Source organism: Pseudomonas sp. S2_E01 (assembly GCF_054668365.1).
In genome coordinates this window covers 3,030,226-3,086,545 of the sequence record NZ_CP162762.1, presented here as the reverse complement: position 1 = coordinate 3,086,545, position 56,320 = coordinate 3,030,226, and the positions used below count along the sequence as shown (strand labels likewise).

The window sequence follows — 56,320 nt, the reverse complement described above, 5'->3', positions numbered from 1 at the left end:
CCACCATTTCCCTGATCGAACAGAATCGCGTCAGCCCCTCGGTCAGTTCCCTGAAAAAACTGCTCGAAGGCATCCCCATGTCCCTGGCGGACTTCTTTACCTTCGACCAGCCCCCGCGCGAGCACCAATACGTGTTTCGTGCCAACGAACAACCGGACCTGGGCCGTCACGGCCTGCGCCTGCTCCTGATCGGCGCCTCCGTCCCCAGCCGCCAGATGCGCCTGCTGCGCGAGCAATACGCCCCGGGCGCCAGCTCTGGCGAAGAGCCCATCGTCCACGCCGAAGGCGAGGAGTGCGGCCTGGTCACGCGCGGAACCGTCGAGCTGACCGTAGACGGCCAGATCAGCGTGCTCAACGCCGGTGACGGCTACTACTTCCCGACCACCTTGCCGCACAAATTCCGCAACATCGGCCAGGACGAGGCGGAAATCATCAGCGCCAACACGCCGGCGAACTTCTGAACTGACGACCCTGGTCCAAGGAAGGGGGCGCTCATGAATGCGCGAACGTTTCGCTACTACCTCTGGGCCTGGCCGGCGGTATTTGTCACGTCGGCTTTTTACAGCGTGATGCTGGTTGGAGGGCTCAAGCTGTTCTTTGGCGTGGATGGCGTGTACCTGAACGTTGCAGGGTTTGGCTCCTACGCGGTCTTTTGTCTGCTGGGCTTGTTTTACTTCGTGCCGAGAATGAAAAAGGATGAGTTTGGCGAGAGCGCTCATGGTCAGTTCACAAGTGTCGCCGCTTCCAGGGTCGCCATTTTCGTGGGGGGCTGGATCGGCACGGTCTTGAGTGCCCCAGTGATTGACCACGTCGGATTGTTAAGCGCGATGCCGAGGTGGTTGGCGTTGAGTATGTTATTCGCTGTGTTTGCCATCGCTGTTGAGATTTTCAGCCACTACCATTGGAAGCCGGGCCAAAGGCGTTGACCGGCCCGAGTGAAGACGTTAACCGCTGATTCCATTTGCTCTGATGCTCCAGGAAAAGCCAGAATCCGCGCCCGGTTTTTAAGGAAAATGGAATTCAACACATGACCGCACCACGCATCCGCGCTCTGGCACTCTGCATTTTTCATCACGACGGCAAGATTCTGGTCAACGAGGCTGTCGATCCCGTCACGCAACGCTCATTCTTCCGGCCCATCGGTGGCGGCATCGAGTTCGGCGAAACCAGCGCCCAGGCCATTGAGCGTGAGGTGCAGGAAGAGCTCGGCTTGGCCATCACCGATATTCGCTTGCTCGGTACGCTGGAAAGCCTGTTCACCTACGCGGGAAAGCCCGGGCACGAAATCGTGCAGGTTTATGATGCGAGGTTTGTGGATGGCAGCGTTTATGAACGGCTGCACCTGGATGGCCAGGAGAGCAATGATGCGCCGTTCGTTGCGAAATGGTTGCCGTTGGAACGGTTTACGGATGAAGCGCCGTTGGTTCCGGAGGGGCTTGGTGCTTTGCTGAAAAAGCTGGCACTGAAGTGATGGGGCTAGCGAAACATAGGTGGTTCATTGAATTTACCGAAACCTAGGCACCCTCATCATCCACATGAACGCCAAAGCGACGTACGGTGATCACCTGACCCACTTTAACCTTTCGACGTGGTTGGGCCTTGGCGACAAAGGTTTTACTGCTGTCACGTGACGCCCATACCAAGTTGCCCGAATCGACACACAAAACTCTCTCGCTCACTTCCAACGCTTGTTCATATGCAGCTTTGGTGGCGACTCTAGCGATATGCGGTATTTGGTGCTCCAGTGCGTCTATTTCCTCTTCAGTAAGGGAATTTGTTTCTTCTGTCATTGGACTATCCAGGTGAGACCGAGTTGGTGATTTTTATCTGATTTACAACTACTCAATCAAAACCCGCGGCTTCGCGGGTTTTGTAATTTTGAAGGCCGGTCACTTACCGTTCGCGCTGGCAAGCCCACGAAGCTCAACCACACGAAACACATCGCTCACGTCCTGAAGCAGAATCCGGGCGATGTTGGCGACGGTGTTGATGTCGTGATCGGCGTAATCGGGGAGGCTGGTACAACCCATCAGTTGCAGGTAGGGGAGGACGGCGTGGAGGCGTTCGCTGATGCAGCAATGGAGTTCGGTAAGTGGGGCGTCTTTGTCGATGACCAGCACTGGGTAGTCAGTAGCGAATTGGGTCATGGGGATGAAGCGGTGTGGGGGGCAATTCATTGTCATGATTCTTCTCTTATTAAAAAGTTACGAAGCCACCTTTCTGCTGCGATTCAGGCGGGTGGCAGCTATGTGTGGGTCGCAGTACCGGATAAGAGAAGAAACCGGCAGACCCGAAGGTCTCCCACACACAGCCGCCATAAAAACTCAACGGCGGCGAAGTTTGCCACAGTTGTTCTCTAGCGGTGCTTTCTCTTATCAGGGCTGCGAGACCCGATCGCTAACTGAATGTTGCGATAGATTGAATATAGGCCTCGATTTACACCGGCCACAACTGCACTGTAGGACGCAAAACCAAAGCTTCACGCTAGGCCGAATGCCACTGTTTACGTGGCTTTGAGTCTATTCCGGGGTTTACAGAGTGAAGTAGGAAATTGGCGGCAGGGAAGGGAGCGAGTTCGCTGTCGAACGGGGGCTAAAGCCCCCGTGACAATGGGTAAATTCCTACATGTTTTGCAGACGTCAGGATCACTGCCGGGTTTGCGGCGAATTCGGGTTGTGTTGGGTGTGTTTGGGCCCGGCCACCAGCCAGGCGAGCAGGCCGAACAGGGGGACGAAGACGATGAAGACGATCCACAACAGTTTGTTGCTGGATTTGCCTTCGGCTTTGCGGACTTTGTTGATGGCCCAGATTTCCGCGATCACCAAAATGGCGGCGAGTACGATCCAGATGGTTTCGATGTGCATGGGTTGCCCTCCTGATGGTCTTTGCTTTAGGTGGGCTGGTGTGGGTGGGGTTCATTAAATTTTTGTGGGTGTGGGTTGGGCCCTGACCGTTGGAGTTTCATCGGCTGTCAGGGCCCTATCGCGAGCAAGCTCGCTCCTACAGGGGGGCGGTGTTGTTTAAAGGGTGGCGAGTTTGCCGGTGTCGAGGCGGCGTTTGTAGGCGCTGTCGCGGTTGGCGAGCCAGTAGTAGAGCGGCGAGGTGATGAGCAGGCCGACCAGCCAGGACAGGTCCGCGCCGTTGATGTGGGCGCTGATCGGGCCGACGTACAGCGGCGTGTTCATGAACGGGATCTGCACCACGATGCCGATGGCGTAGGCCAGCAGGGCTTGGGGGTTGTAGCGCCCGTAAATGCCGCCGTCGACCTTGAAGATCGAGTTGATGTCGTAGTTGCCTTTGTGGATGGCGTAGAAGTCGATCAGGTTGATTGCGGTCCACGGCACCAGCACGACGAGCAACACCAGGACCATGTCCACGAAGTGGCCGATGAAGTTGGCCGAGGCGCCGACGGCGGCGAAACAGCAGGCGGCGAGGATGATGATCGACAGTACCGCGCGGCTTTTGGCGGTGGGGATCCAGCGCCAGGCGAAGGTTTGTATCAAGGTGATCACCGACAGCACGGCGCCGTAGAGGTTGAGGGCGTTGTGGCTGATGACGCTGAGCAAGAACAGCACGAGCATCAGCGGGCCGATGGAACCGGTGGCGAGTTTTACGGCGTCCATGGTGTCCATGCCTTCGGGGGTGGCGAGCACGGCGACCGCGCCGAAGATGAACGACAGGCTGGAGCCGAGCACGGTGCCGAGATAAGTGGTCCAGAACGTCGCGGCGACGGGCACGTTGGCCGGCAGATAGCGCGAGTAGTCGGACACGTACGGCGCGAAGGCGATCTGCCACAGCGCAGCCAGCGAGACGGTGGCAAGCCAGCCGGAGATGTTGAAGCTGCCGCGGGTAAGGAAGTCGGCCGTCTGCACGTGGGTGAAGATGTAGCCGAAGCCGAGCACGATGCCGGCGCCCAGCACCCAGGTGCCGATGCGGTTGAGTACATGGATGAAGCGGTAACCGATGATGCCGATGATCCCGGAACCCAGGGCGCCGATGACAATGCCGACCGGCACGGGCACGCTGTCGACCACCCCGTGCAGGGATTTGCCGGCCAGCACGATGTTGGAGGCGAAGAAGCCGATGTACATGATGCCGGCGATCAACACCACCAGCAGCGCGCCGAGCGAACCGAATTGCGCCCGACTCTGGATCATTTGCGGGATGCCCATCTGCGGGCCCTGTGCCGAGTGCAGCGCCATCAGCACGCCGCCAACCAAATGGCCAACGAGAATGGCGACGATGCCCCATACCAGATTCAGATGGAACATCTGCACGCCGAGGGCGCCGGTGACGATGGGCAGCGGGGCGATGTTGCCGCCGAACCAGAGGGTGAACAAGTCACGGGTCTTGCCGTGGCGATCTTCGGGCGGGACGTAGCCGATGGTGTGTTTTTCGATGAGCGGGGTGGAGGTTGCTGCTTCGGTAACCATGACGAACTCCAAGGCGATTTTGAGTACGTGGACGTACTTCGGTGTGCGCCGCGCGCAGGCGGTGCTTTTCTTGTTGGAGTCGATGATGTGGGGTGGTGGGGCAGAGATAAATTAGTAAGTTTGTGGGTATAAACATTAAAAAATGTGGGTCGGTTGATGACTTCAAAACAGCACAAAACCCCTGTAGGAGCGAGCTTGCTCGCGATGGCGGCGCATCAGTCATAATGATTTCGACTGACACACCCTCATCGCGAGCAAGCTCGCTCCTACAGGGGGTAATGGGTGTTCTGAGATCGGCTATTCGCTAATCCATCGCACCATCCTCAACAGCATTTCATCACACCGTTCAAGCTGCTCGACGCTGACGAACTCATCCGGTTTGTGCCCCTGGTCCATGCTGCCGGGGCCGCAGACGACGGTGGGGATGCCGGCGGCGTCGAACAGGCCGCCTTCGGTGCCGAAGGCTACGGTGCCGAAGTCTTGCGAACCACAGAACGCCGCGATCAGCTCAGCCGCTTCGCTGTGTACGTCGGTGGCCAGTCCCGGGTAGGCCGACAGCTCGCTGAAGCGGATTTCACTCTGTGCGCTCACCGCCCGCATGCGCGGCAGCACCTGTTGTTCGGCGTAGGTTTTGAGCGCCTGCGCCACTTCGTTCGGGTCCTGTGCGGGCAAGGCGCGGACCTCGAAGTCGAAGCGGCAATCGGCGGGGACGATGTTCAGTGCCTTGCCACCGGCAATCACTCCGGTCTGCACCGTGGAGAAGGGCGGGTCGAAGCGTGTGTCGTGCCGTTCCGGCGCCTTGAGACGCTGGCCGATCCGGCCCAGTTCGCCGATCAGCTCGGCGGCGTACTCGATGGCGTTGACTCCCTGCGGCGCATAGGCCGAATGGCAGGCATGCCCGTGGATGTCGCAACGCATCGCCAGTTTGCCCTTGTGCCCCAGCACCGGTTTCAGCTCGGTGGGTTCGCCAATGATGCACAGCAGCGGCTTGACCGGTCGCTGTTGCAGCTCGGCCAGCAACGAACGCACGCCAAGGCAGCCGACTTCTTCATCGTAGGAAAGCGCGATGTGGACCGGCCTGCGCAGCGTGGCGTTCACCAGCGCTGGCACCAGCGCCAGCACGCAGGCGATGTAGCCCTTCATGTCCGCCGTGCCGCGCCCGTAGAGCTTACCGTCGAGCTCGGTCAGCTCGAACGGCGGCACCGTCCAGGGCTGGCCGTCCACCGGCACCACGTCAGTGTGCCCGGACAGTACGATGCCCGGTACGTCCACCGGGCCGATGCTGGCGAACAGGTTGGCCTTGCTGCGTGATTCGTTGTAGATCAGTTCGCAGGTCACGTCGAAACCTGCCAGGTAGTCGCGTACGAACTCGATCAGTTGCAGGTTCGATTCGCGGCTGGTGGTGTCGAACGCCACCAGGGTTTGCAGCAGGTCGCGACTGGCGCTCATCGGTCGTCTCCGGCGACACCGTAGCCGGGGGAGCGATCCGGGGCGAGGGCACGGTCGATGTAGTCCTGCACTTGCGGTCGGTAGGCGTCCCAGAGTTTGCCCAGGACGCCGATCGGGTCTTCATCGGCCCAATCCACGCGCAGGTTGATGATCGGCCAGGTCAGGTCGCCGACCACCACCAGGGCCGCCGAATGCACGGGACCTGCTTCGCCACCGGCGGCGATGGCAGCTTGCATGGCGGCGAGCAAGCGGTCGGCGAGCTGGCCTTCGCCGTGTTCGAAGGCGCTGACCATGGCCTCGACAACCTGTGGATCTGCGAGCATGTTGCCGGCCGCGACGCATTGTTCACCCGACACGGCGTTGTGGTTGCCCAGGGTTTGCGCGCCGCTGAAATGCGCGGTCTGGCCGAGGTGGTCGATGGCGGTGATCTGCCGGTACTGACTGTAGCCGTTGCGCGTGAGTGCGTTGTCCAGCGCCTGGGCGGGGGCCAGGCCTTGCTCCAGCAGGGCAAGCACCTCGGGGCCCAGGGAGGGTAGGGTAATGTTCTGGGTGGACACGGCGCCGACACCTGGCAGCAGCCACGGGCAACGGGCGCCGACGGCGATGCTGGAGGAGCTGATGGCAATGCCGAACTGGCCGGTTTCAGGGCAGCGGGCGGTGATGGAGAAGGTCATGGGTGTGGCTCCTGGGGTTGCCTTGGCATGTGGGGTGACCTGGCTGGCCTCATCGCGAGCAAGCTCGCTCCTACAGGGGATTGGAGGAGCGGGCTTGCTCGCGATGGCCGCAACTCGGTCCTACTCGGGAATCACCGCGATCACATCAATCTCCATCAACCACTGCGGCTGCCCCAGCGCCGACACCACCAACCCCGTGGAGATCGGGAACACGCCTTTGAGCCATTTTCCAACTTCCTGGTACACCGGCTCGCGATAGCGCGGGTCGATCAGGTAGGTGGTGGTCTTGACGATGTGGCTCAGGTCGCTGCCGGCTTCTTCGAGCAGTTGCTTGACGTTGCGCATCGCCTGTTCGGCCTGGGCGCGCGGGTCGCCCAGGCCCACCAGCCGGCCCTCGAAATCGGTACCGACCTGGCCTCGCACGTACACGGTGTTGCCGGCGCGCACCGCCTGGCACAGGTCGTTGTCCAGGCTCTGGTTGGGGTAGGTTTCCTTGGTGTTGAACATGCGAATGCGGGTATGGGTTGGCGTGGCCATTTCAAGCTCCTGGACGATTAAGCGCTGACAGTTTTTTTAGCGGCGAGCGGGGCGACATCCGCCGCACGTTGCGCCGCATCGTGGTAGTCGAGATAAGAGCGCTGGATGGCGATGTGATCAGCCACGTATTTGGCGTCATGCCATACGCCCCAGATGAACGACGAGCCGCGCCGCGACTGCCACGGCAAACCGAGGAAATAAACGCCAGGTTCGGTCGATACGCCACGCTGATGCGCAGGCTTGCCCTTGTCGTCAAAGGCGTTCACGTTCATCCAGCTGTAGTCGGTGGCAAACCCTGTGGCCCAGATGATCGAAGTCACGCCGGCCTTGGCCAGGTCCAGTTGCAGGATTGGCTCGCTGACACAGGCAGGATCAGGGAAGGTGATGCGCGCCTCCGGTTCCGGCGGCAAGTCGAGGCCGTTGCGTTCGATGTAGGCATCGGCGGCATTGAGCAGCGCCAGATAGTTCTCGTCACCCCGGGCCAGGTTCTCGGCCAGGTTCGCCTGGAACGTGGCGACGCCGCCGTCGAAGGACTGGGTCAAACCAACCAGGGTCATGCCGCGATGCGCCAGTTCCCGGAAGTCCACCGTTCGTCCGCCATGGGCACCGCTCACCGCGATGGTGACGTGCTCGCGACCCGGTTTCATCGCCGCCTGGTCCCACTCGCCGAGTACGCCCAGCCACCAGCAGAAATCGCGGTTGCGGTAGGCCCGGGGTGGACGGTCATGGGCGCCCACCGAGAGATAAACCTGCTTGCCGGAGCGCTGCAATTCATCGGCGATCTGCACGCCCGACGAGCCGGCACCGACCACCAGCACCGCGCCGTCAGGCAATTGCCCCGGATTTCGGTAGTCGGCGGAGTGGATTTGCAGGAAGGGCTGATTCTTCGGCGCAATTGGCGGGATGACCGGCCGCTGGAACGGGCCGGTGGCCGCCACCACGCGCAGGGCTTCGATCACGCCTTGCGAAGTTTCGACGGTGAAGCCTGGACGACCGACATTGCGCTCGACCTTCAGCACATCCACGCCGGTACGAATCGGTGCGTTGAATTTTTTCGCGTAGGCTTCGAAGTAGTCGGCGACCTGCTCCTTGGGGACGAACGCATCGGGGCTGAGGTTCGCAAACTCAAGGCCGGGGAAGCGGTCGTGCCAGGCGGGGCCGTTGGCCACCAGCGAATCCCAGCGCCCACTGCGCCAGCGCTCGGCAATACGATTGCGCTCCAGCACCAGGTGCGGCACGCCCAGTTTGCTCAAGTGTTCGCTCATGGCCACGCCAGCTTGACCTGCGCCGACGATCAACGTGTCTGTTGTTATTTTTTCGGTGGTCATCTCTGTACCCTTCAAGTTGGATTGAGGTCGCGAACGGCCTGCCATTTCTTGGGTTCAAGACTAGGGATGACCCCTGTATCGGTAAAATATTATTAAGCTGGCATTTGAGTATAAATAACTGATGCAGAGCGTTTGCGGGCATTGGGCTGTAGACTGCCCGCACCCTTTTCATCCGATACAAGAGAACCGTTCATGGCCAACCAAGACATCGCCTTCACCCCCGATCCTGACGCGGATTCCATCTCCAGCGACGTTGCCGGTTTTGGCGGCATCCTGGTGTCGACGCAGATCCCGACCCGCGCAGACGGCAGCCTGGAGCTGGGCGACATCACCCTGCAGAGCGAATGCACCTTGCAGGCACTGAAAGTGGCGCTGGAGCGCGCCGGCAGTTCCATGGACCGCGTGCTGCACCTGACCATCTACCTCACCGACATGGCCGACCGCGCCGCTTTCAACGAGGTGTACAAACGCTACTTCGCCAAGCCGTGGCCGGTGCGCGCCGCAGTCGGTGTCGCCGCCCTGGCGGTGGACGGCATGCGCGTGGAAGTCACGGCGATGGCCGCCAAGGCCTGAGCCCGACGGCGGCATCCCCGCTCTGTAGGAGCGAGCTTGCTCGCGATGGACGCAAGAACACCGCGGGGTGTCAGATGCCCCGCGTTATCGTTGACGTCCATTGCGACGGTTCGACGCCTCGACGTGCTCGCTCCTACAGGGATCATTTGTTACGCGGTTCAGAGGTGATCCGCATCAATCACTGCCTTGGCAAACGCCTGCGGGTTTTCCTGCGGCAAGTTGTGCCCAATCCCGCCGCTGATCAAACGGAACTCGTACTTGCCGGTAAAGCGCTTGGCATAGTCCTCAGGCTTGGGATGCGGCGCGCCGTTGGCATCGCCTTCCAGGGTAATGGTCGGTACGCCGATGGAGGGGGCGGTAGCCAGTTTCTGCTCCAATGCCTCGTACTGGCTCTCACCCTGCACCAGGCCCAAACGCCAGCGGTAGTTGAACACGGTGATGTCGACGTGATCCGGATTCTCCAGAGCCTTGGCACTGCGATCGAAGGTCGCGTCATCGAACGCCCATTTCGGCGAGGCCAGTTGCCAGATCAGCTTGGCGAAGTCATGGGTGTTTTTCTGGTAGCCGTCACGGCCACGCTCGGTGGCGAAGTAGAACTGGTACCACCATTGCAATTCAGCCTGGGGCGGCAGCGGGTTCTTGCCGGCGGCCTGATTGCCGATCAGGTATCCGCTGACTGACACCAGCGCCTTGACCCGCTCTGGCCACAGGGCCGAGACGATGTCGGCGGTACGCGCGCCCCAGTCGTAGCCACCGAGCACCGCCTGCTTGATCTTCAGCGCGTCCATGAAGTCAATGACGTCGCTGGCCAGCGCGGCCGGTTGGCCATTGCGCAGGGTGTCCTTCGACAGGAACTGCGTATCGCCATAACCGCGGGCATACGGCATCAGCACGCGATACCCCTTGGCGGCGAGGATCGGTGCGACGTCGTCATAGCTGTGAATGTCATACGGCCAGCCGTGCAGCAGGATCACCACCGGACCATTGGCCGGGCCGGTTTCGGCGTAGGCCACGTCCAGCAAACCGGCCTTGACATGCTTGAGCGGGCCGAAAGGCGAGGGCGCGGAATAGCTGACACCCTGGGTCGCCACTGGCTGGGCTGCGGTTTGAGCCTGGACCGCGCCCATCGCACCCAGCAGGGCGACCGCAAGGATCGATGGGCCGACCAGACGGCGGCGGGTTTTACCTGGGTTGTGCATTGCCATCTTCATGTGGATGTCTCCGTTGCGAGCCGTTGGCCAGTGGGTCTGGATGACCCCTTGAAACCTTGGGTTCATTTGATCGCGAAGACGTATCCGGGCTATGTCGAATCGTGCGCCGGGTGCAAACACATGTATCCAGGCAAGCGCCAGATACATTGGGATACAAGCAGACCGGTCGGCGGTCCTTGATGAAAGCGCAGGACTTCTGCCGCAAAAGCCGGATAATGGCGGCCAATTTGTTTTAGCTCGCTATTCTGGTAATCCCCTATGGAAATCAAGGTCAACTTTCTCGACAACCTGCGGCTTGAGGCCAAGTTCGACGACTTTACGGTGATCGCCGACCAACCGATTCGCTACAAGGGCGATGGTTCTGCGCCGGGTCCGTTCGATTACTTCCTGGCCTCGTCGGCGTTGTGCGCGGCTTACTTCGTGAAGTTGTACTGCGAGACCCGCCATATCCCGACCGACAACATTCGCCTGTCGCAGAACAACATTGTCGATCCGGAAAACCGCTACAACCAGATTTTCAAGATCCAGGTCGAACTGCCAGCAGACATCAGCGACAAGGACCGCCAAGGCATCCTGCGCTCCATCGACCGCTGCACGGTGAAGAAAGTCGTCCAGGCCGGCCCCGAATTCGTGATCGAAGAGGTGGAAAACCTCGACGCCGATGCCCAGGCGCTGCTGATGCCAACCTCGACGTCGGGGGAGGGCACCTACATCGCCGGCAAGGACCTGCCGCTGGAGCAGACCATCGCCAACATGTCCGCGATCCTCGCGGGCCTGGGCATGAAGATCGAGATCGCCTCGTGGCGCAACATCGTGCCCAACGTCTGGTCGCTGCACATCCGCGATGCGCAGTCGCCCATGTGCTTCACCAATGGCAAGGGCTCGACCAAGGAAAGCGCACTGGCTTCGGCGCTGGGCGAGTTCATTGAACGCCTGAACTGCAACTTCTTCTACAACGATCAGTTCTGGGGCGAAGAGATCGCCAACGCGCCATTCGTGCATTACCCGGACGAACGCTGGTTCAAACCGGGGCGCAAGGATGAACTGCCGACCGAAATCCTCGACGCCTATTGCCTGAAGATCTACAACCGTGATGGCGAGTTGCGTGGTTCGCATCTGTATGACACCAACTCCGGCAACGAAGAACGCGGCATCGTGTCCTTGCCGTTCGTGCGTCATTCCGATGGCGAGGTGGTGTACTTCCCGTCCAACCTGATCGAAAACCTCTACCTGAGCAACGGCATGAGCGCCGGCAACACCCTGGCCGAAGCCCAGGTGCAGTGCCTGTCGGAAATCTTCGAGCGTGCGGTCAAGCGCGAAATCATCGAAGGCGAATTTGCCTTGCCGGACGTGCCCGCCGAGGTGCTGGCGAAATACCCGAGCATCGTTGCCGGTATCGAGGGCCTGGAGGCCCAGGGTTTCCCGGTGCTGGTCAAGGATGCGTCGCTGGGCGGCGAGTTCCCGGTGATGTGCGTGACCCTGATGAACCCGCGCACCGGTGGCGTGTTCGCCTCGTTCGGCGCCCACCCGAGCATGGAAGTGGCGCTCGAGCGCAGCCTGACCGAGCTGCTGCAGGGCCGCAGCTTCGAAGGCCTCAACGACCTGCCGCAGCCGACCTTCGAAGGCCACGCGGTGACCGAGCCGAACAACTTCGTCGAGCACTTCATCGACTCCAGCGGCGTGGTGTCGTGGCGCTTCTTCAGTGCCAAGGCGGAATACGAATTCGTCGAGTGGGATTTCTCCGGCCACGGCGAAGATTCCAATGCCCAGGAGGCCGCGACCCTGTTCGGCATCCTGCAAAACATGGGCAAGGAATCGTACATGGCGGTGTACGAGCATCTGGGCGCCACCGCCTGCCGCATCCTGGTGCCGGACTACTCGGAGATCTACCCGGTCGACGACCTGATCTGGGACAACACCAACAAGGCGCTGTTCTTCCGCGAAGACATCCTCAACCTGCATCGCCTCGATGAGGCGCAGTTGCAGGACCTGGTCGAGCGCCTGGTGGAAAGCGAGCTGGACGACTACACCGACATCACCACCCTGATCGGCATCGAGTTCGACGACAACACCCCGTGGGGCCAGTTGACCATCCTCGAGCTCAAGGCGCTGATTTACCTGGCCCTGCAGCAGTACGAGGAAGCCAAGGAAGCGGTGGAAACCTTCCTGCAATACAACGACAACACCGTCGAGCGTGGCTTGTTCTATCAAGCGGTGAACGTGGTGCTGGAGATGGAACTGGATGAAGATCTGGAACTGGCCGACTACGAAGCCAACTTCCGCCGCATGTTCGGCGCCGAACGCACCGACGCCGCGATTGGTTCGGTCAACGGCAGCGTGCGCTTCTACGGACTGACACCCACCAGCATGAAACTCGAAGGCCTCGACCGGCACCTGCGCCTGATCGAAAGCTACAAAAAATTGCACGCCGCCCGATCCAACCCACCCCGCTAACCGCACCTTCTGCAGGAGCGGGCTTGCCCGCTCCCACAGAAGATCAAGATCAAAAGCGGGCACGGGCTGCTCACGCCCGCATCGCGCGTTCGTGGGCCTCCTGCAACATGTGCAGCGTCACTTTGCGCACTTCCGCCTTGCTGACTTCAATGTGCGCTTTCAACAACCGGCAGGCCTCGTCGCTGCGATGCGAAAGGATCGCCCGGAGGATCGCGCCGTGCTCTTCATAGGTCAGGGCAATACGCTGCGACTGGGTGAAATCGAGCCGCCGGATGATGCGGATCTTTTCGCTCAGTTGCGCGTGCACCCTGGCCATGGCGGCGTTACCCGCTGCCTCGACCAGTTGGCAGTGAAACCGCTCGTCCAGTCGTGACACCTCGCTGCCGTCCTGCAATCGGTCTTCGGCGGCGACCAGCCAGATGGCGCTGAGCGCTTGCAAGGCGTCCAGTGGATGATTCGCCGAGCGTGCGCAGAGGCGTTTCGCCGCTTCGGTTTCCAGCACGATGCGCAGCTCGTAAAGGTCCTCGAAATGCTCGAAGTCGAACGGCCGTACCTGCCAGCCGCTGCGAAAATGCACGTCCAGATAACCTTCGCGCTCCAGCCGATAGAGTGCCAGGCGTACCGGGGTTCGACTGGCTTCCATGCGTTGGGCGATTTCGCCTTCCGAGAACCGGCTGCCCGGCAATAGCCGGAAGGCGAAGATGTCATCCTTGAGCTGTTGGTAAACCCGTTCAGCCAGGCTGTCCGGGTTCGTCCGGTTTTTTTTCGAGGCACCGACCAATTGCATCAGGCAGCCGCCTCGCTCGGCGTCAGCAGGAGCAGGGCGTCGCCCGGCGTCACAGCCTTGCCCGGTTGGCAACGCACCGACTTGACCACGCCGGACACCGGCGCCGTCACTGACAACTCCATCTTCATCGCCTCGACCACCAGCAGCGGAGTACCCGCCTCGACATGCTGGCCGGGCTCCACCAGCACTTTCCATACGCTGCCGCACATGTCGGCGCTGACCAGATGGCCGTCGAGGTCGCCGTCGTCGTCCTGTGGATGGGGCGACGTCACGTCGACCACTGCTTCGTCATCACGCCACAGCGGCACCTCGGCATCGAAGGCCGCTTTCTGCCGGTCCTGGAACGCGGCGATGTCGGCCTGGTTGTCGACGAGGAAGCGCTGGTATTCGGCAAAGTCGAATTCGCTGTGTTCGATGCGGATCTGTGCGCGGCCTTCGCGGAACGATTCGCGGAACTCGTCCAGCTCGGCCTCGCTGACCGGGTAGAACCGCACCTGATCGAAGAAACGCAGCAGCCACGGCTCGCCATTTTCGAACTGGGCGTTTTTCACGTATTTGTTCCAGATCGGCAAGGTGCGCCCGACCAGTTGGTAGCCGCCGGGCGAATCCATGCCGTAGATGCACATGTACATGCCACCAATGCCCACCGTGCCTTCGGCGGTGTAGGTGCGTGCCGGGTTGTATTTGGAGCTGAGCAGGCGATGGCGCGGGTCCAGCGGTACGGCGCATGGGGCGTCGAGGTAAACGTCGCCGAGGCCGAGGATCAGGTAGCTGGCGTCGAACAGAATGTCCTTCACTTCATTGCGATGGGCCAGGCCATTGATGCGCTGGAGGAAGTCGACGTTGTTCGGCAGCCACGGGGCTTCGGCGCGTACGGTCTCGCGGTAGCGGGTGACCGCGCCCAGGGTGGCGCTGTCCTCGAAGGCCATCGGCAGGTGAACGATGCGGGTCGGTACTTTCAGCTCGGCGACATCCCCGAGGCGCAACTCCAGCCCCAGCAAATGCTCGATCAACGCCTGCTGGTGCAACACGCGGCTGTTGTAGCGCAGTTGCAGCGAGCGCACGCCGGGTGCCAGTTCTTCCAGGCCGCGCAGTGGCTCGGCCTTGAGCATTTCCATCAACAGATGTACGCGCAGGCGCAGGGCCAGGTCGAGTACGTTGTCGCCGTATTCCATGAGGATGTAGGCGTCGCCGGCCTGGCGATAGACCACGCGCGGGCGGCTGCCTTCGGCCGGCAGTTCGGCCAGCACGGTGGCCGATACGGTGTCCTGCGGTTCCAGCGTCGGCGCCGGCAGGGTCACGGCGCTGATGGCGGCCAGCGCTTCGAGGCTGCCCAACTGTGCTTGCTCCAGGCTCTGCGCCTGCTGGAAGCCGATGGGGTGGAAGCGCAGCTTGTCACCGGGTTTGACCTGGCCGACTTTCCACAGCTCGGCCTTGGCGATGGTCACCGGGCAGACGAAGCCGCCGAGGCTCGGGCCGTCCTTGGTGAGGATGACCGGAAAGTCGCCGGTGAAGTTAATGGCACCGATGGCGTATTCACAGTCGTGCACGTTGGACGGGTGCAGGCCGGCTTCGCCGCCATTGGCGCGGGTCCAGCTCGGCTTCGGCCCGGACAGGCGAACGCCCAGGCGGTTGGAGTTGTAGTGCACCTCCCATTCGGCGGCGAAGAATTCCTCGATTGCCTCGGGGGTGAAGAAGTCCGGTGCGCCGTGCGGGCCATAGAGCACGCCGATGTTCCAGGTCGTGCCGTAGCTCGGAATAAGGCTAGGGTGCACCGCTTGTGGCGAGGCCACCGGTGCCGGGGTGGTGCAGGCCGCCAGCTCGGGTTGCGAGATTGCCAGCATGTCGGCCGGGCGCAGGGTACGTCCGGCGTGACCGCCAAACTGGCCCAGGGCGAAGGTCGAGCGGCTGCCCAGGTATTGCGGTACGTCGAAGCCGTTGCGCACGGCCAGATAAGTGCGGCAACCACTTTGCGCTCGGCCGAGTTTGAGCACCTGGCCGGCCTTGACCTGAATCGGCTGCCAGTAGGCGACGGCTTCACCGTCCAGCGTAGCCGGGCAGTCGGCGCCCGTCAGGGCGATCAGGGCGTCGGTGTGGAATCGCAGGGTCGGGCCTTGCAGCGTGAACTCAAGGCCCGCAGCATCGGTGTGGTTACCGACGATGCGATTGGCCAGGCGGAAGGCAAAGTCGTCCATCGGCCCGGACGGCGGCACGCCGATGTCCCAGTAGCCGAGCCGCCCCGGATAGTCCTGGACGCTGGAGTAGGTGCCGGGTTCCAACACTTCGATGACGCTGGCCTTGAAAGTGAAGGTGTCGAGCAGTCGGGTCCACACCTGGCCTTCGGCGAAGCGAGCGTCGGCCACGACCTGGCGCAGGTAATCGAGGTTGCTGGCGATCCCGTGCAGGCGGGTTTCGCCCAGTGCGGTTCGCATCCTGGCGATGGCTTCTTCACGGGTGGCGCCGTGCACGATGAGCTTTGCAATCATCGGGTCGTAGAAGGCCGAGACTTCGCTACCGGTGCTGACCCAGCCATCCACGCGCACGTTTTCGGGGAAATGCACTTCGGTGAGCACGCCGGGGCTGGGCTGGAAGTTCTTCAGCGGATCTTCCGCGTAGATGCGCACTTCGATGGCGGCGCCCTGCGGGGCACGCTCCAGCGCAGGCCAGTCCAGCGCATCACCGGCGGCTACGCGCAGCATGCACTCGATCAGGTCCAGGCCGGTGACCATTTCGGTGACGGGGTGTTCGACCTGGAGGCGGGTGTTCACTTCGAGGAAATAAAAGTCATCACGAGCAGCGTCGTAGATGAATTCCACGGTGCCAGCGCTGCGGTAGCTGACCGACTCGCCCAGTTGCACGGCGGCAGCATGCAAGCGCTCACGGGTGGCCTGAGGCAAGTTCGGCGCCGGGGTTTCCTCGACGACTTTCTGGTTACGCCGTTGCAGCGAGCAATCACGTTCACCGAGGGCAGCGACGCGGCCCTGACCGTCACCAAAAATCTGCACTTCAACGTGGCGCGCCTGGTCGACGAAGCGTTCGAGAAACACCCCGGCGTCACTGAAAAACTGCTCACCCATGCGCTTGACGCTGTCGTAGGCGCTGACCAGTGCGTCGGCATCGGCGCAGCGGGTCAGGCCGATACCACCGCCGCCGGCAGTGGTCTTGAGCATCACCGGGTAACCGATCCCTTCCGCGGCTTCCAGGGCTTGCGCAAGGCTTTGCAGCAGGCCCGTGCCCGGCGCCATCGGCACCTGGGCAACACCTGCCAGCTCACGGGCGCGGTGCTTGAGACCGAACTCGCGGATCTGCTCGCCAGTCGGGCCGACGAAGGCAATGCCAGCCGCCTCGCAGGCATCGGCGAATTCAGCACTTTCGGAGAGGAAGCCATAACCGGGGTAGATCGCCTGGGCACCGGTTTCCATGGCGGCGTCGAGGATCTTGTCGATACGCAGGTAACTGTCGGCCGGCTTGTCGCCACCCAGGGCGATGGCCACGTCGGCGTCGCGTACATGTTGCGCATTGCGGTCGGCATCGGAGTAGACGGCGACACTCTTCACGCCGAGGCGCTTGAGGGTGCGGATGGCGCGGACAGCGATCTCGCCACGGTTGGCGATCAGTACGGTAGTGAACATAGGTGTGCCTCGTCCCTGGCTTCCATGGTCTGGAAGCGAAAATGCTGAGTAGGGCGGCCTGGGCCGCCGACGGATCTCGCGCTTTACGGCTTCGCCAGGCTGGCGATAAACGCGCGCCAGCCACCGAAGCCGGTGATGTCGCGGGCGCCTTCCAGGACGTACGGTTCGCAGATGAAGCCCTTGACCCAGCGACCGTCGGCCAGCTCCAGATTGCCGATGCCCAGCGGTGGCGGAATCTCCGCGACAAATTCACCGAAGCGCGCCTGCGGCACGTCCCACAGCTCGACGATGATTTCGGCGCCATCCGTGGCAACACGGGCCAGTCCAGGTTTTGGTGGCACGGTGCCGGGCAGGGCGTAGAGGCGGTAGTGGGGGGCGCTGGTGGTTTGCTCGACCAGTACAGCGTCGCGGTTCAGCAACTGGAAGTTCAGCGGCATGCCGGTGAGGTGCGCACCGACCACCGCCACCCGCACGCTGCCCGGCGCCTGGGCGCTGGCACGTTGGGCGGGCAGGGCACGTTGGGTTGCGCCCAGCGGCAGGTTCAGGGCCTGCTGCCAGCGCTGGCCGAAAGCGGCGAGGGCATGGTCGTGCCAGGCCGGGGCGATCAGGGTGATGCCAGCCGGTAGACCATCGGCACGCAAACCCGCTGGCAGGGCCAGGGCCGAGAGGTCGGCGAGGTTGGTGAAGTTGGTGTAGGTGCCAAACTGGCTGTTGAACAGCACCGGTTCCACGGCCATTTCCGCCAGGGTGCGAATGGTCGGCGAGGTCGGCACCACCAGCGCGTCGAAACCGGCCAGTGCCTGGTCGATGGTCCTGCTCAGCTCGGCACGAATGTACTCGGCTTTGTAAGCGTCGCAGGCACTGTAGTTCTCGCCAGCGGCGACCACACCGCGCACCACCGGGTTGATGTGGGCGGGATCGACCCCTTCCACCGCCACGGTGCGCTCGGCGACCCAGGGGCCGTAGTAGAGCTGTTCGGCCAGTTCGCGAAACGGCGAGAAGTCGATCTCGACCAGTTCGGCACCCAGCTCGCGCAGTTTGCCCAGCGCCTGCTCGAAGACTGCCTGGTTCTGCTCGTCACCGAAAAACTGCGGCGCGGCGGGTACGGCCAGGCGCGGCTTGTCCGGCATACCGACCTTGGCGCTGTTGGGGTTCTTGCGACTGTAGGCATCGGCGGCGTCGAAGCCACCGGCGATAGTGGCGACGGCCTGGGCGTCGGCCACGGTCAGCGCAAACACCGAAATGCAGTCGAGCGTGCGGCACGCCGGCACGAGCCCGGTGTTGGGCAGCCAGCCCTTGGTCGGCTTAAGTCCGACGATGTTGTTGAAACCGGCCGGCACGCGCCCGGAGCCCGCCGTGTCGGTGCCCAGCGAAAACGCCACCAGCCCGCGCGCCACCGTGCTGGCCGAGCCGGAGCTGGAGCCGCCGCTGACGTAGTCCGGATTGAAACTGTTGGGCACCGCACCGTAGGGTGAGCGGGTGCCGACCAGGCCGGTCGCGAACTGGTCGAGGTTGGTCTTGCCGATCAGGATCGCACCGGCCGCCCGCAGGCGGGTGACGACGGTCGCGTCGGCCTCGGCGACATAGGCGAATTCGGGGCACGCGGCGGTGGTGGTCCAGCCCGCGGCGTTGATGTTGTCCTTGATGGCGAAGGGCACGCCATATAACGGTAATGCGTCGAGATTGCCGTTTGCGTTGTCGACAAGGGTTTGAAGGTGTGCGAGTTGTGCGTCGAGTTGCTCAGGCGTGGCGAGGCTGATCCAGGCCGGATCATCGCTACTCAAACTGTCCAATACCGCGTGCAGCAGCTCCTGCGGTTTTGCGTTGTCGCGATAGGCGTGTTTCCACTCATCCAGGGTGAAGGCCGACGGTGTCTCGAACATGCTGTGCATCCCATCTTGTATCCAAGTTGGGAAGATGGATGGCAAGATGAATGCCAGCTTGTTAAATATCTTTTAAAACAAAAGGTTGCGTTGTTTTTGTCAAGTGCATGCCGGGTTTTTCAATCAGATCCCTGCACTGTTTGCGTTCGCCGTGTCTGGTTGTGGTGCGTGCGCCCAGGCCCATCGAGCCGCCGTCGGTCACCTGTTGCCGTGCTTTTCGCCCCGGGGTCCAAACTTTACCTGCGACTCTACACAGGAGGCGTACGTAATGAGCACGACCTTAATGAGCGCCCTGAGCGCATTGCTGCTGACCGCAGCCTGCCTGACAGCGCTTGCAGACCCACCTAAAAAGCCAAACAGGATCAGCACCGAGGCCGAACCCAGCGTTTTGCAAGTCTCGACAACCCCGGCTCCAGCCACGCCAGCCAGCAGCGCGGCAGACGATGGATTCATCCGGGCGAGCGGTAGAACCAGTTCACATTCGATGCATCCCAACGCGCCTGCGGCAATCGAGCAATTCGCTGACGATGACGTCAACGCGCCACAGCCCGCTGAAAATCAATAGCCGTATGCTTCTCGGCCTATCCGAGACCACCGTATGAGTGCTTGAAGTCCGCAGCCGTCAACGGCCATTGCTGGTTGACCATCACCCAGCATGGCACCCAACCTCCGGCCTTGGCGGGCTTCGATCACTCGCAGTCGAACTTGTTTGAAGTAGACGCACAATCCCAGCGTTGTCGGTGATCAGGCGCACCGCTTGAGAAGCACCTTGATCGGGTTGCGCACCCGGCGTTTGGACACTTCCTTGGCCTTGATCCAGCGACAGGCGTCAATCTCGTTGCAGGGACGAGGTTTGGACGTCGTCGTTGTCGCTTCGAACAGGTAATGAATGACCTTGTCCTCTCGGAACTCGGTGATGTAACGCAGTTCATCGCATGACAGGCCGGTTTCCTCGGCCATTTCCCGGCGAGCCGCCTGCAAGGGTGTCTCGTTGCGCTCTACCGTGCCGCCGGGGAGGTTCCACTTGGCGTTGCGCTTTCGTACGAACAGAACCTCGCCATCCTTACGGTAAATCACCGTGGCGCGTAGTTTGATTCCCTTTCTCTTTGCCGTAGCAGTGTCCATTGCCTTCATGCGCATTCCCGGATCGGTTGGCTGGACGGAGCTTCCCTGTGACGGCTCCTGACTCAAGCGTAGGGATTGAATATGTCGATTGGATGACCGTGTAGCGCCGTTGATCGCTTCATTGCTTGTCAGAAAAATCGTACGTCAGGCCGTTTGCCATGCCTTTGTCATAAACCTTTAACAATTAACGTTCAGAGTGCCGTAGCCCCGTAAAACACATGGAGTTCCTTTGATGAAGAGTTTGTTTAAGTCTGCTGCGCTGGCCGTTACGGTTTCTCTGTGCGCCACCTCGGTGTCTTTCGCTGCGGAAAGCGTACGCCTGACCGGTTCCGGTGCCAGCTTCCCGGCTCCGATCTACCTCACCTGGTTCAAGGACTTCAGCAAGAAAACCGAAGGCGTCACCGTGGACTACCAGTCCAAGGGGAGCGGGGCAGGTGTACAGGACTTCCTGAACAAGACGGTCGATTTCGCCGCCAGTGACTCGGCCATGAAGGACGAAGACATCGCCAAGGTTGCCGAGGGCGCTCAATTGCTGCCAATGACAGCAGGCGAGATCGTGCTGGCGTACAACCTGCCAGGCAGCCCTAAAGGCGTGAAGCTGCCGCGCGAGGTTTACTCAAACATCTTCCTGGGCAAGATCACCAACTGGAACGACAAGCAGATCGCTGCTGCCAACCCGGACCTGAAACTGCCTGACATGCCGATCACCGTTGTCGTGCGCGCAGACTCCAGCGGCACTACTGCTGTGTTCACCAAGCACTTGGCTGCCATCAACCCTACGTTCAACAAGGACCTGGGTGAAGGCAACACCGTCAACTGGCCAGCCAGTGACAAATTCATCAAATCGCCGAAAAACGATGGCGTGACCGCCACCGTACGCCAGACCCCGGGCGCCATCGGCTACATCGAGTACGGCTTTGCCAAACTGGCCAAGGTCGACTTCGCCGTACTGCAGAACAAGGCCGGCCAATACGTCGTGCCAAACGCCGAAAGCGGTGCCGAAGCACTGGCGGCAGTGAAGATGCCGGAATCCCTGGTGGCCTGGTTGCCTGATCCGGATGGCGCCAAGTCCTACCCGATCACTTCCTACACCTGGATGATCTTCCGCAAGAAAAACGAAAGCCCTGAAAAAGCCAAGGCCATGCGTGAGATGGTCGAGTACGGCCTGACCGAAGGTCAGAAAATCGCCGACTCGATGGGCTACATCCCGCTGCCGCCATCGGTTGTCGATCAGGTTCGCAAGGCTTCCGCCAACATCCAGTAACACCTGCGTGGCTTCTTCCGGCGTGGGCTGTCAGCCCCGTCGGAGGAGTTTCCCTCACTGTTCCGGAATCACTCCATGAACAAGCCTTTTGTCGTACCGGTCAATTCGGACTCTGCCTGCAAACCGCCTTCCGCGAAGGATTTTCTGGTTGACCGGACCTTCCGTGCGCTCGCGCGTATCGGCGTGGTGCTGATCCTGGCCGTGGTGTTTGCTCTGGTCTATGAAGTCGGCGTCAAGGCGCTTCCTGGTATGGAAAAGCACGGACTGGATGTCCTGTTCGGCAGTGTCTGGGACGTTAACCAAGGCAAGTACGGCATTCTGCCGGCCATTTGGGGCACGCTCTACAGCGCCCTGATTGCACTGGTCATTGCAGGCTTTTTCGGCGTCAGCATGGCGATTTTCCTGACTCAGGATTTCCTGCCCGCCCAGCTTGCAGCCGTTTTTCGCACCATCGTCGAATTGCTCGCAGCCATCCCCAGCGTCGTCTACGGTCTTTGGGGAATTTACGTGGTCATCCCGGCTATTCGGCCGTTGACGACGTGGTTGCACACTGAGCTTGGCTGGATCCCCTTTTTCGGCACGTCCCTGAGCGGTCCGGGTTTGTTACCCGCCGCCCTGGTACTGGCCATCATGATTCTGCCGACGATCGCGGCGGTATCGCAGGACGCGCTGACGGCCGTCCCGATGAAAACCAAACAGGCCGCCTACGGCATGGGTACGACCCACTGGGAAGCGATTCTCAAGGTAATGGTGCCATCCGCCGCCACCGGCATCTTCGGTTCCCTGGTGCTGGGCCTTGGCCGCGCACTGGGTGAAACCATGGCGCTGGCGATGCTGGTGGGTAACGCCAACAACATTTCCCTGTCGCTGTTCGCCCCGGCCAATACCCTGGCGGCCTTGCTGGCGCTGAACTTCCCGGAAGCGGGGCCGAACGAGATCGAGGTGTTGATGTACGCCGCACTGGTGCTGATGTTCATCACCCTGGTGGTCAACGTCATCGGCTCCATGATCATGATGTACGCCCAGCGGGGTAGTAAATGATGACCAGCCTGACCACTCCTCTTGAAGCGCTGCCCAGCCTGCAACGCAAATTTGAAGGCCGTGCGCTGCGCAGTCTGGTCCTGACGACACTCGTATGGTTTGGCGCGCTGCTGGCCAGCGTGCCACTGCTGTCAGTGCTCTACATGCTGATCACCAAGGGTGGGGCTCGCCTGAGCCTGGAAGTCTTCACCGAACTGCCGCCCACCGGTTTCGAGACCGGTGGTGGTTTCGGTAACGCCATGGCCGGTACCTTCGTCATGGTCGGCATCGCCGCCGCCATCGCGGTGCCGGTTGGCATCATGGCCGCCGTGTTCCTGGCCGAGCTCGGCCCGGAAAGCAAGCTGGCCAACGCCGCGCGTTTCGCCGCCAAGATGCTCACCGGCCTGCCGTCGATCCTGGCGGGTGTGTTCGCCTACGCCATCGTGGTGATGACGACCGGTACCTACTCGGCGCCTGCCGGTGGGATAGCGCTGGCGGTGCTGATGTTGCCCATCGTCGTACTGACCGCTGAAGAGTCGATGAAGATGGTGCCCAAGATCATGAAGGACGCTGCCTACGGCATGGGCTGCACCCGCTCACAAGTGATCTGGAAAATCATCCTTCCGACCGGTATGCCGGCGATCCTTACCGGTGTGATGCTGGCCGTGGCACGTGCCGCTGGCGAGACCGCACCGCTGTTGTTCACCGCGCTGTTCAGCAACTACTGGATCATTCATGACGGCAGCCTGGCGGTGATGAACCCGACCGCATCGCTGGCCGTGCTGATTTACAACTTCTCCGGCATGCCGTTTGACAACCAGCTCGAACTCGCCTGGGCGGCTTCGCTGGTGCTGGTAATGATCGTTCTGGTCGTGAACGTCGTCAGCCGTATCTTCGGCAAGCCAAAGTATTGAGAATCGGAGCAACTGAATTATGACCGTATTATCCGCGCCAAAAGCTGCTCCGTTCGAAACCCAGGCCCCCGTGGTCATGGACTGCAAGCTCGACAAGATTTTCTACGGTAACTTCATGGCCGTGCGCGACAGCCACGTGCCGATCGAAAAAAACAAGATCACCGGTTTCATCGGTCCTTCGGGCTGTGGCAAAAGTACCGTGCTGCGCAGCCTCAACCGCATGAACGACCTGGTGCGAGGCTTCCGTTTCGAAGGCCACGTGCATTTCCTCGGCCAGGACGTCTACGGCAAGGGCGTTGACCCGGTGGTCGTGCGCCGTTACATCGGCATGGTATTCCAACAACCGAACCCGTTCTCGATGAGCATCTTCGACAACGTCGCCTTTGGCCTGCGCCTGAACCGCTACAAGGGCGACATCGGTGACCGCGTCAAGCACGCCCTGCAAGGCGCCGCGTTGTGGGATGAGGTCAAGGACAAGCTCAAGGTCAGCGGCCTGTCGCTGTCCGGCGGTCAGCAGCAACGTCTGTGCATCGCCCGCGCCATCGCCACCGAGCCGGAAGTGCTGTTGCTCGACGAACCCTGCTCGGCACTCGACCCGATCGCTACCCGTCGCGTCGAAGAGCTGATGGTGGAGCTGAAGAAGGATTACACCATCGCCCTGGTGACCCACAACATGCAGCAGGCCATCCGTGTCGCCGACACCACGGCCTTCTTCTCGGTGGACATTTCCCAGGGCACGCGTACCGGTTATCTGGTGGAAATGGGCCCGACCACACAGATCTTCGACAACCCGCGCGAGCAAATGACCAGCGACTACATCAGCGGTAAATTCAGCTGATGTTTGCCAAACGTCGTCTTGATTTGCCCGCGATCGAGGCGGCCCTGCGTGAAGTGCAGGGCCGTTTTTCCGAGCTCAGCATGCAGTTTACCGAGCCGCGTGACCCGTTCACCGACGAAGTGCTGAACAACGTGCTGGCGGGTTATGCGTTGATCGACGACTACGTTGCCAATGATGTCGACCTGTTCCACCTGCAAAACCTGAACCTGATGCTGGAAATCAACGCGACCGTGCTGTGCGGCAAAGACCCGGATCGCAGGATCGAGTTTGCGCAGCACCTGGCGGCGACCGAGGCGCACTTCTTCAATAACGTCGAAGGCGGCATCAAGGACCTCTTCAACTGGTACTGCGCGTACCGCAGCGAATCGGTGTGGAAGCGAGCGGCCGGGTTGTACGTGCGGGTCCTGAGCAAGCCGCAACTGTTCATCGAAGGCAATCACCGCAGCGGCTCGCTGATCGTCAGTTACCTGTTGATGCGGGCGGGCCAGCCGCCGTTCGTGCTCACGCTGGACAACGCCAAGGGTTATTTCAACCCGTCATCCGTCATCCGCAACTCAGCCAAACATGGCGTGAAATCCCTGTATGAGTTGCCCAAGATCAAGAAAAAATATGCCGCTTTCCTGGAAGATCAATCACCGGATCCACAGAAATTTTTCGTGTACGAGCGAAAACTGCCTGCCTACCAGGGGGGCGCGTGATGAATAGCGTTTCGACGTTCGAGAAATGCCGGTTTGCCGTGAATCAGGCGTGGCAGATCACCCGCAGTTACGTGCCGATGGTCGAGTGCCGTCGTGTGCGCATTTCCTTCGATATCGACGACACCCTGGCGTGCCTGCCGCACCACAGCGAGGCGGAGCCGAACCTGTTGCCCCAATCCATTCACCGCTGGCTGGGCGAACCGTTGCGCCAGGGCACCCGCGAACTGATCCGTGAACTGCGTCGCCAGGATTGCAGTGTCTGGGTGTACACCTCGTCCGGGCGCACGCCGAGCTACATCCGCCGTTGGCTGATGCTCTACGGTATTCATGTCGACGGCGTGGTCAACAGCGTTCGCCACGACGAGGCGCTCAAATCCCACGGGCTTTCGATCACTCCATCGAAACTGCCGCGACTGTTCGATATCGATTTACACGTCGATGATTCCGAAGGCGTGAAGGTCGAAGGCCAGGACCACGGCTTCCGCGTGGTCGTGGTGCAACCCGATGACCCCCGTTGGGCGCAGCGCGTGCTGGACGCCGTTGCGGATGTGCAGGCGCAATTGGCCTGGCAGCAGCCGCATCGATTCAAGGCGCCGGTTGGGCAGGGCGCAGGCGTTTACTCCTCCTGACTTGTGGGCGCGAGCCTGCTCGCAATGCTGTCCCGGCCACTGCGGGGCATCAGATCTCCCCCGTCATCGTTGACCTCCATCGCGAATGAATTCGCTCCTACAGGGACGGCGCTGCCTCTGTAGGAGCGAGCTTGCTCGAGATGGTCTCCCAAGCCCCACGGGCATCAGGCCGCCCGCGTCATCGTTAACGCCCATCGCAAATGAATTCGCTCCTACAGGTTGGGTGTAACGCTGTGGGAGCGGGCTTGCCTTCGATGGTCTCCCGAACACCGCGTGACATCAGGCCTTACACATTCCTAATGATTCCCGTCTTCAATTTGATTGACATGAATCAATATCCGTTCGAGTATATCAATTAAGTGATATGCATAAATCGCACAGCGATACGGAGTGTAAATTGTACGATCCTCTTGTCAGTGCTACCCCAGGCGTCGGAATGCCGCATTCACCCTCTTATTGGGTTGATACAGCGGGTGCCGCTCCGGACGACGATGGCCCGCTTTCGGTGGCCGTCGATGTCGAGGTGGCCATCATCGGAGCTGGCTACACCGGCCTCAGTTGCGCGCTGCATCTGGCTCGGGAGCATGGGATCAGCGCGTTGGTGCTGGAGGCGAATCAGGTGGCCTGGGGTTGCAGCGGTCGCAACGGCAGCTTCGCGCGTATTTCCGGTGGGCGTGTGCCGCTGTCGCAACTGATCAAGCGCTACGGCGCGACCACGGCCAAGGCCTATTTCGATGAAATGTCCGCCGGGCTCAACACTGTTCGGGGGTTGATCCGCGATGGGGAGATCGACTGCGATCCGCAACCGGATGGCGTTTACAAGGTGGCAAGTAACGCGGCACACGTCGATGCTCTCAGGCACGAGGTCGGCCTGTACAACGACGTGCTGAACTACCGGGCCAAGTTCGTCAGCGACAGCCAGGTGCAGGCCGTGCACAGCGGGGCCGAATCATTCGGCGCGTTGTACATGCCAGATGGCTTTTCCATGCATCCGCTCAAGCTGGCGTGGGGTCTGCACCGCATGGCCCGCAAAGCGGGGGCAAGGGTTCACACGTCTTCTCCAGTGGTGGAGTGGCACAGCGAGAGCGGCGTTCATCGCCTCGTGACCCCCAATGGCGTAGTCACCGCTCGCAAGGTCGTGGTGGCCACCAATGGCTACACCTCGCCAGCGTTGAACAAGGCCACCGCCGGGCGCGTGTTGCCGGTGCATTCGCAGATCATCGTGACCCGGCCCCTGACTCTGGAAGAGAAACGGAGCAGCCTGCCGGGCAGCGAATGTATGTTCGATACCCGCAACCTGCTCTCGTATTACCGTCGCTTGCCGGATGATCGCATTCTGTTTGGCGGTCGCAGCGCCATCACCGGGCGTGAGGCCGAAAATCCACGTCACCGACAAAATCTGCATGACGCCCTGTGCCGCAAGTTCCCGGTGCTGGAAGGCATTCAAGTTGATTACAACTGGGGTGGCTGGGTCGCGGTCAGCGAGAACTCGCTGCCCTTCATTTGCAGGGTGCCGGGGCTGGATAACGTGTATGCCGGTGGCGGTTACGCCGGCAGCGGCGTGTCGTTTTCGGTGCAGGCCGGCAAACGTCTGGCGCAAATGCTGACAGGTGCCAGGCAGCCCACCGAGATTGACTTCCTGCACCAGGTTCCCAAGCGTTTTCCGTTCCAGCCGTTTCTGCGGGTGGGGCAGCGTATGACCTACGCATGGTATCGCTTCAAGGATTCCAAATAAGTCATTGGCATCGAGTTGCAAAGCAGTGTTGCGGTAGAGGCTGGAACAAGAGGGGCAGCGTGGTGCCTCCGTGATTATAAGAAGAGTGGTTCGGGCGAAGTCGCCCCGCGTTCGATTCAACTGTCTAATTAAAATAAACTCAGGAGTTGAAAATGCATTCAATCAAAAAGCGCACGGCCGGCGTCGCGCTGGCTCTCTCTCTGTGCACTGTGACCCATGTGCAAGCCGCAGGTACCGTTACGTTCGCCGGCTGGGGAGGGGCGCTACAAGACGCCGAACGCAAGGCCTACCTCAAGCCCGCTGAAGCAGCCCTGGGTATCAAGATCCAGGAAGACAACATGGACGGCCTGGCAGCAGTGCGTGCCCAGGTGATGTCGGGTAAGCCGAAGTGGGATGTGGTCGAACTGGCTTCCAATGACTGCGTACTTGCCCAGGAGCAGGGCCTGACCGAGCCCCTTGATTATTCGGTGATCAGCACCGAGGGAGTGGCCGCAAATTTCTATGGCAAGAACTGGATCGCCAGCAATGCCTACTCCACCGTGCTGGCCTGGGCCAATGACGCCGGCAACAATACGCCGAAGACCTGGAAAGCATTTTTCGACCCCGAGGTAAAAGCGTCCCGCGCCATGTACCGCCAGCCTTACACAACGCTGGAACTGGCGCTTATCGCCGACGGCGTGTCGCCCAAAGCCCTTTACCCACTGGATATCGACCGCGCTTTCAAAGTGCTGGAGCGCATCAAACCACAGGTGGTCAATTGGTGGCGCAGCGGCACGGATTCCGCGCAATTGTTGCGTAGTCGAGAGGTGGACGCCCTGGCCATCTGGGCTTCGCGTGTTGATGAACTGAAAAAATCCGGTGAAGCCGTCGACTACACCTACGACCATGCACTGCTCGACTATGACTGCGTGGTTGTGCCCAAGGGCGCGCCCAACAAGGAACTGGCGATGAAGCTGGTGGCGCACATCATGAAACCGGAAAGCCAAGCGACCCTGGTGACCCTGATTCCAAACCCGCCGATTAACGTCAAGGCTTACGACACCAACATCATTCCGGCCGCTATGGCCGCCACCTTGCCCACCGCACCGGCCAACATCGACAAAGTGGTGTTCTTTGATCCTGTCTGGTGGCTGGCACACCAGGCCGAAGTTCAACGTCGCTTTGACTTGTTCATCCAGAATTGACGGAGGCAATGGGTATGTTCGGTTTCAACAAGAAATTGCTCAACACGGCGGTCGTTGCATCACTGGCTATGGTGGGAAGCTGTGCGGCGCTGGCCGATAGCCTGACATTTTCGGGCTGGGGTGGGGCATTGCAGGACGCAGAGCGCAAGGCTTACCTTGAACCCGCCGCCAAGGCACTGGGCGTGACGATCAAGGAAGACAACATGGATGGCCTGGCGGCGGTGCGTGCCCAGGTCATGTCGGGCCGGCCGAAGTGGGATGTGGTGGAATTGGGCAGCACCGAGTGCGCCCAGGCCCAGCAGGAAGGCCTGGTGGAACCGCTGGATTACTCCGTCATCGATGCAACGCATGTCGACAAGAGTGTGGTCAGCAGTCACTGGATCGCCAGTCACGCCTACGCCACCGTCGTGGCGTGGGCCGATGACACGGGTGCACCGGTGGCGAAGAACTGGCAGCAGTTTTTCGATCCTCAGGTGAAGGGTGCCCGAGCGTTGTACCGTCAGCCCTGGCTGACCATGGAAGCGGCGTTGCTCGGGGACGGCGTTGCACCGAAAGACCTGTATCCATTGGATGTGGAACGTGCGATCAAGGTGCTTGATCGCATCAAGCCTCAAGTGGTCAATTGGTGGGGGGCAGGGGCGGATTCGGCGCAGTTGTTGCGAAGCCGTGAGGTCGATTTTCTGGCGATCTGGAATGGCCGGGTCAACGATGTAAAAAACAGTGGCGAAAAAGTCGATTACAGTTTTGATGGTGCGTTGTTGAGCCACGACTGCCTGATCGTTCCCAAGGGCGCCGCGAACAAGGATCTGGCAATGAAGCTGATAGCCCAGATCATGAAGCCCGAGAGCCAAGCGATGCTGGCGACGTTGATTCCTTATTCTCCGGTCAATGCCAAGGCGTACGAACAGGCCGCGATCACTGCGGAACTGGCGGCGCGTTTGCCCACCTCACCGCAGAACATCAACAAGGTGGTGTCGGTGTCACCCGAGTGGTGGGTGAAGAACCAGGAAGCGGTACGTCAGCGGTTCGCGCTGTTTCTGGCCCACTGACCGTTGCTGCCAACCGAACAGTGAGGAGGGGCGCCCCGGGCGCTTCTCCCTCTATAAAAAGGGCTCGAGTCGCCCGTTTGTGCCGAGTGTGAGTATGTCCGAAGACCTTAAACTTTCGATGTCCATCGACATCGAGAACCTGACCAAGACCTACGACAGTTTTGCTGCGTTGGATGATGTATCGCTCTCGATCAAGAGTGGCGAGTTCCTGTCTCTGCTCGGCTCCTCGGGTTCGGGCAAGACCACGCTGTTGATGGCGCTCGCCGGTTTCGTTCGTCCTGATGCCGGCAGCATCCGCTTTGGTGGTCGGGAAATGATCTTCGAGCCGCCGCACAAGCGCGATGTCGGCATGATGTTCCAGAGTTACGCGCTGTTTCCCCATATGAACGTCTTTCAGAACGTCGCATACCCGTTGAAGCTGCGGGGTTACGGGCGGGCTGAAATCCGCCAGCGAGTGGAACAGGCGCTGGCCACGGTGGAACTCGATCACCTGATTGAGCGCAATATCAACGAAATGTCGGGCGGTCAGCGCCAGCGTATTGCCCTGGCCCGGGCCATTGTGTTCGAGCCAAAGATTCTGTTGATGGACGAGCCCCTCTCGGCCCTCGACAAACGTCTGCGCGAAACCATGCAACTGGAATTGCGCCGTCTGCATGAGCGCCTGGGTATGACAGTGGTCTACGTGACACACGACCAGCGCGAAGCCTTGACCATGTCCGACCGCATCGCGGTGATGAGTAAGGGCAAGATTCGTCAGATCGATACGCCGGTGAACCTTTATGAGCGTCCTGCCAACCGGTTCATCGCCGAGTTCGTCGGTGAGTCGTCCTGCCTGCCGGTGACACAGCACGCGGGGCTGCTCCAGTTCCAGGGGCGCACACTCAAAACCGGCAGCGCGGTGGAGGGGCTGAAAAATCCGAGCCTGGTGGTCCGTCCGGAAAAACTGCAATTCGTCGCGGCCGAGGCTGGTGAGTACAATCACTTGCACGGCCACGTCACCGATGTGATTTTCCAGGGCGAAAGCCAGTTGGTGCAGATTGACCTGGGCGAAGGCATGGCCGTTGCCATTCGCCGCCCGACCCGCAGCTCCGAAAGCAATCGCCTGCCAGCTCGTGGCGAGGCCGTGGTGCTTGGCCTGCACCCGCACGACACCCTGGTGGTGGGGAACGAGCCATGAGTGTCGTCGAACTGCACGCATTGAATGCCCGTGAGCTGCAACGCGCAGAGCGGCGTCATCGCTGGTATCTGTTCGGCTCAGGGTTGCCTGCGTTGTTACTGGTGCTGCTGACGTTTGTGTTGCCGATCGGCTGGTTGTTCTGGTTGTCGTTGTTCGACGCCAACGGTCAGTTGACGATCGAGAACTACACGCGCCTGCTCGAGCCGATCTACGTGCTGACGTTCGTGCAGACCTTCAAGATCAGCATCATCGTCACCATCGCCTGTGTGCTGATCGGTTACCCCTATGCCTATTTCATGATCAAGGGCGCGCGCTGGCTCGCCAACCTGGCCATGGGGCTGCTTTTGGTGTCGCTGTGGACATCACTGCTGGTGCGTACCTACGCGTGGCTGATCATCCTGCAGCGTCGCGGTATCGCCAACGACTTGCTGATGAGCCTGGGCCTGACCGACGCGCCGCTGGCCCTGGTGCATAACCTGACCGGCACGGTGATCGGCATGGTGCACATCATGTTGCCGTTCATGATCCTGCCGTTGTACGCCGCGATGAAAAGCATCAATCCGATCTACAACCAGGCGGCTGCCGCCTTCGGTGCGTCGCCGTCCCGAGCCTTTCGCGACGTGTTCCTGCCGTTGTCGCTGCCGGGGCTGGCGGCCGGCGCCACGCTGGTGTTCGTGATCACCCTGGGCTTCTACGTCACGCCTGCGTTGTTGGGCGGTGGCAAGGTGCAGATGATCTCCATGCGGATCGAGAGCGACGTGTCCATGTACGCCAACTGGGGTGCCGCTTCTTCGTTGGGCGTGGTGCTGTTGCTGACCACCTTGCTCATGTTGTTCATCGTCAAGAAGGGCGCGGGCCTCGGCCGGCGCAGCGAGTGAAATCATGATCCGACTCAAACAATCCCTGATGGATGCCGTGCGCGCATCCTGGCTGTACGTCCTGGTGTTGGCGACCATGTTGTTTTTGGTGCTGCCGACGCTGATCGTGATTCCCATGTCGCTGTCCGATGCGCGCTACCTGAGCTTTCCGCCCAAGTCGCTGAGTATCGAGCCGTTCTTCAGCTACTTCGCCTCCCTGGAGTGGCGCAGCGCGACGGCGGTGTCGCTGATCACCGCGACCCTGACCATGGTGCTGGCCACCACACTGGGCACGGCAGCGGCGTACTCGTTGCACGTCACCCAGTCGCGGTTGTCCGGCGTCCTGCGCGGCCTGTTGATGGCACCGATGATCGTGCCCACGATCTTCATCGCCATCGGCCTGTTTTTTGTCTATGCCCGCATGGACATGAACAACACCATCCCGGGGCTGGTGCTGGCGCACACGCTGCTGGCGCTACCCTATGTCGTGATCAACGTCAGCGCCGGCCTGCGCAGCTATGACATGACCCAGGAACAAGCCGCATGCATTCTCGGCGCGACCCGGCTGCGGGCTTTCTTTGACGTGACGCTGCCGCAGATCCGCTTCTCGGTGATCGCCGCCGCCATGTTCGCCTTTGCCATTTCCCTGGATGAGGCCGTGATCTCGCTGTTCATCAGTGGTGGCGACAGCTCCACCCTGACCAAACGGATGTTCAGCTCGCTGCGCTCGGAAATCGATCCGCTCATCGCAGTGGTGGCGACGTTGATGACGCTGCTGTCGATTACGATGCTGTGCATCAGCATCATGGCCCAGCGCAAAGCGAAGAGGGCGGCGGCATGAGTCGCATCAACCTGCGGCTCGGGCATGCCAGCAGCGAAGTGATCGAGTTCTTCTGGAACGGTCGCCCGGTGCAAGGGCGTCAAGGCGAAAGCCTGGCTACGGCGTTGCTGGCCAACGGCATCAAGGTGTTGGCCTGGACGCGAAAATCCCACCGTCCGTTGGGCTACTCGGGCAATTACGTGAGCGGGGTGCTTGCTCGGGTGGACGGGGTGCCTAACGTACGCCTGGATCTGTTCCCGGTGGCGGCCGGGGTGCGGGTCGAGATGCAGAACTGCTGGCCGAGCCCGGCGTTCGATGTGTTGCGCCTGTCACGGCTGATTCCGTCGAGCTGGATTCAGGGCGGTTTCGAACACACCAACCTGGTGCCCAGCGGCACGGCGTTGTTTCAGCGCTGGGAAGCGATACTGGCGTTTCTTGCAGGGTCGGCCAAGCCGGCCACCTCTACCGGGGAGGTGGCGGTACCGCCAGCGCGCCGTTTGAGTGCCGACCGCCTGGTGATCGGTGGCGGGCCTGCCGGGTGTGCGGCGGCCAACGAGGCGGCAGCGCAAGGGCTGGATGTGGTGCTGGTCACCCGTGGCCATGGCCTGGCGCGTTACGCCCACGCAGCCGGCCAGGCACGGCCAGCCTTGGATGAGCGGGTGACGCTGGTCACGGGCGTCGAGGTGTTTGGTGCCTACCGCGAAGGCGAATTGCTGTTAGGCGCGCCCCACGACCCGCGCCAGGGTGCCTTGGCGCTGGAGGCCGAGACAATTGTCCTGGCCACCGGACGCCGTCCATGCCCGCCGGTAATCCCCGGTATGTGGCTGCCGGGGGTGATAGAGGCGCGCACCGCGCTGATCATGGCCAGCGAGCAGGCGGTGGCACCGGGCGAGCGGGTGGTCGTGGTCGGCAATGGCGACCAGGAGGCATTGGCCAGCCGCCTGCGCCAGTTGGGCGTGAATGTGGTCGCGGCGCGGCCGGTAGGCGATTTGCGCCGGGTGGCGGGGCGCAGCCGGGTCAACGCGGCGTACTTCGCCGAGCGTATTGCCTGCGACGCGCTGGTGCATTCCGGGCCGTGGCTGGCAGAAGCCAGTCTGACCTTCCAGAGCCGCGCCGAAGGCTTGCTGCAGTTGCGCGAACAACACCCTTGCCGTTGGCAGGTGGTGGGGTCTGCCAGCGAGCACGATCAGCCCTTGCCGGTGGCGACGTCCTCGTCTCATCACGCCTTGTTGTGCCCCTGCTTCGACGTGTCCAGCCATGAAGTGCAGGCGTTGATCGAGCAGGGCATCACCGACCTGGAAGTGATCAAACGCCTGACCTCCTGCGGCATGGGCCCTTGTCAGGGGCAACCCTGCTGGGATTCACTGCGCGCACTGGTCAGTGCCCGAAGCGGCATCGCCCTGGAGCTGTTAGCCAGGCCGACGCTGCGCCCGCCACGCCGAGCCCTGAGCGTTGCTCAGGCCGCCGGCCTGGCCGATGTCGTTGAGCCTTTGCAATGAATGCACTTAAACCTTTGCCTGCCAAGGCCTCGATCATAATTGTCGGCGCGGGGATTCAGGGCCTGTCGCTGGCGTTCAATCTGTCGGAGCTGGGTGTGCGCGACATTCTCGTGCTAGACGCCGGTTACTGGCAGGGCGGTGCCTCGGGGCGCAACGGCACGCTGATTCGTGGCGCGTTCAGCTCGCCTGAATGGACGCGTTTCTTCGCTCATTCCTGCGAACTGTGGCAGGGCTTGTCCAAACGCCTGGGCCAAAACGTCATGTATTCGCGCCGGGGCTACACCATGGTGGGCGAGCGCAGCGCCACGGCCGAACTGCTCGACCGCACGCTGGCCGTGCACAAGGAATGCGGTATCCACTCCAGCCTGCTGACACCCGGTCAGTTGCGCGAGGTGCTGCCGGCCCTGGCTCATGGGCGGGTGAGCGCGGCGCTGCATCTGCCCGACAGTGGCGTGGCGCCGCACCACGCGGCCATGCATGCCTATCGCCAGGCGTGCGAGGCGAGGGGGGTGAGCATTCACTACCGCACGCCCGTCACCGCCATTGATCAGAGCGCCGGGCGCATTGGCGGGGTACGCGTCGGCGACCAGCGCATTGCCAGCGACACCCTGGTGCTGGCCGGGGGCGCCGAGAGCAATGCCCTGGCGCAGATGGCCGGGGTGCCGCTGGATGGCTATCCGATGCGCCTGGAAGCCATGGCGCTGGAACCTACGCGGCCCTTGATCGGACCCGCCGTGGCGTTGCTGGATCGGCTTTGCTACATGCACCAGACTGCTCGTGGAGAAGTGGTGGGTGGCGCCGAAGTGGCTGAGCGCCCGCAACACACCCTCAATGCCGACGTGCCGGTGATGGCTGCCACCGCTCGGGCGTACCTGGAGATGTTCCCGCAGTTGGGGCATGCGCGGATCTTGCGTCAGTGGGCGGGTTTGGTGCATATCTCCAAGGATTTCGGGCCGCTGTTGGGGGCCCATCATGCGTTGCCGGGTTTGTTCGTCAGTGCGGGCTGGTGTTATGGCCACGCGGGCGCCCCGGCTGCCGGCGAACTGTTGGCCAAGGCCATTGTCAGCGGGCAGGTGGACGAGCGTATGCGCCCGTTCGCCGTGGACCGATTCGAGCGAAACCAGCCAGTCGTAGAACCTGGCATCGTGTTGAGTCATTTCGAATGACTTGCAAAAAAACGGGTACCGTACGGACCCTTGAACCAGCACAACCCCAAACGCACCGTGATGCGTATGCCGATGCGGCAGAATAAGGAAAAATCCATGAGCTCCCTGGAAGACTCACCACTTTTCATCACTGCTTTGTCGAAGGGGCTCGCCATCCTGACGGCGTTCCGAGCCGGGCGGCCGAGCATGAGCCTGGTCGAGCTGGCCGAGCACACGGGGCTGAACAAAAGCACTGTGCAGCGTTCTGCCTTCACCCTTGAGGCGCTGGGCTATCTCTACAAGGAGCCGGTGACCAAGCGTTTTCGCCTGGCGCCCAAGTCGCTGGATCTGGGCACCGGTTATCTGCAGACCAGCGAGCTGATCGAGCGCGCAAATCCGTACCTGCATGAACTCAACCGCAATGTCGAGGAAAGCTGCAACCTGCTTGAGCCCTGCGGACTGGACATGCTCTATGTGGCTCGCTTTCCCAGCCACAAACAGATCGCCATTCACATGCCGCTGGGCCGGCATCTGCCGATGTACTGCACCTCGGCGGGGCGTGCGTACCTGGCCGCGCTGCCCGAAGCCGAGTCGGACGCGATCCTGGTGGCCTCCGAGCGCCAGGGCTACACCGCCAGCACCGTCACGGAGCTGGACCAACTGCGCGCGCTGGTCGCCGAAGCCCGCAACGCCGGTTACGCCTACGCCCAGGAAGAATACTTTGCGGGTGACATCAGTGTTGCCGCTGCCGTGGTCAATGCCGATGGTTACCCACTGGGTGCCGTGAACATTTCCGTACCGTTCAGCCGCTGGAGCCTTGAAGAGGCGCGCAGCCAACTGGCGCCCAAAGTGATCAACACCGCACGGACCATTTCCAGCGCAACGCGCAGTTTACGCCCCGTGGGCTAAAACCCCGGGGTAACCCTTTCACCCGCACACCCTGCTGCCGGCCCTGGCCTGCGGTATAGGTGCGCGATTGCCCGAAATCCGGGCGCACGTTTAAGGAGACAGTGATGAGTGAGACCATGAAAGCTGCTGTCCTGCACGCGGTAGGTGAACCGCTGCGGATCGAGCAGGTGCCGATCCCGCAGCCGGGGCCCGGTGAAATCCTGATTCGTATCGCGGCCTGTGGCGTGTGCCACAGCGACCTGCATGCCGTTGACGGCGACTGGTCTGCATTGCCCACTTTGCCTCTAATTCCCGGCCATGAAATCACCGGGCATGTGGTTGCCCACGGCCAGGACGTCAGTGAACCGCCACTCGGCGCGGCCGTTGGCATGCCGTGGATGTACAGCGCGTGTGGCACCTGCGAGTTCTGCCTGGGTGGCATGGAAACCATCTGCGCGCGCCGCGAATCCACGGGTTACAGCAAGCAGGGCGGGTATGCCGAATACATGGTCGCGCCGGCCGCCTTTGTCGCCACCCTCGAACCGGGCGTCGATCTGTACGCCCTGGCGCCGATCCTGTGCGCCGGCGTCACCACGTACCGAGGCCTGACGCGCTCCCGTGCCCGACCAGGGCAGTGGGTGGCGGTCATGGGTATCGGCGGTCTGGGCCATGTGGCGGTGCAGTACGCCATCGCCATGGGGCTGCGGGTGGCGGCCATCGATGTGTCCGCCGACAAGCTGGAACTGGCGCGCAGCTATGGCGCCGAGTGCTTGGTGAACGCCCTCGACAATCCGGTGGAAACCCTCAAGCAGCAGATCCCGGGTGGCGTCCATGCCGTGCTGGTCACGGCCACTGCCAATGCGGCCTTCGAACAGTCAGTGAAGATGCTGCGCCCCGGCGGCACGGCGGTCTTCATCGGCTTGCCCGGTGGCGATGCCGATACCGTGCGCGCCTCGATTTCCAGCATCAGCGGCTGGGAGCTGTCGATCACCGGTTCCAACATCGGCACGCGCCAGGACCTCAACGACGCGGTGGCCTTCGCCGCCCGTGGCCAGGTCAAGGCGCAGGTCAACCTCGAGCGCCTGGAAGACATCAACGACATCTTTGCACGCATGCGCCAGGGCCAGTTGGTCGGCCGCACCGTGCTGAAAATTGCCTGACCCCTTCACTTTCCCAATAGGAATTACGTATGACCATCACTCGCCTTCAACCCAACCCAGGTCTGCTCAGCCACGCGCTGGTGCACAACGGTATCGTCTACATCACCGGCCAGGTGCCCGCTGACCGTACCCAGGATATCGCCGGGCAGACTGCCCAGGTGCTGGCGCGGATCGATGCGCTGCTGGCCGAGGCAGGCTCCGACAAATCGCACATCCTGTTCGCGCAGATCTGGCTCAAGCATGCCGTGCAGGATTTTGCCGCCATGAACGCCGTATGGCGTGAGTGGATCCCGCAGGACGCATTGCCAGCCCGGGCTACGGTTGAAGCCAACATGGCGGCGGACAACATCCTCGTGGAAATCGCCCTGCAGGCAGCGGTCAAGGCCTGATCGGCCGGTTGAACAGCCGACTTTCGGCATCGGAGAATATGTATGAGCAGTATCGTTCCTCATCTCATCAACGGCGTGCGGGTCCAGGGCACCGGGCGCACCGCGGATGTCTACAACCCGTCCACGGGCGCGGTGATCAAGCAAGTAGCGCTGGCCGATGCGGCCACTTTGCAGCAAGCCATTGATGCCGCGAAAGCCGCGTTCCCGGCGTGGCGCAACACGCCGCCGGCCAAACGCGCGCAGGTCATGTACCGCTTCAAGCAATTGCTGGAGCAAAACGAAGCTGCCATTGCCGCGATGATCAGCGAAGAGCACGGCAAGACCCTGGAAGACGCGGCCGGCGAACTCAAGCGCGGCATCGAAAACGTGGAGTTCGCCTGTGGCGCACCGGAGCTGCTCAAGGGTGACTACAGCCGCAATGTCGGCCCGCACATCGACGCCTGGACCGACCTGCAACCGGTGGGGGTGGTAGCCGGCATCACGCCGTTCAACTTCCCCGCCATGGTGCCGCTGTGGATGTATCCGCTGGCCATCGTCTGCGGCAACTGTTTCATCCTCAAGCCTTCCGAGCGCGACCCCAGTTCCACCCTGCGCATCGCTGAACTGCTGATCGAAGCCGGCCTGCCGGCCGGGGTCATGAGCGTGGTGCATGGCGACAAGGAAGCGGTCGATGGCCTGATTGAATCGCCGCACGTCAAGGCACTGAGCTTTGTCGGCTCCACACCCATCGCCGAATACATCTACAGTGAAGGCACCAAACGCGGCAAGCGCGTGCAGGCCCTCGGCGGGGCGAAAAACCACGCGGTGCTGATGCCCGACGCCGACCTCGATAATGCCGTCGGTGCGCTGATGGGGGCGGCCTATGGCTCGTGCGGTGAGCGCTGCATGGCGTTGTCCGTGGCGGTCTGCGTGGGCGATGCGATTGCCGATGCCCTGGTGGAAAAACTGGTGCCGCAGGTGCGGGCCTTGAAGATCGGGGCGGGCACATCGTGCGGCCTGGACATGGGACCGCTGGTGACCGGCGCTGCGCGGGACAAGGTCAAGGGCTACATCGACGCCGGTGTGGCCCAGGGCGCCACGCTGCTGGTGGACGGTCGCGACCTGGTGGTTACCGGCCATGAAAACGGCTTTTTCGTCGGGGGCACGCTGTTCGACCGCGTGACCGCGCAGATGAGCATCTACACCGACGAGATTTTCGGCCCGGTGTTGTGCATCGTCCGCGTGCCGAGCCTGGAAGCGGCGATGAAGTTGATCAACGACCACGAATACGGCAACGGCACCTGCATCTTCACCCGCGACGGTGAGGCGGCGCGCTTGTTCTGCGACGAGATTGAAGTGGGCATGGTCGGCGTCAACGTACCGTTGCCGGTGCCGGTCAGCTACCACAGCTTTGGTGGCTGGAAGCGTTCCCTGTTCGGCGACCTGCATGCCTACGGCCCCGACGGCGTGCGTTTTTATACCCGCAAGAAAGCCATTACCCAGCGCTGGCCACGCCGTGCCAGCCATGAAGCCGCGCAGTTCGCGTTCCCCAGCAACGCTTAAGTGGCGCCTGCCGCGTGGGGCTCTCACGCGGCTTTCGACTTATCGTGGAGACAAACATGAACAATGCACTGAAGTTTTACATCGACGGCCAGTGGGTAGCTGCCGAGTCCGGCAATACCCTGGATGTGATCGATCCTTCCACCGAACAGGCCTTTATCAAAATCGCCGTGGGTGATAGCCGGGATGTCGACAAGGCGGTAGTGGCTGCCGCCCGGGCCTTCCCGGCGTTCTCGGGTAAATCGGTTGCCGAACGTCTGGCCTTGCTCAAGGAAATCCTGCGGGTGTACAACCTGCGCTACGAGGATCTGGTCAAGGCCGTCAGCCAGGAAATGGGCGCACCGCTGCATTTCGCCCGTGATGCGCAGATCTGGAGTGGCCGCGCGCACCTCGAGTCAACCATTAGCGCCCTGGAAAACTTCCCGTTCAGCGAACAGCACGGCACCACCCATGTCGTGCGCGAAGCCATTGGCGTGTGCGCCCTGATCACGCCGTGGAACTGGCCGCTGAACCAGATCGTTTGCAAGGTGGCCCCGGCCATTGCCGCCGGCTGCACCGTGGTGCTAAAACCCAGCGAAATCGCGCCGCTGACCGGCATCATCTTTGCCGAGATCCTCCATGAAGCAGGCGTGCCGGCAGGCGTATTCAACCTGCTCAACGGCACCGGCCCCGATGTGGGCCAGCACATGGCGAGCCACCCGAAAGTGGACATGGTGTCTTTCACCGGCTCGACCCGCGCCGGCATCATCGTCGCCAAGACTGCGGCGGATACCGTCAAGCGCGTGGCCCAGGAGCTGGGCGGCAAGTCAGCCAACATCCTGCTTGAGGACGCCGACCTCGACGTGGCGGTGGCCAAGGGCGTGCAGGGCTGTTTCTCCAACTCGGGGCAATCCTGCGACGCACCGACCCGCATGCTCGTACCGGCCGCGCTGCATGCCCGCGCCCTGGAGATCGCCAAAGAGACCGCCGAGCAACTGGTCACCGGCAGCCCGCTGGACGAAAAAACCAACCTGGGTCCGGTGATCAGCGAAGCACAGTTCAACAAGATCCAGGGGCTGATCGCCACCGGGATCGAAGAGGGCGCCACGCTGGTGGCCGGCGGCCTGGAACGACCTGAGGGGTTGGACAAGGGCTACTACGTGCGTCCTACCGTGTTTGGCCATGTCACGCCGCAGATGACCATCGCTCGCGAAGAAATCTTCGGCCCCGTGCTGTCGATCATGCCCTATGAAACGCTGGAACAGGCCATCGAAATCGCCAACGACACGGTCTACGGCCTGGCGGCCTACGTGCAGTCCCAGGACCTCGAAAAAGCCCGCGCCGTTGCCGGGCGCATGCGGGCGGGTTCGGTGTACCTGAACTATCCGAGCTGGGACACCTTTGCTCCGTTTGGTGGTTATAAGCAGTCGGGTAATGGCCGTGAGTATGCGGGCTGGGGGATTCACGACTTCCTGGAAATCAAGGGCGTAGTGGGTTGGGGGAATTGATTGGGCGGGGGTGACAGGCTTCCCGTGTGATCGTTGACCCCCATCGCGAATGAATTCGCTCCTACAGGTCCTGTGGTGCCCCTGTAGGAGCGAGCATGCTCGCGATGGATTCACAACCACTGCGGGGTATCAGGCAGCCCGGCCGATAATTGTCGGATTTCCTGAGATGCGCGAATAAATGACGTGGGGGAAGGGCCATGGTGTGAGTCGTACTGATGGAAGGGGTATTACGGTATCGTATGACGACGACCTTGGGTTCTCTGACCAGCCATTTAATCGCCACCGACAGGACGTCACCATGCGCAAGGATTACCTGGCATTTTTTACTTCACTGTTCCTGTCGAGGCTGGCCGACCAGATCCTGCTGTTCATCGTGCCGCTGGTGGTGTTCCAGACCACGCAAAGCGCGTCCTGGGCAGGGCTGGCGTTTTTTGCCGAGTCGCTTCCGCGCTTTCTTGCGTTCCCGGTCTGCGGGGCATTGTGCGACAAATTCGCGCCCACCCGGATTCTGCACATCAGCCAGGTCTATCGCGCTTTGCTGTGTGCGGTGGCAGTGGTCTTGTACCTGGTATTTGGCGGCATCGCCTGGCTGGTGGTCCTGTCGGCACTGTGCGGGGTACTGACCACCCAGGGCATCATGGCCCGTGAAGTGTTGATGCCGCAGATCTTCCAGCACTACAGCTACACCAAGACCTTGTCCTACTCACAAATCGCCGACCAGACCGGGCTGGTGCTCGGGCCGCTGCTGGCGGCGCTGTTGCTGGAACTCTGGGCGTGGCACTGGGCGGTGGCGTGGGTCGCCGTGTTGTTCCTGTTGGCCGACCTGGGCATGCGGGTGTGGCAACGATTCAGCGGTATCACGCTGGAGGTGTTCGAGCAGCATCAGGACATCTGGGTGCAACCGCTGCGTATCGCCTTTGGGCATATTGGCGAGCGCAAGGAACTGAAAAAGATCATCACCCTGGCCGTCGGCGTCAACCTGATCATCGGGGGGACCCTGGCCACCTCGGCCGCCATGGTGATCGGCCAGTTCAGCGCGGGCAAGGACGGCTACGCCGGACTCCAGGCGGCCGGCGCCGGGGTGACCATCGTCATTCTGTTCTTTCTCGCCCGAGTGGCGCTGCCCCTGAGGCTCATGGGCAGCATCGGGTACTTGATGATCGCCGCAGGCGGCTTGATCTGTGCGCTGAGTCCGAGCCTTGGCTTATATATGGCGGGCTTCCTGCTGATCGTTGGGTTCGACAAGATGTTCAACGTCTATATGCGCACGATTCGTCAGCGCGTGATTCCTACACAGGATTTTGGCAAGACGGTTGGGGTGATTACATTGCTCAATAACCTTTCGCAGCCGTTGGCCGGTTTGCTGGTGGCGTTGTTGGCGACGACGCTGGGGGTGCAGGGGGTGGTGTTGTTTCTGACGCTGCTGGCGGTGGTGTTGGGGGTGGCGGTGCTGGTTTGGGCGACGAGGGTTGGCGGTGAGGGGGAGACGGCGCAGTGTCTGGTTTCCAGTGTTATCGTTGACGACCATCGCGAATAAATTCGCTCCTACAGATGTCCGCATTCCCCTGTAGGAGCGAGCACGCTCGCGATGGACTGAAGAACACCGCGGGGTGTCAGGCTTCCCGCGTTATCGTTGACGACCATCGCGAATAGATTCGCTCCTACAGATGTCCGCATTCCCCTGTAGGAGCGAGCACGCTCGCGATGGACTGAAGAACACCGCGGGGTGTCAGGCTTCCCGCGTTATCGTTGACGACCATCGCGAATAGATTCGCTCCTACAGATGTCCGCATACACCTGTAGGGGCGTAGGTGATGGAATTTTACTCCACCGCCTCGACCACCCCCTGATCCTCACCCAGGAATCCGCCGCTCTGGTGCTGCCACAGGCGTGCATAGGTGCCGTTTTTCGCCAGCAGTTCAGCGTGGGTGCCTTGTTCGATGATGCGCCCGTCGTCCATGACAATCAGCCGATCCATGGCCGCGATGGTCGAGAGCCGGTGGGCGATGGCGATCACGGTCTTGCCTTGCATCATCTCGTCGAGGCTTTCCTGGATGGCCACTTCGACTTCCGAGTCCAGGGCACTGGTGGCTTCGTCCAGTAGCAGGATCGGTGCATTCTTGAGCATCACCCGGGCGATCGCCACGCGCTGACGCTGGCCGCCCGACAACTTGATGCCACGCTCGCCCACCAGGGTGTCATAACCGCTGTGGCCCTGCGGGTCCGTCAACTGATTGATGAACCCGTCGGCCTGCGCGTTGATGGCGGCACGGCGGATCTGTTCGTCGGTGGCGTCGGGTCGACCATAGGCGATGTTGTCACGAATGGAGCGGTGCAGCAGGGACGTGTCCTGCGTGACCATGCCGATGGTGCTGCGCAGGCTGTATTGCGTTACGTGGGCGATGTCCTGTCCATCAATGCTGATCTCGCCTTCGTCCACGTCGTAAAAACGCAGCAGCAGGTTGATCAGCGTGGATTTACCGGCACCGGAGCGGCCCACCAAACCGATTTTCTCGCCCGGGCGGATGTGCAGGCTCAAACCATCGAGCACCTGGCGTTCGCCGTTGTAGTTGAAACTCACATTGTCGAAGCTTACCGCGCCGCCAGAGGGCACCAGCGCCTTGGCGTCCGGTGCATCCTGCACCTTGGGACCCTGGGTCAAGGTGGCCATGCCGTCCTGTACGGTGCCGATACTTTCGAACAGCGAGGTCATCTGCCACATGATCCAGTGAGACATGCCATTGATCCGCAGTGCCATGGCCGTGATCGCCGCCACGGCCCCCGCGCCGACTTCGCCTTGGTGCCACAGCCACAGGGCATAGCCGCCAGCACCGAGGATCAGGCCCACTACCAGCGCCTGGTTAACGATTTCGAACTGGCTGACCAGGCGCATCTGGCGAAAACCGGTCTGCTTGAAGTCTTCCATCGCCGCACGCGCAAAATGCGCTTCGCGCCTGGAGTGCGAGAACAGTTTCACGGTGGTGATGTTGGTGTAGGCGTCCGAGATGCGCCCGGTCATCGAAGACCGGGCGTTGGCCTGTTCCTGGCCGACCTGGCCCAGGCGCGGCACGAAATACAACATTGCCAGTGAGAACAGCGCGATCCAGCCAATGAACGGCAACATCAGTTTCAGGGCGAAGCCGCCCGCCAGGGCGATGATCGCGATGAAATAGACACCGATGCCCGGCAGGATCTCGATGAGGGTGAACAGCACTTCGCGAACGGCCAGCGCGGTCTGCATCACCTTGGTGGTGACCCGACCCGAAAACTCATCGGAAAAAAATGAAAGGCTTTGCCGCAGCATCAGGCGGTGGAAGTCCCAGCGCAGGCGCAGTGGCAGGTTGATCGCCAGAATCTGGTGCTGGACCATGGTGCGCAGCGCCACCAGCCCGATGCTGGTGACCAGCACGATCCCGATGCCCCACAACACGCGGCTTTCCTGCATGTTGACTTCGCCGCCTGCCTTCCAGCTCGATAAGAGGTCCACGACCTGTCCGAGGAAGGAAAACAGCCAGGCTTCGTAAATCGACACGGCCGCGCTCAGCAGCGCAAACGCGAGGACGTAGCCGCGAGCACCTCGGGTACAGGCCCATAAAAAACGAGCCAGGCCGACCGGTGGCGGTGGAAGCTCGTCGGGTGGGAAAGGGTCGAGTCTTCGTTCAAACACACGAAGCATTGAGGTTCTCCTGAATGATCAATTGAGGATTTTGCCATTTAACGCGGGCTTTGAGGGTTCGAGAGTCCAGTGCGCCGCCGCGTTCAACCGCAAACATGAGAAGCTGTTTTTTCACGTCATTCGCCGATGGCATCATCAGGGTGTCCCGGGCTTTTCGGCGCCCAGCGCCTGGATTCGGTGATGCTCCACCAGGAAGTCCACAAATACGCGTACCCGGGCGGGCATGGCCGCCCCCCCCACGAACACCGCATGAATCGGTTCCCGATCACCAGGGTTCCAGTCTTCCAGAAGGGCCACCAGCTCACCGCGTTGCAGGTCCTCGGCGACCGTGAACGCGCCGATACGTGCGATACCGGCACCTAATCGAGCCAGTTGTGCGAGCGCCTCGCCACTGCTGCATTCGATGTTGCCGTTGATCTTCAGGGAGAACTCATGGCCGTCCCGGGCGAACGGCCAGTCGGGCTGGGCGCGGCGAAAGTTGAAGCGCAGGCAGTTGTGGCGCAACAGGTCTGGCGGTTCCTGCGGCGTGCCATGGCGCTGCAGGTATTGCGGCGACGCTACCACGACCTGGCCGGTTTCGCCGATCCGGCGTGCCGTCAGGGGGCTGTCTGGAAGAACGCCAAAGCGCACCGCCACGTCGGCCTGGCCGGCGAGAATGTCGACCACCTCATCGCCCAGGGTCAGATCAACAACGATGTTCGGATATCGGGAGCTGAACGCGGCCACCAGGGGCACGATGGCCATCCTGCCGTGGCCGAGGGCGGCACTCACGCGCAGCCGTCCCTGGGGGACACCTTGATCAGCGATGGCTTCTTCGACTTCGGCCATGTCCGCCAGAATTCTCCGAGCGCCTCGTAAGTAGGCCTCGCCCTCGGCAGTGAAGGTGATCGCCCGGGTTGTGCGAAGCAACAGGCGAGTGCCAAGTCGCTGCTCGGTGCGCGCGATGACGCGGCTGACCGCCGAGGGTGTCAGCCCCAGGGCGCGCGCCGCCGCTGACAAGCTGCCTTCCTCTGCAACGGTGACGTACACCGCCATTTCACCCGACCGGCCGTTGATATCCATTTGTGCCTCGTGCGCAAAGGTGTTTGCCAGAAAGGCCATCTTCTGGTCTGAAAAAACACATTGTAACCTTTGCGGCATAAATGAGGACCTTGCCATGCGTATAAACCTACCCCTTGTAGCTCTTGCCACGGGTGCCTTCGGCATCGGTGTGACTGAATTCGCCCCCATGGGCATGTTGCCCGGTATCGCTGCCGACCTGGGCGTCTCCATTCCTGCCGCAGGCCTGCTGGTCAGCGCCTATGCCGTGGGGGTGTTGCTTGGCGCGCCTCTGATGACGCTGACCACCGGGAAGATTCCCCGGCGCCATCTGCTGATCGGGCTGATGGCCATTTTTACCCTGGGCAACTTGATGTCAGCCATGGCCACCGATTACTACAGCCTGCTGATCGCCCGCGTCGTGACTTCGCTCAATCACGGCGCGTTCTTTGGCGTAGGTTCCATCGTCGCCGCCAGCGTGGTTGCGCCGGACAAGCGCGCCGGGGCGGTTGCCGCCATGTTCATGGGCCTGACGCTGGCCACCATCGGCGGTGTGCCGCTGGCGACCTGGTTGGGTGAACAGCTCGGCTGGCGGACCGCGTTCTGGGGCATCGCCGGATTGGGTGTGGTGACCATGGCTGCGTTGTGGTTCGCTTTGCCCAACCTGCCGCTACCCAAAGGTGGTGGCGTGCTCGCCGAAATCCGCGTCTTGCGCCGTGGCCCGGTCTTGGCCGCGCTGGCGTTGACCGTCGTGGGTTCGGGCGCCATGTTTACCGTCTTCACGTATATCGCGCCTATCCTCAGCAGTGAGACCCACGCCTCGACCCCATTCATCACCGCCATGCTGGTGCTGTTCGGAGTGGGTTTGACCCTGGGGAATATCTGGGGCGGCAAGGCGGCAGATCGCTCCATCGACCGCACCCTGATCATCTCGCTGAGCGCGCTGATCATCGTTTTGCTGGCGTTCACGGTCCTGATGCGCTGGCCGCTGACGGCTGCCATCAGCATCGTTATCTGGGGTGTTGCCAGCTTCGCCTTGGTGCCGCCGTTGCAGATGCGCGTGATGGAAGCCGCCAAGGACGCCCCCAACCTGGCCTCGGCCGTGAACATCGGGGCGTTCAACCTCGGTAATGCGATCGGTGCCGCGCTCGGCGGAGCCGTGATCAACGCAGGCCTGGGTTATCCGGCGATCTCCCTGGCGGGTGCTGCGATGGCTGGCCTGGGGTTGCTGATGGTGCTGGTTCTTGCCAGTCGTGCCACCACCCAGGATCCTGCGCCAACCACCTTGGAATCAGCCAATACGCCCTCATAACATGGCTACCACCCACGTTGCCGAGAGGAACGAAAGATCATGACCAGTCAAACCGAAACCGCCATTCTGGCTGGTGGCTGCTTTTGGGGCATGCAGGACCTGCTGCGGCGCTATCCCGGTGTGTTGCACACCCGCGTTGGCTACACCGGCGGTGACGTGCCCAATGCCACTTATCGCAATCACGGCAATCACGCTGAAGCCATCGAGATCGTTTTCGACCCGGCGGTGATCAGCTATCGGCAGATCCTGGAGTTCTTCTTCCAGATACACGACCCGAGTACACCCAACCGTCAGGGCAATGACTTGGGCGCCAGTTATCGTTCGGCCATTTACTACCTTAATGAACAGCAACGCGACACCGCCGAAGACACCGCAGCCGACGTCGATGCTTCGAAGCTGTGGCCGGGCAGGGTGGTGACCGAAATCGAACCTGCGGGACCCTTCTGGGAAGCGGAACCTGAACACCAGGATTATCTTGAGCGGATCCCGAACGGTTACACCTGCCATTTCATCCGTCCGAACTGGAAGTTGCCCAAGCGCGGTTGAGTGTCGGTACGCTGAAAGACCCGCGACGGCCGGTGATCCCAACATCGGCTGCTCGCGGGTTTGTGCCATAAAAACGGGCGACTCACTGGACGCCACGAATTTAACGTCAAAAAACAGGTATTTAACGTGTTCTTCGCGGCTGGATTTTTTTCCGGGCGCGAAGTGTTTTGCGCATAAAGTGTCCTAGACTACAGCTGCAGATGCGATGTGCGGGAGCGGCACCTGATGCATGCTGCTGATTAAGACACCCTTCAACGTGCGAAAATAATATGAATAATAATTCCGGAGCAGGCGCTCGGTTAAACGTACTTGATGGGTGGCGTGGCATGAGCATTCTGCTCGTACTGGCGTGTCACCTGTTACCACTTGGCCCAAAGAGTTTGCAGTTGAATGCCGCTGCAGGCGTCATGGGCATGGCTATTTTTTTTACTCTTTCGGGCTTCCTGATCACCAGCTTTCTGCTCAATCACAGTAGCGTTACCGACTTTCTCATCCGCAGGTTCTTTCGGATCGTTCCCCTGGCCTGGTTGTATATGGCAGTCGCGTTATACGTCATGAACAGCTCGCCGGATTTCTACGTCGCCAACTTCCTGTTCGTTGCCAACTGGCCCCCGATGGCCCTTGGAAGTGTGAATGGCCATCTGTGGAGTTTGTGCATGGAGGCGCAGTTCTATGTTGCCATTGCGCTGCTGGTCGTTCTCTTCAGAAACAAGTGGGTCGTGATGATTCCTTGTCTGTGCATCGCCGTTACCCTTTACCGTGTGATAAATGATGTCCACGTTGCGATCAATACCTATTACCGAATCGATGAGATATTGACGGGTTGCATACTTGCAATGATTTATCACAAGGGGCTGGGCGGCGCACTTGTAAAAGAACCGAGAAAGATTGGGGTCGCGCAAGTACTGTTACTTCTCCTGTTCCTGGTGTCCTGTCACCCGGAGGGCGGTTTCATGAATTACTTGCGCCCTTATTTTGCCGCCGCGTTGGTGGGGAGTACATTGCTCAATAGTTCAGCGCGTATTAACCAGCTCTTGAATCATCGCATTCTCTTTTACATCGCCACCATCTCTTATGCGCTTTACGTCGTTCATCCACTGCTGGCGGACACCTGGCTGGGTAGCGGAGATACGGTGATTAAATATTTGAAGCGACCTTTGTTGTTTGGTGCCATTTTCCTCGTGGCGCATATCTCGACCTTTTATTATGAAAAATGGTGGATTGCGTTCGGGAAGACCTTGTCGAGGAAAGTGGCGAGTCAATCTGTCGCAACGTGAACGCCAATTAGCTGCCCGTGCCGTTTTCGGGATCATTCATCCGCACGCTGGCGAACGTCGATTCGTTGCGCGCGTGGTAGGCAGCCCGCGTTATCGTTGACGACCATCGCGAGCAAGCTCCCTCCCACAGACAACTGCATTCCCCTGTAGGAGCGAGCATGCTCGCGATGGAGGCCCATACACCGCTGTGTGCCAGGCAACCCGCGTTATCGTTGACGACCATCGCGAGCAAGCCCGCTCCCGCAGACAACCGCATTCCCCTGTAGGAGCGAGCATGCTCGCGATGGAGGCCCAGGCACCGCTGTGTGCCAGGCAATCCGCGTTATCGTTCACGACCATCGCGAGCAAGCTCGCTCCTACAGCTAACCGCGATCCCTTGTAGGAGCGAGCTTGCTCGCGATGGAGGCCCAGGCACCGCTGTGTGCCAGGCTTCCCGCGTTATCGTTGACGACCATCGCGAGCAAGCTCGCTCCTACAGCTAACCGCGATCCCCTGTAGGAGCGAGCTTGCTCGCGATGGAGGCCCAGGCACCGCTGTGTGCCAGGCTTCCCGCGTTATCGTTGACGACCATCGCGAGCAAGCCCGCTCCCACAGACAACCGCATTCCCCTGTAGGAGCGAGCTTGCTCGCGATGGAGGCCCAGGCACCGCTGTGTGCCAGGCAGCCCGCATTATCGTTGACGACCATCGCGAGCAAGCTCGCTCCTACAGATGAGCCGTAGGGCTCTGCGGGGATGTCGGGCAGATGTGATTTATGCATTGGTGATATCAGCGCTATACGATTGGCACTGTTTATCTATCAATTTGCGAAGGGTAGTTTCCCCTCAGATCATTCGAATCGAAAGGATACCCTTCATGAAAAACACCCTGATCGGTCTCGCGGTGTGCGCCGCAGCCCCTTTTGCCGACGCTGCCGGCTCAGACAACGCAAATGACCCACGCCGGCCCGAGCAGCAGATCTCCCGCGCCGGCTCCCAGGCATCGGTCGCAGGGCCTGAGCATTGGTTCACCGGGCGGGTGCGCGTCGAGCCGTTGTTTCCCACCAGTGATGCAATCAATGCTTCCGGCGCCTACGTCAATTTTGAACCGGGTGCGCGTTCCGCCTGGCATACCCACCCAGCGGGACAACGTTTGGTCGTGACATCCGGTGTAGGGTTGATCCAGGAATGGGGCAAGCCGGTACAAGAGATCCACCCCGGCGACGTGATCGTCTGCCCGCCGGGCGTCAAGCACTGGCACGGCGCTGCGCCGTCGAGCGGTATGACGCACCTGGCCATCACCGGCACGGTGGACGGCAAAAATGCCGAACGGATGGAGAAGGTCACCGATGAGCAATACAACGCTCGCGACACACAAGCGCCTGTCGTCGCACCAGCGGTTTTGCAAACACTGTCGGCCAAACAACAAAGCATCCCGTTGATCGCAGCAGCCATGGCCACCAGCAACATGCCGGCGCTCAACACGGCGTTGAACAAAGGGTTGGATGCAGGCCTGAGCGTCAGCGAGGCGAAAGAAATTCTGGTGCAGCTCTACGCCTACAGCGGGTTCCCGCGCAGCCTCAATGCCCTCGGCGAGTTGATGACAGTGGTCGAGGCGCGCAAACAACGTGGTGTCCAGGATGAGCCGGGGCGTGAGCCCGGTCGAGTCATTCCCACGGGCAGCGAGTTGCTGGCGGCCGGTAAGGCCAACCAGTCGCGCATCGCTGGCGGGACGGTTCAAGGGCCGTTATTCGACTTCGTTCCGGTGATCAATCAATACCTGCAGACGCACCTCTTTGGCGATATCTTCGAGCGCGACAACCTCGACTGGCAAAGCCGTGAGCTGGCGACCGTCGCTGCGCTCGCCGTCACACCTGGGGTGGAATCACAACTGCGTTCGCACATGGCGGCCAGCTTGCGGGTCGGCCTGACCCCTGTGCAGTTGCGCCAGTTGATCCAGTTGCTGGCTGGGCAGGGCGATGAGGCCGCCGCCAAACGGGCTGGTGAAGCATTGAACACGGTTCAGGCGAATCAACCGTCGTAACGCAGGGTTTCACGCAAGAGGTTGAAGGCTGGAGAACTCTGGCGCCGGCTCGGATAGTAGAGGTGGTAGCCAGAGAACGGTTCGCACCAGTCCTCGAGCACGCGGATCAACCGGCCCTGCGCCACGTGTTCCTGCACCAGGTCCTCGGGCATGTAAGCCAGGCCCAGGCCCTGGAGCGCCGCCTCCAGGCGCATGGCAATGTTGTTGAACACCAATTGGCCTTCGATGCGCACGTTCAGCTCCTGCCCGTTTTTCTCGAATTCCCAGACGTAGAGTCCGCCGTGGGTGGGCATGCGCAGGGTGATGCAGTTGTGGGTCGTGAGGTCATTGGGAATGATGGGCTGCGGGTAGCGGGAGAAATAGGCGGGCGAGCCCACCACCGCCATGCGCATATCGGGACCGATGCGCATCGCGATCATGTCCTTGGCCACCTGTGGTCCCAACCGTACGCCTGCATCGAAGCCCTGGGCGACGATGTCGGTGAAACCGTAGTCGACGATGATTTCGATGTGCAGGTCGGGGTGGTCGGGCAACAGTTTCGAGAGCACCGGATGCAAGACCTTGATTGCCGAATGCTCGCCTGCGGTGATGCGCAATTTGCCGGCGGGCCGATCTCGAAATTCGCTGAGCAAGGCCAGCTCGGTGTCGATCTCTTCAAACCGGGGCGCAATTACTTTCAGCAGATGTTCGCCTGCTTCGGTGGGGGAGACGCTGCGGGTGGTGCGCGCCAACAACCTGACCCCCAGCCGTTCCTCCAACTGACGCATGGCCCGACTCAACGCCGGTTGCGACATGCCCAGCCGGGCGGCGGCGCGTGTGAAGCTGCGCTCCTGGGCCACCGCCGCAAAAATCGCCAATTGGTCATAGCTTTCGAGGGACATTCATGCGCACCTGTTATGAACCAAGGGCGATTATGCCATTTATGCGGAGTAGGAAACCTGTCTTAAAAATGCAATAAAACCGTCGCGTAGAAATATTACTGAAATGTTTCATTCCTATGATGTAGGAGTTTTCTTTCAGGGAAGTATTGTCATGCGTCGAGTGGTGTTCAATCAGAAAGGTGGGGTGGGCAAGTCCAGCATTGCCTGCAATCTTGCGGCGGTCAGTGCGACCGAAGGCTACAGGACGCTCTTGGTGGACCTCGATCCCCAGGCTAATTCCACCCATTACCTGACCGGGTTGACCGGTGATGAAATCCCCATGGGCATCGCCGACTTCTTCAAGCAAAGCCTGTCCAGCGGACCGGCCAGCAAGAAGAATCACGTGGCGATCACCGAAACGCGCTACGACAATCTGCACCTGGTCACGGCCAGCCTTGAGCTGGCCGATCTGCAAACCAAGCTCGAATCCCGCTTCAAGATCAACAAACTGCGCCGTTTGCTGGTGGCACTGTCCGAAGATTACGAACGCATTTACATCGACACGCCGCCCTCGTTGAATTTCTACACCATCAGCGCATTGATCGCCGCCAACCGCGTGCTGATTCCCTTCGATTGCGACACCTTTTCTCGCCAGGCGCTCTACAACGTCATCGCCCAGGTGGCGGAGTTGCGTGCCGACCATAACGAGTCGCTGGTGGTGGAAGGGGTGGTCGTCAACCAGTTCGAGGCGCGTGCCCGTTTGCATCAGGCCTTGATCGACGAACTGGTAGCCGAAGGCTTACCGGTGTTGCCGGATTATCTGAGCAGTACGATCAAGATGCGTGAGTCCCATGAAGCGTCGGTGCCAATGATTCACCTGGCGCCACGGCATAAATTGTCGAGGGAATTCGTTAACCTGTTTTCGGCCCTCGAGCGCGCGAGCTGACCACAAGGGGGTGGGCGTTGCATTCCTTTTGGAACTTTGACGACGGAAAAATCCAGCGTGCCGATGAATTGCGGCTGCGGATCAATCCGCACGACTGGCAGTTACTCAAGGATGCGGCCGACCAGGCCTATGACTTGACCACGCAGATGCTCGCGCGCGATCAACGCGATTGCCTGAACGTGAAATCCATGCGTTTACCTGCAGGAGAGCAGCCATGACGGACGAGAAGAGAGATGAGCCTGAAGACGATGTGCCGATTCACTCCACGGAACAGGAGCGCGAGCGTTTGAAGGATTACAATAAGGACGGCATTCCGCCTGGTTCCTGTTGATTGCGAAGGTCTTCGGCGAGGGGCGTTGGCTTTCGAACCTGTCCAAGTCAACGAGCGCGTCGTCCAGGGACGGGCCTTGCCAACGTGACAATCAGAGCGCATCATGGCGCCCAATATAGGGTAGGGGGGTATGCTATGGCGCACACCAAGGCAGGAAAAGATGACTTGCTCAAGCGCGTGCGGCGCATCGCGGGCCAGGTACAAGCCATTGAACGCGCGCTGGAAGGCGAGGCGGACTGCGGGAAGACGTTGCACCTGGTGGCGGCCACCCGTGGCGCCATAAACGGCCTGCTCGACGAAATCATCGAGGACCACGCCCGCGAACACGTGGCCAAGCCTGGCCTCAGTGATGAGGAGCGGGCGCAAGGTGTCGAAGAGCTGCTCGAAGCTATTCGCCGTTATTCCAAGTGAGGGCAGCATGAGTACCGTTGATTACACACACAGTCATGACTTCCTCGGCGCCAGCCACGACGACAACGCCAAACGCACGCTCTGGGTGGTGATCCTGACCGTGGTGATGATGGTCGGTGAAATTGCCGCGGGTTACCTGACCGGTTCCATGGCGCTGCTGGCTGATGGTTTCCATATGGCCACCCACGCCGGGGCGTTGGGCATTGCCGCCGCCGCATACGCCTTTGCGCGCAAGCATTCGGACAACGGCGCCTACAGTTTTGGCACCGGAAAGGTCGGCGACCTGGGTGGTTTCGCCTCGGCGTTGATTCTTGGCCTGATCTCGCTGGGCATTGGCGTCGAATCGGTGATGCGCCTGTTCGAGCCGACGCAGGTGCAGTTCGGCACCGCCATCTGGATCGCCGTGCTCGGCCTCGCCGTCAACATCGTCAGCGCGCTGCTGCTGGCCGGCGGCGCCGGTCATCATCACGGGCATGACCATGGCCATGCACACCACCATCATCACGATCACGCCCACGGCGAAGACAACAACTTGAGATCGGCCTACGTTCACGTGCTGGCCGATGCCGTCACATCGGTGCTGGCCATCCTGGCCTTGCTGGCCGGCAAGTTCCTCGGCTGGGTGTGGCTCGACCCGGCCATGGGCATCGTCGGTGCGGTGGTCATTGCCCGTTGGGCCTGGCTGCTGATGAAGGACACCGCCTCAGTGTTGCTGGACAGGACCGATGAGCACGTGGCCGACGAGATCCGCGAACTGCTCGCGCAGTCGCAAGCCTTGCGCATCGTCGACCTGCATGTCTGGCGCGTGGGCCCCCAGGCGCGGGCGGCGATCGTCAGTGTGCAGGGTCCGGCACAATCCTCGGCCGACGATGTGCGCAAGGCGTTGCAGCCTGTCCACGAAGTCACGCACCTGACCGTTGAGTACCGCACGGCCTGAGCCGTCCCGTCACGCTGGTAAAGAACACTGATATGGCGTCATTGAAACGAAAATACAGCGCCATCGAACGCGAGCTGGCGCGTGCGTTGACCATCACCTGCGAGGCGGCAAAAAGCGAGATCGTCGGGTTTGAATGGCTGACCCATCGGGTGGATTACACGCGTTTTCCAGAGAGCCTGATCGTCACCTGGGTATTCGATAGCGATGTCCACCACGACCAGGCCATCTCCGGGCAGGCTAAAGCAAGGATGCAGGCACACACCCTGGCCGCGTTTGAAGAGATCGGCATCAGCGTGAAAGACATTGCACGCCATGTCGAATTCGACTCGCAGGAGCGTTGCGAAGCCCAGCACGGTGGTGATTGGGCGGCGCGCATCGACTCACGCCAACGCAAGGGGAGTCGGCATGGCCAAGGACATTGAAAACCCTTGCGTCTTGCTGTGCCAGTTGAACAGCGAGCTGTGCGTGAGCTGTGGCCGCACCCGCGAAGAGATTCGAAAATGGCGTGGCATGAAGCGTCCGGAAAAAATGGCGGCGGTGCAAAAGGCCACGGCGCGCCTGAAAGCGATAAACAAAAAGAAGAGCAAGGCCTAGGCTTAGGGAATTCCCACCCTTTTGCTTGCCTTCGACCACGTAGATCCGATGTTTTTCCCTGCTCACGAAATCCACGATCATGAGCAATGCTATCGCGTTGCCTGATAATCGCTGACGATCGCATCCAGGAAACCAAACAGCTTCTGATTCATCTGCGTGTAATCATTCGCTCGCAGGACCTCAGGCTGCTGGACAAAGCGCCGGTCAATCATTGCGTCCAGATCGCCTCCGGACGCTCCAATCAGCAACTCGATGACTTCACGCGTGAATTCCATATGGCACTGGAATCCGTACACCAGCCGGCCATATTGGATGATCTGCCGGGGGCAACCCTCACTGAATGCGAGCACTTGCGCATCCGCGGTCAGGCCCGGCATGTCGTTATGCCAATGGCCCACCTCAAGCGTTGGCCCAAAGTGCGCGACGTGGGCATTTGCCCTGCCGGCGTCGGTCAAGGTGATCGGATAGTTGCCGATTTCCGCTTCCGGACTGTGGTCACATTTCGCGCCCAACGCTTCACCCATCAGTTGAGCGCCCAGGCACACGCCGACCACCGCCTTGTGGGCCGACACGGCTTTGGCGATCAATGCGCATTCGGCCGCTGCGTCGAAGTGCGGGCATTCTTCCCGCGTGGTCGAGGGGCTTTGCGGACCACCGAGGACGACCAGAAGATCGATGTCGTCCAGCCTCTGCGGTAGTGCCTCGCCCAGATAAACGCGGGAGTAGCGGGTCTTATAGCCACGATTTTTGACCCAGGTTTCATACGCGCCAGGTGATTCAAAGGCTTCGTGGACCACAAAATGTACGTTCATTGTTTTTCCTCCAGTGATCAAAGGCAGGCTTTCAGGTCGCGAGCGAAGGCCCTGGCCTGATGGGGCCTGAGGTGCGAGACGGTCACGCGCAGGGCTTGCGAGTGTCCATCGACATCGAAGGCGGTGCCCACGCGAACCAACCAGCCTTTCTTGGCCAGTTCATAGGCCACGTCCTTCGCGTCCCTGGGCAGTGGAATCCAGACGTTGAACCCGCCGTCAGGTTTGGTGATGTCGATTCCGGCCTGGGCAAGTTCCGCACACAGTTCATCGCGCAGTCGCGCGTAGCCGGCCCGGGCTTCATCCATTCGGGCGAGCGATTCCCCGGATTTCAGGCCCGTGATCACGGCCGCCTGAAGAATGTGGCTGACCCAACTCATGCCCGATGTGAGTCGGGTGCGCAGGCGCGCGGCAGTCAGTCCATCGCAACCGACAAATGCCACACGCAGGTCCGGGCCGAGCCCTTTGGATACCGAGCGCACAAGCGCCCAACGTGCAGTGCCGGGCGGGATGACTGAGTAATAGGGCGTTTCATTGAGCAGGCCGAAATGATCGTCGACGATCACGGCCACCTCGGGAAACTTGCCCAGGACCTTCTTCAGTTGCTGCGCGCGCTGGCTGGACAGGCTGCAGCCTGACGGATTGTGGGCGCGAGGGGTGATCAGTGCCGCCCGTGCGCCTTTGGCCAGGGCTGCGTCAAGCGAAGCCGGGGTCATGCCGTATTGATCGATCTCAACCCCGAGGGTGCGCATGCCGCCAAGGCGCAGCGCATTGATCGTGCCGAGAAAGCCGGGATCCTCGATGGCCACGCCGTCGCCCGTAACCAGCAGCGCGGCAGCCAGACGCTCGATGGCATCGACCGCGCCATGGGTCAATTCAAGGCTCAAATGGGCCGGGCAATCAGGCGCCAGCCATTGCTCGCCCATCTCTCGTAACTCCGGGAGGAGGGTGTCGTCACCGTACAAGTACGGGCGGGTAAGCGGCTCGGCGAGAAGCGAGGCGACCGAGGGCAGCCACGCAGGGTTCGGGTTGCCATCGGCCAGGTCGACCAGGGCTGTGCCGCTGCTCAAGCCTTCCTGCTCGCCGGCTTGGGGGGGCTGGCAAATGCTCGTGCCATGGCGGCCCTGAGCCAAGGCGATGCCGGCGGTCACCAGGCGCTGGTACGCCGCGGCGACCGTATTGCG

At 61.3% G+C, this 56,320-nt stretch carries 53 protein-coding genes (2 of these 53 running past the window's edge); 35 read left to right on the top strand and 18 right to left on the bottom strand.

The annotated features are described in order from the left end of the window. The 3 genes from AB4O36_RS14095 to AB4O36_RS14085 all read left to right on the top strand — a co-directional run. Positions 1-461: the 3' portion of a cupin domain-containing protein gene (locus AB4O36_RS14095; RefSeq protein ID WP_427623468.1), read on the top strand. It extends 88 nt beyond the left edge of the window; 461 of the gene's 549 nt are visible here — the last part of the coding sequence; the start codon falls outside the window, past its left edge; its stop codon occupies positions 459-461. Between the two features lie 33 nt (positions 462-494). Continuing rightward, entirely contained in the window at positions 495-926 is a 432-nt protein-coding gene (locus tag AB4O36_RS14090) for a hypothetical protein (protein ID WP_460126168.1), read from the top strand. 101 nt (positions 927-1,027) lie between these two features. After that, the gene (locus tag AB4O36_RS14085) at positions 1,028-1,471 is read left to right on the top strand and encodes an NUDIX hydrolase (protein WP_460126166.1); all 444 of its coding nucleotides are present in this window, start codon (positions 1,028-1,030) and stop codon (positions 1,469-1,471) included. Between the two features lie 43 nt (positions 1,472-1,514). Here the strand turns inward: AB4O36_RS14085 and AB4O36_RS14080 are convergent, their stop codons facing one another. From AB4O36_RS14080 to AB4O36_RS14045, 8 genes are all read right to left on the bottom strand, one after another. Further along, positions 1,515-1,790, bottom strand: coding sequence for a hypothetical protein (locus tag AB4O36_RS14080; protein ID WP_460126164.1), 276 nt, complete (start codon positions 1,788-1,790; stop codon positions 1,515-1,517). A gap of 99 nt (positions 1,791-1,889) precedes the next feature. Then, positions 1,890-2,183: a fructose-bisphosphate aldolase gene (locus AB4O36_RS14075; RefSeq protein WP_460126162.1), complete on the bottom strand. Its 294-nt coding sequence runs from the start codon at positions 2,181-2,183 to the stop codon at positions 1,890-1,892. 462 nt (positions 2,184-2,645) lie between these two features. Next, positions 2,646-2,864, bottom strand: coding sequence for a PLD nuclease N-terminal domain-containing protein (locus tag AB4O36_RS14070; protein WP_460126160.1), 219 nt, complete (start codon positions 2,862-2,864; stop codon positions 2,646-2,648). A 156-nt stretch (positions 2,865-3,020) separates the two neighbouring features. Continuing rightward, positions 3,021-4,433, bottom strand: coding sequence for a purine-cytosine permease family protein (locus tag AB4O36_RS14065; protein WP_460126158.1), 1,413 nt, complete (start codon positions 4,431-4,433; stop codon positions 3,021-3,023). 297 nt (positions 4,434-4,730) lie between these two features. Then, positions 4,731-5,882: an acetylornithine deacetylase gene (gene argE / locus AB4O36_RS14060; protein ID WP_460142059.1), complete on the bottom strand. Its 1,152-nt coding sequence runs from the start codon at positions 5,880-5,882 to the stop codon at positions 4,731-4,733. Then, positions 5,879-6,556, bottom strand: coding sequence for a DUF1028 domain-containing protein (locus AB4O36_RS14055; protein ID WP_460126154.1), 678 nt, complete (start codon positions 6,554-6,556; stop codon positions 5,879-5,881). Before AB4O36_RS14055 ends, argE begins: the two co-directional genes overlap by 4 nt. A 120-nt stretch (positions 6,557-6,676) precedes the next feature. Further along, positions 6,677-7,093: a RidA family protein gene (locus tag AB4O36_RS14050; protein WP_368554268.1), complete on the bottom strand. Its 417-nt coding sequence runs from the start codon at positions 7,091-7,093 to the stop codon at positions 6,677-6,679. Positions 7,094-7,110: 17 nt separating this feature from the next. After that, positions 7,111-8,466, bottom strand: a complete 1,356-nt coding sequence (locus tag AB4O36_RS14045; RefSeq protein ID WP_460126152.1) for a flavin-containing monooxygenase — start codon at positions 8,464-8,466, stop codon at positions 7,111-7,113. A 147-nt stretch (positions 8,467-8,613) separates the two neighbouring features. Between AB4O36_RS14045 and AB4O36_RS14040 the strand changes: the two genes are divergently transcribed. Beyond that, on the top strand, positions 8,614-8,994 hold the full coding sequence (locus AB4O36_RS14040) for a RidA family protein (RefSeq protein WP_460126150.1): 381 nt from the start codon (positions 8,614-8,616) through the stop codon (positions 8,992-8,994). 158 nt (positions 8,995-9,152) lie between these two features. Here the strand turns inward: AB4O36_RS14040 and AB4O36_RS14035 are convergent, their stop codons facing one another. Next, complete coding sequence (locus AB4O36_RS14035; RefSeq protein ID WP_460142058.1) at positions 9,153-10,205, bottom strand: alpha/beta fold hydrolase; 1,053 nt, start codon at positions 10,203-10,205, stop codon at positions 9,153-9,155. A gap of 258 nt (positions 10,206-10,463) precedes the next feature. Here AB4O36_RS14035 and AB4O36_RS14030 point away from each other — a divergent pair, with 258 nt between their 5' ends. Beyond that, entirely contained in the window at positions 10,464-12,659 is a 2,196-nt protein-coding gene (locus tag AB4O36_RS14030) for an OsmC domain/YcaO domain-containing protein (RefSeq protein ID WP_460142057.1), read from the top strand. Positions 12,660-12,729: 70 nt separating this feature from the next. Here the strand turns inward: AB4O36_RS14030 and AB4O36_RS14025 are convergent, their stop codons facing one another. The 4 genes from AB4O36_RS14025 to AB4O36_RS14010 form a co-directional block, all read right to left on the bottom strand. Next, positions 12,730-13,446: a GntR family transcriptional regulator gene (locus tag AB4O36_RS14025; RefSeq protein ID WP_460142056.1), complete on the bottom strand. Its 717-nt coding sequence runs from the start codon at positions 13,444-13,446 to the stop codon at positions 12,730-12,732. After that, complete coding sequence (gene uca, locus AB4O36_RS14020) at positions 13,446-17,078, bottom strand: urea carboxylase (protein ID WP_460142055.1); 3,633 nt, start codon at positions 17,076-17,078, stop codon at positions 13,446-13,448. The genes AB4O36_RS14025 and uca overlap by 1 nt, the downstream gene beginning before the upstream one ends. Positions 17,079-17,161: 83 nt before the next feature. Continuing rightward, on the bottom strand, positions 17,162-18,961 hold the full coding sequence (atzF, locus tag AB4O36_RS14015) for an allophanate hydrolase (protein ID WP_460142054.1): 1,800 nt from the start codon (positions 18,959-18,961) through the stop codon (positions 17,162-17,164). A 744-nt stretch (positions 18,962-19,705) separates the two neighbouring features. Continuing rightward, a complete protein-coding gene (locus AB4O36_RS14010; protein ID WP_460142053.1) occupies positions 19,706-20,095 on the bottom strand; it encodes an NUDIX hydrolase in 390 nt (129 codons plus the stop codon). Between the two features lie 223 nt (positions 20,096-20,318). Between AB4O36_RS14010 and pstS the strand changes: the two genes are divergently transcribed. From pstS to AB4O36_RS13910, 20 genes are all read left to right on the top strand, one after another. Further along, on the top strand, positions 20,319-21,350 hold the full coding sequence (gene pstS / locus AB4O36_RS14005) for a phosphate ABC transporter substrate-binding protein PstS (protein ID WP_460142052.1): 1,032 nt from the start codon (positions 20,319-20,321) through the stop codon (positions 21,348-21,350). A 75-nt stretch (positions 21,351-21,425) separates the two neighbouring features. After that, positions 21,426-22,391 carry a phosphate ABC transporter permease subunit PstC gene (gene pstC, locus AB4O36_RS14000; protein WP_460142051.1) on the top strand — a complete coding sequence of 322 codons (966 nt, stop codon included), beginning with the start codon at positions 21,426-21,428 and terminating at the stop codon, positions 22,389-22,391. Continuing rightward, positions 22,391-23,284: a phosphate ABC transporter permease PstA gene (gene pstA / locus AB4O36_RS13995; RefSeq protein WP_460126736.1), complete on the top strand. Its 894-nt coding sequence runs from the start codon at positions 22,391-22,393 to the stop codon at positions 23,282-23,284. Before pstC ends, pstA begins: the two co-directional genes overlap by 1 nt. A gap of 76 nt (positions 23,285-23,360) precedes the next feature. Beyond that, positions 23,361-24,122, top strand: coding sequence for a phosphate ABC transporter ATP-binding protein PstB (gene pstB / locus AB4O36_RS13990; RefSeq protein ID WP_368554561.1), 762 nt, complete (start codon positions 23,361-23,363; stop codon positions 24,120-24,122). Next, positions 24,122-24,820, top strand: a complete 699-nt coding sequence (locus tag AB4O36_RS13985; RefSeq protein WP_460142050.1) for a hypothetical protein — start codon at positions 24,122-24,124, stop codon at positions 24,818-24,820. Before pstB ends, AB4O36_RS13985 begins: the two co-directional genes overlap by 1 nt. A 77-nt stretch (positions 24,821-24,897) precedes the next feature. After that, positions 24,898-25,449 carry a hypothetical protein gene (locus AB4O36_RS13980; RefSeq protein WP_460126734.1) on the top strand — a complete coding sequence of 184 codons (552 nt, stop codon included), beginning with the start codon at positions 24,898-24,900 and terminating at the stop codon, positions 25,447-25,449. Between the two features lie 436 nt (positions 25,450-25,885). Further along, positions 25,886-27,184, top strand: a complete 1,299-nt coding sequence (locus tag AB4O36_RS13975) for an NAD(P)/FAD-dependent oxidoreductase (RefSeq protein ID WP_460142049.1) — start codon at positions 25,886-25,888, stop codon at positions 27,182-27,184. A gap of 152 nt (positions 27,185-27,336) precedes the next feature. Further along, the gene (locus tag AB4O36_RS13970; RefSeq protein WP_460142048.1) at positions 27,337-28,368 is read left to right on the top strand and encodes an ABC transporter substrate-binding protein; all 1,032 of its coding nucleotides are present in this window, start codon (positions 27,337-27,339) and stop codon (positions 28,366-28,368) included. A 14-nt stretch (positions 28,369-28,382) separates the two neighbouring features. Beyond that, a complete protein-coding gene (locus AB4O36_RS13965; protein WP_460126127.1) occupies positions 28,383-29,417 on the top strand; it encodes an ABC transporter substrate-binding protein in 1,035 nt (344 codons plus the stop codon). 94 nt (positions 29,418-29,511) lie between these two features. Next, on the top strand, positions 29,512-30,594 hold the full coding sequence (locus AB4O36_RS13960) for an ABC transporter ATP-binding protein (protein WP_460126125.1): 1,083 nt from the start codon (positions 29,512-29,514) through the stop codon (positions 30,592-30,594). After that, entirely contained in the window at positions 30,591-31,472 is an 882-nt protein-coding gene (locus tag AB4O36_RS13955; RefSeq protein ID WP_460142047.1) for an ABC transporter permease, read from the top strand. The genes AB4O36_RS13960 and AB4O36_RS13955 overlap by 4 nt, the downstream gene beginning before the upstream one ends. A gap of 4 nt (positions 31,473-31,476) precedes the next feature. After that, positions 31,477-32,292 carry an ABC transporter permease gene (locus tag AB4O36_RS13950; RefSeq protein ID WP_460126121.1) on the top strand — a complete coding sequence of 272 codons (816 nt, stop codon included), beginning with the start codon at positions 31,477-31,479 and terminating at the stop codon, positions 32,290-32,292. Next, the gene (locus AB4O36_RS13945; RefSeq protein ID WP_460142046.1) at positions 32,289-33,770 is read left to right on the top strand and encodes a 2Fe-2S iron-sulfur cluster-binding protein; all 1,482 of its coding nucleotides are present in this window, start codon (positions 32,289-32,291) and stop codon (positions 33,768-33,770) included. Before AB4O36_RS13950 ends, AB4O36_RS13945 begins: the two co-directional genes overlap by 4 nt. Beyond that, on the top strand, positions 33,767-34,936 hold the full coding sequence (locus AB4O36_RS13940; protein WP_460126117.1) for an NAD(P)/FAD-dependent oxidoreductase: 1,170 nt from the start codon (positions 33,767-33,769) through the stop codon (positions 34,934-34,936). Before AB4O36_RS13945 ends, AB4O36_RS13940 begins: the two co-directional genes overlap by 4 nt. Positions 34,937-35,032: 96 nt before the next feature. After that, positions 35,033-35,824: an IclR family transcriptional regulator gene (locus AB4O36_RS13935; protein ID WP_460126115.1), complete on the top strand. Its 792-nt coding sequence runs from the start codon at positions 35,033-35,035 to the stop codon at positions 35,822-35,824. Between the two features lie 104 nt (positions 35,825-35,928). Next, a complete protein-coding gene (locus AB4O36_RS13930; RefSeq protein WP_460142045.1) occupies positions 35,929-36,963 on the top strand; it encodes a zinc-dependent alcohol dehydrogenase in 1,035 nt (344 codons plus the stop codon). A gap of 29 nt (positions 36,964-36,992) precedes the next feature. Then, positions 36,993-37,352, top strand: coding sequence for a RidA family protein (locus tag AB4O36_RS13925; protein WP_460126112.1), 360 nt, complete (start codon positions 36,993-36,995; stop codon positions 37,350-37,352). 42 nt (positions 37,353-37,394) lie between these two features. Continuing rightward, positions 37,395-38,894, top strand: coding sequence for a CoA-acylating methylmalonate-semialdehyde dehydrogenase (locus tag AB4O36_RS13920; protein ID WP_460142044.1), 1,500 nt, complete (start codon positions 37,395-37,397; stop codon positions 38,892-38,894). Between the two features lie 56 nt (positions 38,895-38,950). Then, positions 38,951-40,378 carry an aldehyde dehydrogenase family protein gene (locus AB4O36_RS13915; protein WP_460126109.1) on the top strand — a complete coding sequence of 476 codons (1,428 nt, stop codon included), beginning with the start codon at positions 38,951-38,953 and terminating at the stop codon, positions 40,376-40,378. A 298-nt stretch (positions 40,379-40,676) separates the two neighbouring features. Continuing rightward, the gene (locus AB4O36_RS13910) at positions 40,677-41,915 is read left to right on the top strand and encodes an MFS transporter (RefSeq protein WP_460142043.1); all 1,239 of its coding nucleotides are present in this window, start codon (positions 40,677-40,679) and stop codon (positions 41,913-41,915) included. Between the two features lie 285 nt (positions 41,916-42,200). Here the strand turns inward: AB4O36_RS13910 and AB4O36_RS13905 are convergent, their stop codons facing one another. Together AB4O36_RS13905 and AB4O36_RS13900 are read right to left on the bottom strand one after the other, a co-directional pair. Next, positions 42,201-44,054 carry an ABC transporter ATP-binding protein gene (locus AB4O36_RS13905; RefSeq protein ID WP_460142042.1) on the bottom strand — a complete coding sequence of 618 codons (1,854 nt, stop codon included), beginning with the start codon at positions 44,052-44,054 and terminating at the stop codon, positions 42,201-42,203. A gap of 135 nt (positions 44,055-44,189) precedes the next feature. Continuing rightward, on the bottom strand, positions 44,190-45,116 hold the full coding sequence (locus AB4O36_RS13900; RefSeq protein ID WP_460126107.1) for a LysR family transcriptional regulator: 927 nt from the start codon (positions 45,114-45,116) through the stop codon (positions 44,190-44,192). A gap of 94 nt (positions 45,117-45,210) precedes the next feature. On the opposite strand from AB4O36_RS13900, the gene AB4O36_RS13895 reads away from it, so the two are divergent. From AB4O36_RS13895 to AB4O36_RS13880, 4 genes are all read left to right on the top strand, one after another. Next, positions 45,211-46,404: an MFS transporter gene (locus AB4O36_RS13895; RefSeq protein WP_460126106.1), complete on the top strand. Its 1,194-nt coding sequence runs from the start codon at positions 45,211-45,213 to the stop codon at positions 46,402-46,404. Positions 46,405-46,443: 39 nt separating this feature from the next. After that, a complete protein-coding gene (msrA, locus tag AB4O36_RS13890; RefSeq protein ID WP_460126104.1) occupies positions 46,444-46,950 on the top strand; it encodes a peptide-methionine (S)-S-oxide reductase MsrA in 507 nt (168 codons plus the stop codon). A 269-nt stretch (positions 46,951-47,219) separates the two neighbouring features. Continuing rightward, on the top strand, positions 47,220-48,227 hold the full coding sequence (locus AB4O36_RS13885) for an acyltransferase family protein (RefSeq protein ID WP_460126101.1): 1,008 nt from the start codon (positions 47,220-47,222) through the stop codon (positions 48,225-48,227). A gap of 854 nt (positions 48,228-49,081) precedes the next feature. Beyond that, positions 49,082-50,248, top strand: a complete 1,167-nt coding sequence (locus AB4O36_RS13880) for a (R)-mandelonitrile lyase (protein WP_460142041.1) — start codon at positions 49,082-49,084, stop codon at positions 50,246-50,248. Here the strand turns inward: AB4O36_RS13880 and AB4O36_RS13875 are convergent. Beyond that, positions 50,236-51,129 (bottom strand): LysR family transcriptional regulator, encoded by an 894-nt coding sequence (locus tag AB4O36_RS13875; RefSeq protein WP_460142040.1) that lies wholly within the window; start codon positions 51,127-51,129, stop codon positions 50,236-50,238. The genes AB4O36_RS13880 and AB4O36_RS13875 overlap by 13 nt on opposite strands. A 151-nt stretch (positions 51,130-51,280) precedes the next feature. On the opposite strand from AB4O36_RS13875, the gene AB4O36_RS13870 reads away from it, so the two are divergent. The 6 genes from AB4O36_RS13870 (at position 51,281) to AB4O36_RS13845 (ending at position 54,327) form a co-directional block, all read left to right on the top strand. Beyond that, the gene (locus AB4O36_RS13870; protein WP_460126094.1) at positions 51,281-52,054 is read left to right on the top strand and encodes a ParA family protein; all 774 of its coding nucleotides are present in this window, start codon (positions 51,281-51,283) and stop codon (positions 52,052-52,054) included. 17 nt (positions 52,055-52,071) lie between these two features. After that, on the top strand, positions 52,072-52,272 hold the full coding sequence (locus AB4O36_RS13865; RefSeq protein WP_460142039.1) for a hypothetical protein: 201 nt from the start codon (positions 52,072-52,074) through the stop codon (positions 52,270-52,272). A 248-nt stretch (positions 52,273-52,520) separates the two neighbouring features. Further along, on the top strand, positions 52,521-52,796 hold the full coding sequence (locus AB4O36_RS13860; protein ID WP_460126092.1) for a metal/formaldehyde-sensitive transcriptional repressor: 276 nt from the start codon (positions 52,521-52,523) through the stop codon (positions 52,794-52,796). A gap of 7 nt (positions 52,797-52,803) precedes the next feature. Next, positions 52,804-53,733 (top strand): CDF family Co(II)/Ni(II) efflux transporter DmeF, encoded by a 930-nt coding sequence (gene dmeF, locus AB4O36_RS13855; protein ID WP_460126090.1) that lies wholly within the window; start codon positions 52,804-52,806, stop codon positions 53,731-53,733. Between the two features lie 32 nt (positions 53,734-53,765). After that, entirely contained in the window at positions 53,766-54,155 is a 390-nt protein-coding gene (locus AB4O36_RS13850) for a hypothetical protein (RefSeq protein WP_460142038.1), read from the top strand. Next, on the top strand, positions 54,139-54,327 hold the full coding sequence (locus AB4O36_RS13845) for a DUF1289 domain-containing protein (RefSeq protein ID WP_460142037.1): 189 nt from the start codon (positions 54,139-54,141) through the stop codon (positions 54,325-54,327). The genes AB4O36_RS13850 and AB4O36_RS13845 overlap by 17 nt, the downstream gene beginning before the upstream one ends. A gap of 89 nt (positions 54,328-54,416) precedes the next feature. Here AB4O36_RS13845 and AB4O36_RS13840 read toward each other — a convergent pair whose 3' ends face one another. After that, positions 54,417-55,139 (bottom strand): type 1 glutamine amidotransferase, encoded by a 723-nt coding sequence (locus tag AB4O36_RS13840; RefSeq protein ID WP_460142036.1) that lies wholly within the window; start codon positions 55,137-55,139, stop codon positions 54,417-54,419. A 17-nt stretch (positions 55,140-55,156) separates the two neighbouring features. Further along, positions 55,157-56,320, bottom strand: the 3' portion of a protein-coding gene (locus tag AB4O36_RS13835; RefSeq protein WP_460142035.1) for an aminotransferase class I/II-fold pyridoxal phosphate-dependent enzyme. Its footprint extends 132 nt past the window's final position; the window shows 1,164 of its 1,296 coding nt (coding positions 133-1,296); its start codon lies beyond the right edge, outside the window; the stop codon is at positions 55,157-55,159.

What these genes read in the sequence shown, in the direction of transcription:
- AB4O36_RS14090 (WP_460126168.1), top strand. Translation starts at nt 495, where the DNA reads ATGAATGCGCGAACGTTTCGCTACTACCTCTGGGCCTGGCCGGCGGTA.
- AB4O36_RS14085 (WP_460126166.1), top strand. Translation starts at nt 1,028, where the DNA reads ATGACCGCACCACGCATCCGCGCTCTGGCACTCTGCATTTTTCATCAC.
- AB4O36_RS14080 (WP_460126164.1), bottom strand. Translation starts at nt 1,790, where the DNA reads ATGACAGAAGAAACAAATTCCCTTACTGAAGAGGAAATAGACGCACTG.
- AB4O36_RS14075 (WP_460126162.1), bottom strand. Translation starts at nt 2,183, where the DNA reads ATGACAATGAATTGCCCCCCACACCGCTTCATCCCCATGACCCAATTC.
- AB4O36_RS14070 (WP_460126160.1), bottom strand. Translation starts at nt 2,864, where the DNA reads ATGCACATCGAAACCATCTGGATCGTACTCGCCGCCATTTTGGTGATC.
- AB4O36_RS14065 (WP_460126158.1), bottom strand. Translation starts at nt 4,433, where the DNA reads ATGGTTACCGAAGCAGCAACCTCCACCCCGCTCATCGAAAAACACACC.
- argE (WP_460142059.1), bottom strand. Translation starts at nt 5,882, where the DNA reads ATGAGCGCCAGTCGCGACCTGCTGCAAACCCTGGTGGCGTTCGACACC.
- AB4O36_RS14055 (WP_460126154.1), bottom strand. Translation starts at nt 6,556, where the DNA reads ATGACCTTCTCCATCACCGCCCGCTGCCCTGAAACCGGCCAGTTCGGC.
- AB4O36_RS14050 (WP_368554268.1), bottom strand. Translation starts at nt 7,093, where the DNA reads ATGGCCACGCCAACCCATACCCGCATTCGCATGTTCAACACCAAGGAA.
- AB4O36_RS14045 (WP_460126152.1), bottom strand. Translation starts at nt 8,466, where the DNA reads ATGGCAGGCCGTTCGCGACCTCAATCCAACTTGAAGGGTACAGAGATG.
- AB4O36_RS14040 (WP_460126150.1), top strand. Translation starts at nt 8,614, where the DNA reads ATGGCCAACCAAGACATCGCCTTCACCCCCGATCCTGACGCGGATTCC.
- AB4O36_RS14035 (WP_460142058.1), bottom strand. Translation starts at nt 10,205, where the DNA reads ATGAAGATGGCAATGCACAACCCAGGTAAAACCCGCCGCCGTCTGGTC.
- AB4O36_RS14030 (WP_460142057.1), top strand. Translation starts at nt 10,464, where the DNA reads ATGGAAATCAAGGTCAACTTTCTCGACAACCTGCGGCTTGAGGCCAAG.
- AB4O36_RS14025 (WP_460142056.1), bottom strand. Translation starts at nt 13,446, where the DNA reads ATGCAATTGGTCGGTGCCTCGAAAAAAAACCGGACGAACCCGGACAGC.
- uca (WP_460142055.1), bottom strand. Translation starts at nt 17,078, where the DNA reads ATGTTCACTACCGTACTGATCGCCAACCGTGGCGAGATCGCTGTCCGC.
- atzF (WP_460142054.1), bottom strand. Translation starts at nt 18,961, where the DNA reads ATGTTCGAGACACCGTCGGCCTTCACCCTGGATGAGTGGAAACACGCC.
- AB4O36_RS14010 (WP_460142053.1), bottom strand. Translation starts at nt 20,095, where the DNA reads ATGAAGGCAATGGACACTGCTACGGCAAAGAGAAAGGGAATCAAACTA.
- pstS (WP_460142052.1), top strand. Translation starts at nt 20,319, where the DNA reads ATGAAGAGTTTGTTTAAGTCTGCTGCGCTGGCCGTTACGGTTTCTCTG.
- pstC (WP_460142051.1), top strand. Translation starts at nt 21,426, where the DNA reads ATGAACAAGCCTTTTGTCGTACCGGTCAATTCGGACTCTGCCTGCAAA.
- pstA (WP_460126736.1), top strand. Translation starts at nt 22,391, where the DNA reads ATGACCAGCCTGACCACTCCTCTTGAAGCGCTGCCCAGCCTGCAACGC.
- pstB (WP_368554561.1), top strand. Translation starts at nt 23,361, where the DNA reads ATGGACTGCAAGCTCGACAAGATTTTCTACGGTAACTTCATGGCCGTG.
- AB4O36_RS13985 (WP_460142050.1), top strand. Translation starts at nt 24,122, where the DNA reads ATGTTTGCCAAACGTCGTCTTGATTTGCCCGCGATCGAGGCGGCCCTG.
- AB4O36_RS13980 (WP_460126734.1), top strand. Translation starts at nt 24,898, where the DNA reads ATGGTCGAGTGCCGTCGTGTGCGCATTTCCTTCGATATCGACGACACC.
- AB4O36_RS13975 (WP_460142049.1), top strand. Translation starts at nt 25,886, where the DNA reads ATGCCGCATTCACCCTCTTATTGGGTTGATACAGCGGGTGCCGCTCCG.
- AB4O36_RS13970 (WP_460142048.1), top strand. Translation starts at nt 27,337, where the DNA reads ATGCATTCAATCAAAAAGCGCACGGCCGGCGTCGCGCTGGCTCTCTCT.
- AB4O36_RS13965 (WP_460126127.1), top strand. Translation starts at nt 28,383, where the DNA reads ATGTTCGGTTTCAACAAGAAATTGCTCAACACGGCGGTCGTTGCATCA.
- AB4O36_RS13960 (WP_460126125.1), top strand. Translation starts at nt 29,512, where the DNA reads ATGTCCGAAGACCTTAAACTTTCGATGTCCATCGACATCGAGAACCTG.
- AB4O36_RS13955 (WP_460142047.1), top strand. Translation starts at nt 30,591, where the DNA reads ATGAGTGTCGTCGAACTGCACGCATTGAATGCCCGTGAGCTGCAACGC.
- AB4O36_RS13950 (WP_460126121.1), top strand. Translation starts at nt 31,477, where the DNA reads ATGATCCGACTCAAACAATCCCTGATGGATGCCGTGCGCGCATCCTGG.
- AB4O36_RS13945 (WP_460142046.1), top strand. Translation starts at nt 32,289, where the DNA reads ATGAGTCGCATCAACCTGCGGCTCGGGCATGCCAGCAGCGAAGTGATC.
- AB4O36_RS13940 (WP_460126117.1), top strand. Translation starts at nt 33,767, where the DNA reads ATGAATGCACTTAAACCTTTGCCTGCCAAGGCCTCGATCATAATTGTC.
- AB4O36_RS13935 (WP_460126115.1), top strand. Translation starts at nt 35,033, where the DNA reads ATGAGCTCCCTGGAAGACTCACCACTTTTCATCACTGCTTTGTCGAAG.
- AB4O36_RS13930 (WP_460142045.1), top strand. Translation starts at nt 35,929, where the DNA reads ATGAGTGAGACCATGAAAGCTGCTGTCCTGCACGCGGTAGGTGAACCG.
- AB4O36_RS13925 (WP_460126112.1), top strand. Translation starts at nt 36,993, where the DNA reads ATGACCATCACTCGCCTTCAACCCAACCCAGGTCTGCTCAGCCACGCG.
- AB4O36_RS13920 (WP_460142044.1), top strand. Translation starts at nt 37,395, where the DNA reads ATGAGCAGTATCGTTCCTCATCTCATCAACGGCGTGCGGGTCCAGGGC.
- AB4O36_RS13915 (WP_460126109.1), top strand. Translation starts at nt 38,951, where the DNA reads ATGAACAATGCACTGAAGTTTTACATCGACGGCCAGTGGGTAGCTGCC.
- AB4O36_RS13910 (WP_460142043.1), top strand. Translation starts at nt 40,677, where the DNA reads ATGCGCAAGGATTACCTGGCATTTTTTACTTCACTGTTCCTGTCGAGG.
- AB4O36_RS13905 (WP_460142042.1), bottom strand. Translation starts at nt 44,054, where the DNA reads ATGCTTCGTGTGTTTGAACGAAGACTCGACCCTTTCCCACCCGACGAG.
- AB4O36_RS13900 (WP_460126107.1), bottom strand. Translation starts at nt 45,116, where the DNA reads ATGGATATCAACGGCCGGTCGGGTGAAATGGCGGTGTACGTCACCGTT.
- AB4O36_RS13895 (WP_460126106.1), top strand. Translation starts at nt 45,211, where the DNA reads ATGCGTATAAACCTACCCCTTGTAGCTCTTGCCACGGGTGCCTTCGGC.
- msrA (WP_460126104.1), top strand. Translation starts at nt 46,444, where the DNA reads ATGACCAGTCAAACCGAAACCGCCATTCTGGCTGGTGGCTGCTTTTGG.
- AB4O36_RS13885 (WP_460126101.1), top strand. Translation starts at nt 47,220, where the DNA reads ATGAATAATAATTCCGGAGCAGGCGCTCGGTTAAACGTACTTGATGGG.
- AB4O36_RS13880 (WP_460142041.1), top strand. Translation starts at nt 49,082, where the DNA reads ATGAAAAACACCCTGATCGGTCTCGCGGTGTGCGCCGCAGCCCCTTTT.
- AB4O36_RS13875 (WP_460142040.1), bottom strand. Translation starts at nt 51,129, where the DNA reads ATGTCCCTCGAAAGCTATGACCAATTGGCGATTTTTGCGGCGGTGGCC.
- AB4O36_RS13870 (WP_460126094.1), top strand. Translation starts at nt 51,281, where the DNA reads ATGCGTCGAGTGGTGTTCAATCAGAAAGGTGGGGTGGGCAAGTCCAGC.
- AB4O36_RS13860 (WP_460126092.1), top strand. Translation starts at nt 52,521, where the DNA reads ATGGCGCACACCAAGGCAGGAAAAGATGACTTGCTCAAGCGCGTGCGG.
- dmeF (WP_460126090.1), top strand. Translation starts at nt 52,804, where the DNA reads ATGAGTACCGTTGATTACACACACAGTCATGACTTCCTCGGCGCCAGC.
- AB4O36_RS13850 (WP_460142038.1), top strand. Translation starts at nt 53,766, where the DNA reads ATGGCGTCATTGAAACGAAAATACAGCGCCATCGAACGCGAGCTGGCG.
- AB4O36_RS13845 (WP_460142037.1), top strand. Translation starts at nt 54,139, where the DNA reads ATGGCCAAGGACATTGAAAACCCTTGCGTCTTGCTGTGCCAGTTGAAC.
- AB4O36_RS13840 (WP_460142036.1), bottom strand. Translation starts at nt 55,139, where the DNA reads ATGAACGTACATTTTGTGGTCCACGAAGCCTTTGAATCACCTGGCGCG.